General features: G+C 68.2%; 53 protein-coding genes, 6 tRNA genes and 1 riboswitch (2 of these 60 only partly in view). Of the genes, 17 read left to right on the top strand and 42 right to left on the bottom strand.

The window, feature by feature from the left end:
- The 4 genes from ruvA to D1832_RS06850 form a co-directional block, all read right to left on the bottom strand.
- Positions 1-427: the 5' portion of a Holliday junction branch migration protein RuvA gene (gene ruvA, locus D1832_RS06840; RefSeq protein WP_338067298.1), read on the bottom strand. 26 nt of this gene lie to the left of the window's left edge; 427 of the gene's 453 nt are visible here — the first part of the coding sequence; it begins with the start codon at positions 425-427; its stop codon lies off the left edge, out of view.
- On the bottom strand, positions 420-581 hold the full coding sequence (locus D1832_RS16115; RefSeq protein ID WP_338067299.1) for an OB-fold domain-containing protein: 162 nt from the start codon (positions 579-581) through the stop codon (positions 420-422). Before D1832_RS16115 ends, ruvA begins: the two co-directional genes overlap by 8 nt.
- Positions 578-1,225 (bottom strand): crossover junction endodeoxyribonuclease RuvC, encoded by a 648-nt coding sequence (ruvC, locus tag D1832_RS06845; protein ID WP_118913203.1) that lies wholly within the window; start codon positions 1,223-1,225, stop codon positions 578-580. Before ruvC ends, D1832_RS16115 begins: the two co-directional genes overlap by 4 nt.
- Before the next feature lie 173 nt (positions 1,226-1,398).
- Positions 1,399-2,172, bottom strand: a complete 774-nt coding sequence (locus D1832_RS06850) for a YebC/PmpR family DNA-binding transcriptional regulator (RefSeq protein ID WP_047311566.1) — start codon at positions 2,170-2,172, stop codon at positions 1,399-1,401.
- Positions 2,173-2,378: 206 nt separating this feature from the next.
- Between D1832_RS06850 and D1832_RS06855 the strand changes: the two genes are divergently transcribed.
- The gene (locus D1832_RS06855; RefSeq protein WP_118913204.1) at positions 2,379-4,316 is read left to right on the top strand and encodes a potassium transporter Kup; all 1,938 of its coding nucleotides are present in this window, start codon (positions 2,379-2,381) and stop codon (positions 4,314-4,316) included.
- Positions 4,317-4,483: 167 nt separating this feature from the next.
- On the opposite strand, the gene D1832_RS06860 is transcribed toward D1832_RS06855, so the two are convergent.
- From D1832_RS06860 to D1832_RS06890, 7 genes are all read right to left on the bottom strand, one after another.
- Complete coding sequence (locus D1832_RS06860) at positions 4,484-5,062, bottom strand: hypothetical protein (RefSeq protein ID WP_118913205.1); 579 nt, start codon at positions 5,060-5,062, stop codon at positions 4,484-4,486.
- 2 nt (positions 5,063-5,064) lie between these two features.
- On the bottom strand, positions 5,065-6,216 hold the full coding sequence (locus D1832_RS06865) for a glycosyltransferase family 4 protein (RefSeq protein WP_118913206.1): 1,152 nt from the start codon (positions 6,214-6,216) through the stop codon (positions 5,065-5,067).
- 4 nt (positions 6,217-6,220) lie between these two features.
- Positions 6,221-7,177, bottom strand: a complete 957-nt coding sequence (locus D1832_RS06870) for a phosphatidylinositol mannoside acyltransferase (protein ID WP_118913207.1) — start codon at positions 7,175-7,177, stop codon at positions 6,221-6,223.
- Positions 7,177-7,800 (bottom strand): phosphatidylinositol phosphate synthase, encoded by a 624-nt coding sequence (gene pgsA / locus D1832_RS06875; protein ID WP_047311561.1) that lies wholly within the window; start codon positions 7,798-7,800, stop codon positions 7,177-7,179. The genes D1832_RS06870 and pgsA overlap by 1 nt, the downstream gene beginning before the upstream one ends.
- A gap of 110 nt (positions 7,801-7,910) precedes the next feature.
- Complete coding sequence (locus D1832_RS06880) at positions 7,911-8,480, bottom strand: HIT family protein (RefSeq protein WP_118913208.1); 570 nt, start codon at positions 8,478-8,480, stop codon at positions 7,911-7,913.
- A gap of 32 nt (positions 8,481-8,512) precedes the next feature.
- Positions 8,513-8,899, bottom strand: a complete 387-nt coding sequence (locus tag D1832_RS06885) for a hypothetical protein (protein ID WP_118913209.1) — start codon at positions 8,897-8,899, stop codon at positions 8,513-8,515.
- Positions 8,896-9,375, bottom strand: a complete 480-nt coding sequence (locus D1832_RS06890; protein ID WP_052946976.1) for a GNAT family N-acetyltransferase — start codon at positions 9,373-9,375, stop codon at positions 8,896-8,898. The genes D1832_RS06885 and D1832_RS06890 overlap by 4 nt, the downstream gene beginning before the upstream one ends.
- Before the next feature lie 113 nt (positions 9,376-9,488).
- Positions 9,489-9,604, top strand: a riboswitch (SAM riboswitch).
- 65 nt (positions 9,605-9,669) lie between these two features.
- Here D1832_RS06890 and D1832_RS06895 point away from each other — a divergent pair.
- Positions 9,670-10,995, top strand: a complete 1,326-nt coding sequence (locus D1832_RS06895; RefSeq protein WP_118913210.1) for a bifunctional o-acetylhomoserine/o-acetylserine sulfhydrylase — start codon at positions 9,670-9,672, stop codon at positions 10,993-10,995.
- A gap of 70 nt (positions 10,996-11,065) precedes the next feature.
- Here D1832_RS06895 and thrS read toward each other — a convergent pair whose 3' ends face one another.
- From thrS to argG, 4 genes are all read right to left on the bottom strand, one after another.
- Positions 11,066-13,081, bottom strand: a complete 2,016-nt coding sequence (gene thrS, locus D1832_RS06900; RefSeq protein ID WP_118913211.1) for a threonine--tRNA ligase — start codon at positions 13,079-13,081, stop codon at positions 11,066-11,068.
- A gap of 100 nt (positions 13,082-13,181) precedes the next feature.
- Positions 13,182-13,517: a serine/threonine-protein kinase gene (locus tag D1832_RS06905; protein ID WP_118913212.1), complete on the bottom strand. Its 336-nt coding sequence runs from the start codon at positions 13,515-13,517 to the stop codon at positions 13,182-13,184.
- Positions 13,514-14,212 carry a serine/threonine-protein kinase gene (locus tag D1832_RS06910; RefSeq protein WP_118913213.1) on the bottom strand — a complete coding sequence of 233 codons (699 nt, stop codon included), beginning with the start codon at positions 14,210-14,212 and terminating at the stop codon, positions 13,514-13,516. Before D1832_RS06910 ends, D1832_RS06905 begins: the two co-directional genes overlap by 4 nt.
- Positions 14,213-14,345: 133 nt before the next feature.
- The gene (gene argG / locus D1832_RS06915; protein WP_047311556.1) at positions 14,346-15,764 is read right to left on the bottom strand and encodes an argininosuccinate synthase; all 1,419 of its coding nucleotides are present in this window, start codon (positions 15,762-15,764) and stop codon (positions 14,346-14,348) included.
- Positions 15,765-15,886: 122 nt separating this feature from the next.
- On the opposite strand from argG, the gene mobA reads away from it, so the two are divergent.
- Positions 15,887-16,519 carry a molybdenum cofactor guanylyltransferase gene (mobA, locus tag D1832_RS06920; protein ID WP_182434702.1) on the top strand — a complete coding sequence of 211 codons (633 nt, stop codon included), beginning with the start codon at positions 15,887-15,889 and terminating at the stop codon, positions 16,517-16,519.
- Between the two features lie 118 nt (positions 16,520-16,637).
- A complete protein-coding gene (locus tag D1832_RS06925; protein WP_206609366.1) occupies positions 16,638-16,901 on the top strand; it encodes a DUF6457 domain-containing protein in 264 nt (87 codons plus the stop codon).
- A gap of 18 nt (positions 16,902-16,919) precedes the next feature.
- Here the strand turns inward: D1832_RS06925 and moaA are convergent, their stop codons facing one another.
- The 13 genes from moaA to D1832_RS06990 all read right to left on the bottom strand — a co-directional run bounded on the left by moaA (position 16,920) and on the right by D1832_RS06990 (position 23,481).
- The gene (gene moaA, locus D1832_RS06930; RefSeq protein WP_118913215.1) at positions 16,920-17,918 is read right to left on the bottom strand and encodes a GTP 3',8-cyclase MoaA; all 999 of its coding nucleotides are present in this window, start codon (positions 17,916-17,918) and stop codon (positions 16,920-16,922) included.
- A complete protein-coding gene (locus tag D1832_RS06935; RefSeq protein ID WP_118913216.1) occupies positions 17,915-18,349 on the bottom strand; it encodes a molybdenum cofactor biosynthesis protein MoaE in 435 nt (144 codons plus the stop codon). The genes moaA and D1832_RS06935 overlap by 4 nt, the downstream gene beginning before the upstream one ends.
- Positions 18,350-18,489: 140 nt before the next feature.
- Positions 18,490-18,566 (bottom strand) — tRNA-Val (locus D1832_RS06940).
- A gap of 61 nt (positions 18,567-18,627) precedes the next feature.
- Positions 18,628-19,074, bottom strand: coding sequence for a TIGR02611 family protein (locus D1832_RS06945; protein ID WP_118913217.1), 447 nt, complete (start codon positions 19,072-19,074; stop codon positions 18,628-18,630).
- Between the two features lie 57 nt (positions 19,075-19,131).
- Positions 19,132-19,974 (bottom strand): aminotransferase class IV, encoded by an 843-nt coding sequence (locus tag D1832_RS06950; RefSeq protein ID WP_118913218.1) that lies wholly within the window; start codon positions 19,972-19,974, stop codon positions 19,132-19,134.
- Positions 19,971-21,101 carry a chorismate-binding protein gene (locus tag D1832_RS06955; RefSeq protein WP_118913219.1) on the bottom strand — a complete coding sequence of 377 codons (1,131 nt, stop codon included), beginning with the start codon at positions 21,099-21,101 and terminating at the stop codon, positions 19,971-19,973. Before D1832_RS06955 ends, D1832_RS06950 begins: the two co-directional genes overlap by 4 nt.
- 61 nt (positions 21,102-21,162) lie before the next feature.
- Positions 21,163-21,237 (bottom strand) — tRNA-Val (locus tag D1832_RS06960).
- 11 nt (positions 21,238-21,248) lie between these two features.
- Positions 21,249-21,324, bottom strand: a tRNA-Gly gene (locus tag D1832_RS06965).
- Positions 21,325-21,425: 101 nt separating this feature from the next.
- Entirely contained in the window at positions 21,426-21,812 is a 387-nt protein-coding gene (locus tag D1832_RS06970) for a DUF5709 domain-containing protein (RefSeq protein WP_118913220.1), read from the bottom strand.
- Positions 21,813-21,913: 101 nt separating this feature from the next.
- Positions 21,914-21,988: transfer RNA gene (locus D1832_RS06975), tRNA-Val, on the bottom strand.
- A 1-nt stretch (position 21,989) separates the two neighbouring features.
- Positions 21,990-22,060: transfer RNA gene (locus D1832_RS06980), tRNA-Cys, on the bottom strand.
- 37 nt (positions 22,061-22,097) lie between these two features.
- A tRNA-Gly gene (locus D1832_RS06985) sits at positions 22,098-22,170 on the bottom strand.
- A gap of 156 nt (positions 22,171-22,326) precedes the next feature.
- Complete coding sequence (locus tag D1832_RS06990; protein WP_118913221.1) at positions 22,327-23,481, bottom strand: YihY/virulence factor BrkB family protein; 1,155 nt, start codon at positions 23,479-23,481, stop codon at positions 22,327-22,329.
- 109 nt (positions 23,482-23,590) lie between these two features.
- Here D1832_RS06990 and glgX point away from each other — a divergent pair, with 109 nt between their 5' ends.
- Positions 23,591-25,708, top strand: a complete 2,118-nt coding sequence (gene glgX, locus D1832_RS06995; RefSeq protein WP_118913222.1) for a glycogen debranching protein GlgX — start codon at positions 23,591-23,593, stop codon at positions 25,706-25,708.
- 96 nt (positions 25,709-25,804) lie between these two features.
- On the opposite strand, the gene D1832_RS07000 is transcribed toward glgX, so the two are convergent.
- Together D1832_RS07000 and D1832_RS07005 are read right to left on the bottom strand one after the other, a co-directional pair.
- Positions 25,805-26,932, bottom strand: coding sequence for a PPK2 family polyphosphate kinase (locus D1832_RS07000; RefSeq protein WP_118913223.1), 1,128 nt, complete (start codon positions 26,930-26,932; stop codon positions 25,805-25,807).
- A 140-nt stretch (positions 26,933-27,072) separates the two neighbouring features.
- Positions 27,073-28,245, bottom strand: a complete 1,173-nt coding sequence (locus D1832_RS07005) for an alpha/beta hydrolase (protein ID WP_118913224.1) — start codon at positions 28,243-28,245, stop codon at positions 27,073-27,075.
- A gap of 37 nt (positions 28,246-28,282) precedes the next feature.
- Here D1832_RS07005 and D1832_RS07010 point away from each other — a divergent pair, with 37 nt between their 5' ends.
- Positions 28,283-29,335 carry an ATP-dependent DNA ligase gene (locus D1832_RS07010; RefSeq protein WP_118913273.1) on the top strand — a complete coding sequence of 351 codons (1,053 nt, stop codon included), beginning with the start codon at positions 28,283-28,285 and terminating at the stop codon, positions 29,333-29,335.
- Positions 29,336-29,347: 12 nt separating this feature from the next.
- Here the strand turns inward: D1832_RS07010 and D1832_RS07015 are convergent, their stop codons facing one another.
- Both D1832_RS07015 and ligD read right to left on the bottom strand, forming a co-directional pair.
- Complete coding sequence (locus D1832_RS07015) at positions 29,348-29,668, bottom strand: hypothetical protein (RefSeq protein ID WP_118913225.1); 321 nt, start codon at positions 29,666-29,668, stop codon at positions 29,348-29,350.
- A gap of 184 nt (positions 29,669-29,852) precedes the next feature.
- Positions 29,853-30,905, bottom strand: a complete 1,053-nt coding sequence (ligD, locus tag D1832_RS07020; RefSeq protein ID WP_118913274.1) for a non-homologous end-joining DNA ligase — start codon at positions 30,903-30,905, stop codon at positions 29,853-29,855.
- A gap of 125 nt (positions 30,906-31,030) precedes the next feature.
- On the opposite strand from ligD, the gene msrB reads away from it, so the two are divergent.
- On the top strand, positions 31,031-31,453 hold the full coding sequence (msrB, locus tag D1832_RS07025) for a peptide-methionine (R)-S-oxide reductase MsrB (RefSeq protein WP_047311545.1): 423 nt from the start codon (positions 31,031-31,033) through the stop codon (positions 31,451-31,453).
- 69 nt (positions 31,454-31,522) lie between these two features.
- On the opposite strand, the gene D1832_RS07030 is transcribed toward msrB, so the two are convergent.
- From D1832_RS07030 to D1832_RS07040, 3 genes are all read right to left on the bottom strand, one after another.
- Complete coding sequence (locus D1832_RS07030) at positions 31,523-33,148, bottom strand: AMP-binding protein (protein ID WP_241510905.1); 1,626 nt, start codon at positions 33,146-33,148, stop codon at positions 31,523-31,525.
- A gap of 11 nt (positions 33,149-33,159) precedes the next feature.
- Entirely contained in the window at positions 33,160-34,734 is a 1,575-nt protein-coding gene (locus tag D1832_RS07035) for an acyl-CoA carboxylase subunit beta (protein ID WP_206609367.1), read from the bottom strand.
- Positions 34,735-34,847: 113 nt separating this feature from the next.
- Positions 34,848-35,414, bottom strand: coding sequence for a TetR/AcrR family transcriptional regulator (locus tag D1832_RS07040; RefSeq protein WP_118913226.1), 567 nt, complete (start codon positions 35,412-35,414; stop codon positions 34,848-34,850).
- Between the two features lie 74 nt (positions 35,415-35,488).
- Here D1832_RS07040 and D1832_RS07045 point away from each other — a divergent pair, with 74 nt between their 5' ends.
- The 3 genes from D1832_RS07045 to betT all read left to right on the top strand — a co-directional run bounded on the left by D1832_RS07045 (position 35,489) and on the right by betT (position 40,914).
- Positions 35,489-36,982 carry an aldehyde dehydrogenase family protein gene (locus tag D1832_RS07045; RefSeq protein WP_118913277.1) on the top strand — a complete coding sequence of 498 codons (1,494 nt, stop codon included), beginning with the start codon at positions 35,489-35,491 and terminating at the stop codon, positions 36,980-36,982.
- A gap of 156 nt (positions 36,983-37,138) precedes the next feature.
- Entirely contained in the window at positions 37,139-38,881 is a 1,743-nt protein-coding gene (betA, locus tag D1832_RS07050) for a choline dehydrogenase (protein ID WP_118913227.1), read from the top strand.
- Positions 38,878-40,914: a choline BCCT transporter BetT gene (betT, locus tag D1832_RS07055; protein WP_118913228.1), complete on the top strand. Its 2,037-nt coding sequence runs from the start codon at positions 38,878-38,880 to the stop codon at positions 40,912-40,914. Before betA ends, betT begins: the two co-directional genes overlap by 4 nt.
- Positions 40,915-40,997: 83 nt before the next feature.
- Here betT and hemQ read toward each other — a convergent pair whose 3' ends face one another.
- The 4 genes from hemQ to yczR all read right to left on the bottom strand — a co-directional run bounded on the left by hemQ (position 40,998) and on the right by yczR (position 45,365).
- On the bottom strand, positions 40,998-41,747 hold the full coding sequence (hemQ, locus tag D1832_RS07060) for a hydrogen peroxide-dependent heme synthase (RefSeq protein ID WP_241510906.1): 750 nt from the start codon (positions 41,745-41,747) through the stop codon (positions 40,998-41,000).
- Between the two features lie 47 nt (positions 41,748-41,794).
- Positions 41,795-43,240 (bottom strand): protoporphyrinogen oxidase, encoded by a 1,446-nt coding sequence (gene hemG, locus D1832_RS07065; RefSeq protein ID WP_118913229.1) that lies wholly within the window; start codon positions 43,238-43,240, stop codon positions 41,795-41,797.
- 118 nt (positions 43,241-43,358) lie between these two features.
- Positions 43,359-43,892 carry a DinB family protein gene (locus tag D1832_RS07070; RefSeq protein WP_118913230.1) on the bottom strand — a complete coding sequence of 178 codons (534 nt, stop codon included), beginning with the start codon at positions 43,890-43,892 and terminating at the stop codon, positions 43,359-43,361.
- Positions 43,893-43,946: 54 nt separating this feature from the next.
- A complete protein-coding gene (gene yczR / locus D1832_RS07075) occupies positions 43,947-45,365 on the bottom strand; it encodes a MocR-like transcription factor YczR (protein WP_182434703.1) in 1,419 nt (472 codons plus the stop codon).
- Positions 45,366-45,674: 309 nt separating this feature from the next.
- Here yczR and D1832_RS07080 point away from each other — a divergent pair, with 309 nt between their 5' ends.
- Positions 45,675-46,187 carry a YczE/YyaS/YitT family protein gene (locus D1832_RS07080; protein WP_338067300.1) on the top strand — a complete coding sequence of 171 codons (513 nt, stop codon included), beginning with the start codon at positions 45,675-45,677 and terminating at the stop codon, positions 46,185-46,187.
- Between the two features lie 25 nt (positions 46,188-46,212).
- Here the strand turns inward: D1832_RS07080 and mptB are convergent, their stop codons facing one another.
- On the bottom strand, positions 46,213-47,646 hold the full coding sequence (gene mptB, locus D1832_RS07085; RefSeq protein ID WP_118913232.1) for a polyprenol phosphomannose-dependent alpha 1,6 mannosyltransferase MptB: 1,434 nt from the start codon (positions 47,644-47,646) through the stop codon (positions 46,213-46,215).
- 11 nt (positions 47,647-47,657) lie between these two features.
- Entirely contained in the window at positions 47,658-48,788 is a 1,131-nt protein-coding gene (hemE, locus tag D1832_RS07090; protein WP_118913233.1) for a uroporphyrinogen decarboxylase, read from the bottom strand.
- On the opposite strand from hemE, the gene D1832_RS07095 reads away from it, so the two are divergent.
- A complete protein-coding gene (locus D1832_RS07095; protein ID WP_118913234.1) occupies positions 48,787-49,335 on the top strand; it encodes a GNAT family N-acetyltransferase in 549 nt (182 codons plus the stop codon). The two genes, hemE and D1832_RS07095, sit on opposite strands and share 2 nt — an antisense overlap.
- A gap of 4 nt (positions 49,336-49,339) precedes the next feature.
- Here the strand turns inward: D1832_RS07095 and D1832_RS07100 are convergent, their stop codons facing one another.
- Positions 49,340-50,191 (bottom strand): DMT family transporter, encoded by an 852-nt coding sequence (locus D1832_RS07100; RefSeq protein ID WP_182434704.1) that lies wholly within the window; start codon positions 50,189-50,191, stop codon positions 49,340-49,342.
- Positions 50,192-50,258: 67 nt separating this feature from the next.
- On the opposite strand from D1832_RS07100, the gene D1832_RS07105 reads away from it, so the two are divergent.
- The 5 genes from D1832_RS07105 to D1832_RS07125 all read left to right on the top strand — a co-directional run.
- Entirely contained in the window at positions 50,259-50,840 is a 582-nt protein-coding gene (locus D1832_RS07105) for a DUF3000 domain-containing protein (protein WP_047311535.1), read from the top strand.
- Positions 50,840-52,159 carry an HRDC domain-containing protein gene (locus D1832_RS07110; RefSeq protein WP_118913236.1) on the top strand — a complete coding sequence of 440 codons (1,320 nt, stop codon included), beginning with the start codon at positions 50,840-50,842 and terminating at the stop codon, positions 52,157-52,159. The genes D1832_RS07105 and D1832_RS07110 overlap by 1 nt, the downstream gene beginning before the upstream one ends.
- A gap of 74 nt (positions 52,160-52,233) precedes the next feature.
- A complete protein-coding gene (locus tag D1832_RS07115; protein WP_047311533.1) occupies positions 52,234-53,451 on the top strand; it encodes a thiolase family protein in 1,218 nt (405 codons plus the stop codon).
- On the top strand, positions 53,451-55,565 hold the full coding sequence (locus D1832_RS07120) for a 3-hydroxyacyl-CoA dehydrogenase NAD-binding domain-containing protein (protein ID WP_118913237.1): 2,115 nt from the start codon (positions 53,451-53,453) through the stop codon (positions 55,563-55,565). Before D1832_RS07115 ends, D1832_RS07120 begins: the two co-directional genes overlap by 1 nt.
- 205 nt (positions 55,566-55,770) lie before the next feature.
- A protein-coding gene (locus tag D1832_RS07125) for a helix-turn-helix domain-containing protein (RefSeq protein ID WP_118913279.1) crosses the window boundary here: on the top strand, positions 55,771-56,092 show its start. 1,223 nt of this gene lie beyond the right edge of the window; only the first 322 of its 1,545 coding nucleotides appear in the window; it begins with the start codon at positions 55,771-55,773; its stop codon lies off the right edge, out of view.

Here is a 56,092-nt window from a genome sequence, read left to right on the forward strand (position 1 = left end):
GGCGCAACAGGACGGGCGTCGTGGCGCTGTCGGCCTCGGGCAGCTTGGCGACCTTGGCCACGGCGTCATCAGCCTGCTTGGCGCTCCAGCCGAGCCCCACGAGCGCCTCTGCCACCTGCGAGTCACCCGGTGTCGTCGCGGCAGGTACCTCGGGCGTGGCCTTTGTTTCGCCCGTACCGACGGGCACGACCTTGTCGCGCAGTTCGAGGACGATGCGCTCCGCGCCCTTCTTTCCGATGCCGGGCACCTTCGTCAGAGCCGTGACGTTGCCCGTGGCGATCGCCGACGACAGCTGCGCCGGGTCGTGAACGGCCAGCATCGCGAGCGCGAGGCGCGGCCCCACCCCGCTGACGGTCTGCACCTGCTCGAACAGGGCGCGTTCGTCGTCACCGCCGAAGCCGAAGAGGGTGAGCGAGTCCTCACGCACCACCAGCGACGTCGCCAGGCGCATCGGCGCCCCCCGGGCGCGCCGAGGCGGCCGTCGCAGGCGTGGTGTGGACGAGCAGCCCGACTCCCCCGACCTCGAGGACGACGGTGTCGAGCGTCGCTGCTGCGACGGCGCCGGTGAGGCTGGAGATCATGGACGGGCTCCTCGGGTGGTGGCGTCGCGGGAGGCGGACGAGCGCAGCGGCTCACGATACTGCTTGGCCGCCGAACGGGATCGACGCGCCGCAGCAGCTTCTGCGGCACGGTACTGAGCTGCCGCCGGGGCGAGTGGACGCTCGCCGTCGGTGTTGGCCCGACGGGCGGCACCCGCACCACGCCAGTGGTGACAGATGGCAAGAGCCAGAGCGTCGGCGGCGTCAGCAGGCTTGGGGGCGCTCTCGAGACCGAGGATGCGCGTCACCATGGCCGTCACCTGAGCCTTGTCGGCCCGCCCATTGCCCGTGACAGCTGCCTTCACCTCGGACGGCGTGTGCAGACCGAGCGGCAACCCGCGCGACGCAGCAGCGAGCATCGGAACGGCGGAGGCCTGGGCGGTGCCCATGATGGTCGAGACGTCGTTTCGGGCGAACATGCGCTCGACGGCGACGGCGTCCGGCCTGGTGCGTTCGAAGACGGCCTCGAGTTCCACCTGCAACTCGTGAAGACGCTCGTGCAGTGGGGTGTCCGCACCGGTGCGGATCACGCCGACCGTGACGATCTGCAGGCGTCCGCCGGGAGCGCCCTGAACCACTCCGACGCCGCAGCGCGTCAGACCGGGGTCAACGGCGAGCACACGCATGCGCAACGCTCCTTCCGCTGACGGGACCGCTCCGGCACCTGACCAACAAGCTGACAAGACGATGAGTCGATGCGAACACCTGTTCGCACCCGATCACTCTACCGTCGCACACGCCGAAGGCGACCCGACCCGCCGAGGGTCGAGCCGCCTTCCGCTCGTGACGTGCTTGCCGATCAGTCCTCGGCGTCGAGTTCGGCGAGAACCTCGTCCGAGACCTGACCGTTGGCGAAGACGTTCTGCACGTCGTCGCTGTCCTCGAGTGCCTCGATGACACGGAACATCTTCTTCGCGCCGTCCTTGTCGAGGGGAACTTCCATCGACGGCATCCACGAGGCCTCGGCGGAGTCGTAGTCGATACCGGCCGACTGGAGCGCCTCACGCACACCCACGAAGTCGCCCGCTTCGGAGACGATCTCGAAGGACTCACCGAGGTCGTTGACCTCCTCGGCACCGGCCTCGAGGACGATCTCGAGGACGCCGTCCTCCGTCGCGTCGTCCTTGTCTCCCTGGTCCTTGGGCACGATGACGACGCCCTTGCGGTTGAACAGGTAGGCGACCGAACCGGAGTCGGCCATCGAGCCGCCGTTCTTCTGCAGAGCGGTGCGAACCTCGGCGACGGCGCGGTTCTTGTTGTCCGTCAGGCACTCGATGAGCACGGCGACGCCGCCAGGGGCGTAACCCTCGTACATGAGGGCCTGGTACTCGGCTCCACCGGCCTCTGCGCCCGAACCGCGCTTGACGGCGCGGTCGATGTTGTCGTTGGGGACCGACGACTTCTTCGCCTTCTGGATGGCGTCGTACAGCGTCGGGTTACCGGCCGGGTCCCCGCCACCGGAACGGGCCGCAACCTCGATGTTCTTGATGAGCTTGGCGAACAGCTTGCCGCGCTTGGCGTCGATCGCAGCCTTCTTGTGCTTCGTCGTCGCCCATTTGGAGTGGCCGCTCATGTCTCCCTCTCGCTGGTCCGTCGTGCCGTTCCTCTGGGGTTCTGTCGCGGTGCTCCTTCACCGAAGGCCCGCGGGGCGGCTCACGACGACACGCGCGTCCACCCGTCAGATCTGTCGGCAGTCTAACGGGGTGCGCTCCTCGCCTCACATCTGCTCAGGTGAACCACAGTTGCCGCGACACGCCACTGCAGGTTCATACTTTCGACGTGACATCTTCGAACGGGTCCGCGTCGGTCACTGCGGAAACTGACGAGCGGGCCGGCGGGCACCGGAAGAAGGGTGCCGGCGCGCTCGTGCTCGGCGCGCTCGGTGTCGTCTTCGGCGACATCGGCACGAGCCCCCTGTACTCCGTGCAGAGCGTGTTCAACGCCGGCCACAACGCCGTCATCGCCAACGAGGCAGACATCTACGGAACGATCTCCTGGATGTTCTGGTCGCTCACCATCATCGTGACGATCAAGTACGTGCTCTTCGTGCTCCGCGCCGACAACGACGGCGAGGGCGGCATCATGGCGCTCGCGGCGCTCGTGCGCCAGGGAGTGCCCAAGGGCGGCAAGCGCTGGAGCGTCGTCATGCTTCTCGGCGTCATCGGAGCGTCGCTGTTCTTCGGCGACAGCGTGATCACCCCCGCGATCTCCGTCATGTCGGCCGTCGAAGGCCTCGAAGTCGTGCGGCCCGGACTCAACCAATACGTCGTACCGATCGGCGCCGTCATCATCACGATCCTGTTCCTCGTGCAGCGCAAGGGCACCGAGGTCGTCGGCAAGTTCTTCGGCCCCGTCATGATCCTGTGGTTCGTCACCATCGCCGCCCTCGGCATCGGCCAGATCGTGCGCGACCCGCACATCCTCAAGGCGTTCCTGCCGAACTACGCCACGCTGTTCGTCGTCGAGCACCCCTTCATCGCGTTCATCGCCGCCGGCTCGATCGTCCTGTGCGTCACCGGCGCCGAAGCCCTCTACGCCGACATGGGTCACTTCGGGCGCGCCCCCATCACCCGAGCCTGGTTCCTCCTCGTGTTCCCCTCGCTCGTCCTCAACTACATGGGCCAGGGCTCGCTCATCCTCACCAACCCGGACAAGATCGCGAACCCGTTCTTCCTCCTCGCCCCCGAATGGGCGAAGCTACCGCTCGTCATCCTCGCGACCATGGCCACCGTCATCGCCTCCCAGGCCGTCATCTCCGGTGCGTTCTCCGTGGCACGACAGGCCGAACGAACCGGTTACCTGCCCCGAATGACCGTGCGTCACACCGGCCAGGAGGAAGAGGGCCAGATCTACATTCCCGGGGTCAACTGGGTGCTCTTCATCGGCGTCATGCTTCTGCTCTTCGCCTTCCGCAGTTCGGAGAAACTCGCCGTCGCCTACGGCCTCGCCGTCACCGGCACATTCCTCATGACGACGACGCTGTTCCTCGTCTACGCCCACAGCACGCTCAAGTGGCGCACCTGGCGCATCGTCACCCTCGGCGTCGCGCTCTACCTCTTCGAAGGCATCTTCTTCCTCGCCAACGTCGCCAAACTGCTGCACGGCGGTTGGCTGCCCGTCGTCATCGCACTCGGCATCGGCATGTCCATGCTCACCTGGCAGAAGGGGCGCGCCATCGTCGCCACCCGCCGCCAGAGCATCGAAGGTCCCCTCGCCACCTTCGTCGAAACAGCCCGCAGCGGCGACCTGCGCGAAGTGCCCGGCACCGCCGTGTTCCTCCACCCCGACAAGGACACGACGCCCCTCGCCCTGCGCGAGAACGCCAACTTCAACCACGTCATCCACGAGAACGTCTTCATCGTCAGCACCCTCAGCGCCAACGTGCCCCACGTCGCCCCCGAAGACACCGTCATCCTCGACCAACTCGGCAACGACTACGACCGCATCACCCTTCTCACCCTCAAGTACGGCTTCCAGGACGACCAAGACGTCCCCGCCGCACTGCGCATCGCCAAGGAACAAGGCGTCGACATCGACCCCGACACCGCCTACTACTTCGTCTCCGAAACCAGCCTCATCGACACCGGCCGCCCCGGCATGAACAAACTGCGCAAACTGCTCTTCATCGCCATGACCCACAACGCCGCCGTCCCCGCCGACTACTTCCGCCTCCCCAAGGAGCGAACGGTGATGATGGGAGCGCAGATCCTTTTGTAGGGCGCTCGCGCCCTACAAAAGGATCTGCCTGTCTTTTCCCTTGCGCTGTCGCACCGGGGGCGTCCGCTTCCAGCCGGGTTCGGTTCTTGAAGAGCGTTGTGGCTTGGGTGCTTGCCTGGCTTTTCAGGCGGCGATTTCTGGGTTGGGTTTTCGAGGAACGGGGGTGTTCAGCGCCAGGCTGATGTTGTCGTCAGACCCTCGACGTGGTCGTCGAATTCCACCGGGCGCGGCAAGTGGGTGCGGCCCGCCAAGTGCAACGCCCGCACCACCGGCTTCGCGCGCACCCGACGGACATCCGTCACCGCCTCGTTGTGGAACCGGTGCGCCAACTCCACCCGCTCACACGCGTCGCCCAATCGACGCCGCACCTGCGTGCCCGCCGCCCACCCCGGAGCCCAGTCCTCGACCACCGCGCCGAGGGCCGCCGTCAGCTCGCCCTCGATGAGCGCCCGTTCCTCGGGCACACCCACCTCCTGCACCTCTGCGGTGATCTGAGCGCCTTCCGACGCCTCCAGCGACGCACTCGCCGCCGACGCCAGGAGAAACGCACTCGCGGCGTCCAGGTCGGCGCCGTTCGCCAGTTCCAGGGCAACCTCCGCGCGCCGCACCAACTGGGCGTCGAGCGCCGCGAGCGACCCCTCGACCCGTGCGTGCAACCGGTCGAGCCGGGCAGCCGTGTAGCTCAGGTACCACGCGATGGCGAGCGCTCCCGCGAGCAGGAGCGCGACAACGGTCCATTCCTGCACGGCTACGACCTCCTCGCGATGCGCAACGTCCGCTCACTCACCTCGTGCGAGCTCGCCACCGTCTCGTACGCCGTGAGGATGTGGCGTGCGACGGTGCTCCAGTCGTAGATGCGGGCGCGCTCCGCGCCCCGACGCGCCAGGTCTGCGCGGCGCTGGGGGTCGTCGAGCATCGCCGTCACACGGCGGGCGAGGTCGCCCTCGTCGCCCGTGCGGAACAGGACACCGCAGCGCCCACCGTCCAACACGCGCGCGAACGCCTCGAGGTCACTCGCCACAACCGGCACCCCGGCGCTCAATGCCTCGACGAGGATGATGCCGAAACTCTCACCGCCGGTGTTCGGCGCGATGTAGAGGTCGACCGAGCGGAACAGCGACGCCTTCTCCGCATCGGAGATCATGCCGAGGAACTCGATGCGCTCACGCATCTGCTCGGGAACGGCCTTGATCACCTCGTCGCGCTCCCCCGGCCCGGCGACGAGCAGCCGCACACCCGGGTAGCTGCGGGCGATCTGCGGCAGAGCGCGCACGAGGACGTCGAGACCCTTGCGCGGTTCGTTCATCCGCCCGAGGAACGCGATCGTCGGGCGCTCGTCCGTGCCGCGCCAGGCAGGGTTCTGGGGTGCCTGCGCAAATTGGTCGACGTACACACCGTTCGGGACGACGACCGCGTCACCACCGAGGTGACGCGCCACCGTCTCACGCGCTGCCTGCGACACCGCGATGCGGCCCGTGATCTTCTCCAGGCCAGGACGAAGCAGCGGGTGCGCGGCGTGCAGCGCGCGAGAACGCACGTTGGAGGTGTGGAACGTCGCCACGACGGGTCCGTCATACGCCCACAGGGCGAGCATCGACACGCTGGGGCTGACCGGCTCGTGCACGTGCAGGACGTCGAACTGACCGCGCTCCAACCAGCGGTTGACGCGGGCAGCCGTCAGTGGGCCGAAGGCGAGGCGCGCCACGGAGCCGTTGTAGCGAATCGGCACGGCACGCCCGGCGCTGACGAAGTAGTCGGGCATGTGCGTCTCGTCGTCCGCGGGCGCGAGGACGCTCACGTCGTGGCCAGCGCCGATGAGGTACTCGGCGAGGTCGCGCACGTGCAGCTGCACGCCGCCGGGCACGTCGAACGAGTACGGGCTGACGAGACCGACGCGCATCGTGTCAGTTCCCTCGCGGCGCGCGGTTGCCGAGGTCGTCGACGAAGACGCGCTGCATCATGTGCCAGTCCTCGGTGCGCTCGACGATCGCCGTCGACAACGCATCGACGCACTGCTGCGTGGCCGCGAGGACGTCGGCGCGCATGTCCGGCGACGAACCGGCATCGACAGGGTCGTGGAAGCGGATCTCGATGCCTCGCATCGCGCGACCCCTCGGAGGGTCGTAGGTGATCGTGACGGGGTACAGGCGAGCACCCGTGCGTCGGGCCAGAATCGCGGGCCCGGCGGCGACCCGCGCGTCGTGTCCGGCGAGCTTCACGGTGACGCCACGCTGCGTGAGGTCACGGTCCGACAGCAGCGGCGCAAAGGCGCCCGGCACCCGCAGCGCCGCCTCGACCTGACCCATGACGTCGATGCCCTGCGTCAACGGGATAATCGTCATGCCGAGGCCCTCACGGAACTCGAGGAACGCGCGGAAGAGCTCGTCGGGTTCGAGACGTTCGGCAACGGTCGTGACGTGCGCGAGCTCGGTGGCGGACCATGCGCCGGCGAGATCCCAGTTACCGAGGTGGCCGAGGTAGAGGACGATCGACTCCCCCGCCGCAAGGTCCGCCCGCACCTGGTCGATGGCACCGGTGGTGCGCACGAGCGAGCGCAGATCGTCATGCGAGAGCGACTGGAGGCGGAACGCGTCGCACCAGTAACGGAAGTAGGAGCGCAGGCCCTCACGGGTGAGGTCGTCCAGGGCTGCGTCATCGAGTTCCGGGCGGACCCGGGCGTAGTTCGAGCGCATCCGCTCGACGTCCTTGCCGCCGCGACGGTGAAGGACGTCCGCGATCTTCTCGAAGAGCGCGTACGCAGCCGGCTCGGGCAGGGCGCGCACGGCACGCCATCCGGCCTTGAAGGCGAGAACGGTGGCGGCGTCCTGCGCTCGCTTACGGGAGAGAGCGGGCCGAGCCATCACTTCGCGAGAGCCTTGCCGAGCGCCTGACCACGCACCATGAGCATGCGCTGCAGCACGGTAATGAAGGAGGCGACTGCGAGCAGGGCGAGGACGATCGTCAGGACGATGTACGGCAGGTCGAACAGGCCCGTGAGGCCGGTGGTGACGAGAACCGCGACGAGACGGTCCGCGCGTTCGGCGATGCCGACGTTCGCCTCCATGCCGAGGCCTTCGGCGCGAGCCTTCGCGTACGAGACGACGGAACCAAGCACGAGGCAGGCGAGCGCGAGGCAGGCCATGAGGAAGTTGTCGCCCTGGCCGGCGAAGTAGAGCACGAGGCCACCGAAGATGGCGGCGTCACCGACGCGGTCGAGCGTGGAGTCGAGGTAGGCGCCCCACACCGACGAGCGACCCGACAGGCGGGCCATGTTGCCGTCGAGCATGTCGGAGAAGACGAAGGCCGTGATGAACAGCGTGCCGACGAGGAACTCGCCGCGCGGGTAGAACCACAGCGCGCCGAACGAGACACCGAGCGTGCCGACGATCGTGACGACGTCAGGGCTGATGCCGAGGCGCAGGAGCAGCTGCGCCAGGGGGCGGAAGATCGCGGAGAAGAAGGCGCGCGCGTACTTGTTCAGCATGGTGACTCAACTGTAGCGGTTCGATACGTCGAGCCGAGGTGCGCGCCGCGCCGGACGAGTCACATCTCACCCCGCGTTCACGAGCCGCACGCCCCGCGAGGTCGAGGCCGTCAGTCGGTTGGCCAGGACGCCGCGATGCGCTGACGGCTGTCCTCGAGAAGCACCGGGAGAGCCTTCGTCTGGCCGACGATCGGCATGAAGTTCATGTCGCCACCCCAGCGGGGCACGATGTGCTGATGCAGGTGCGCAGCCACGCCGGCGCCCGCGACATCGCCCTGGTTCATGCCGAGGTTGAATCCGGCCGGGTTCGACGCCGCCTTGAGCGCGCGAATGCCCTGCTTCGTCAGCTTCGTGAACTCCTCGGTCTCCGCGTCCGTGAGGTCGATGTAGTGCGGCACGTGACGGTAGGGGCACACGAGCAGGTGGCCCGGGTTGTACGGGAAGAGGTTCATCACGACGAAGCAGTGCTCACCGCGGTGCACGATGAGGCCCTCGGCGTCGTCCTTGCCCGCCGCCGCGCAGAACGGACAGCCGTCGCCGGCGTCCCTCGAGGGGCGGTCGGCCTCGATGTAGGCCATGCGGTGAGGCGTCCACAGTCGGCCGAACCCGTCGGGCTCCCCCGCGAAGTCGTGCTCGGACTCGGCGTGCTCGGGAGTGAAGTCCTCGTTCTGCGTGACCATGCGCCCCATCCTAGGGAAACCCGCGCGCCGGGTCAGACCGGAGCGATCTCGGCGAGTTTCTCCACGAGCCGCTCGTCGCTCGCAGCGCCCGCGTGGGCCAGGCCGCCCACGCGCTCTGCCACTTTCTGTGCGACGGCTGCGGCATCGCCTTCACCCACGACGGCGACGGCGCTCGCGAGTCCGCCGAGGCCGCTTGCGGCGTCCTCGAGGTCGAGCCAGTCGTCGTCGGTGAGTTCCGCTGTCACACCCGCCCACACGACGCCCGCGGCCATGACGCCACGTTCGGCCAGCGATCCGACGCTCTCGCGCGGCAGCGAGCCGTCCTCACCGAGGTAGAGCACGACGGCGTTCGCCGCCGGCTTCGACGGGCAGGCGATGCAGCGCTCGAGCTGGTCGAGGGCCCAGATGATGTCGCTCATCGCTGCTCCTTCGTGGCCGCGAACGGTGCGTCGCGGTGCATGTGTCGCTCCTCCGGGGCACCGAATCCGAGACGCTCGTACAACGGGCGCGCCTTCGGACGCGTGTTGAGCAGCATCCGCTCGACGCCGCGCGCGTCCGCCCAGGCGTCGACGGTGCGGAGCATGCGTTCGCCGAGTCCCGCGCCACGCTCGTCGGGCACGACGAAGACGAACGCGACGTACAACCACGGCTTGGCGCCGCGCGCGAGCGTCGGCATCCGGTGGACGAGGGCGCACTGCACGATGCCGACGACGGTGCCGTCGGAACGGGTGGCGATCCACGTGGGTACCTCGTCGAAGGCCGAGAGGAAGTCGTCCGCGTACTCGGTCACGAAACCGGCCCGATTCGGGTGCCCCTCCTCGAGGTCCGAGCGCAACCGAAGCGCTGCACAGGCGAAGGCGTCGTCACGCCTGGCCCGGGCGATGGTGATCGTCATGGCGCCAGTCAACCACGGCTTGACCCTTCGGCAAACGCCCCGCGCCGCACGGCAAACCACGATGTGAGACACGAGTCCCGCCCCTCGATACCGCCCGGGATATCCTCGGACCAGGTCACGAGCGCCAGCGTCAAACCCCGGTTTGCTGGCCGGCAACCCTCCCACCGCGGCGGGGTGCTCCGGGTGACGACCTGGCCCGGCGTCGGATACGCCCGGGCAAGCGCGGAAGCAGAGCTTCCGGCGCACCCCGCGTGCGAGGTTCGCGCACGGGTAGCGACCTTTCGAGGAGTTGTCATGAGCGCTCAGGACTGGGCTTTCGAGACCAAGCAGATCCACGCCGGCCAAGTGCCGGACGGGGATACCGGATCGCGCGCGCTGCCGATCTACCAGACGACCTCGTTCGTCTTCGACTCCGCCGAGACCGCGGCCAACCGCTTCGGCCTGTCCGACCTCGGCCCCATCTACACCCGCATCGGCAACCCGACGTCGCAGGCCGTCGAGGAGCGCATCGCGGCGCTCGAGGGAGGCGTCGGTGCGCTGCTGCTGGCCTCCGGCCAGGCCGCGACGACGTTCGCCATCCTCAACGTCGCGCAGGCCGGCGACCACGTCGTCGCGTCGGCCGCGCTCTACGGCGGCACGTACAACCTGCTCAAGTACACGCTCAAGCGCCTCGGTGTGGAGACCACCTTCGTCGAAGACATCGGTGACCTCGACGCGTGGAAGAGCGCCATCCGCCCGAACACCAAGCTCCTGTTCGGCGAGACGCTGAGCAACCCCGACCAGAAGGTCCTCGACGTCGCGGGTGTTGCCGGTGTTGCCCACGACGCCGGCCTGCCGCTGTTCGTCGACAACACCGTCGCGACGCCGTACCTGCTGCGCCCGATCAAGCACGGCGCGGACGTCGTCATCCACTCGGCGACGAAGTACCTCGGCGGCCACGGCACGTCGATCGCCGGCGTGCTCGTGGACGCCGGAACGTTCGACTACGCCAAGGAGCCGGAGAAGTTCCCGCAGTTCAACGAGCCGAGCGAGAGCTACCACGGTCTCGTCTTCGCCCGCGATCTCGGCGTCGGTTCGGCGCTCGGCGCGAACCTCGCGTTCATCCTCAAGGCACGCGTCGAACTGCTGCGCGATCTCGGCTCCGCCGTGTCGCCGTTCAACGCGTTCCTCATCGCGCAGGGCCTCGAGACCCTGTCGCTGCGCGTCGAGCGTCACGTCGAGAACGCGAAGAAGGTCGTCGCGTACCTGAGCGAGCACGCGCAGGTCGAGAAGGTCTTCTACGCCTCGAAGGACGACAGCCCGTACAAGGAGCTGGCCGACCGCTACCTGCCCACCGGTTCCGGCGCGGTGTTCTCCTTCGAGATCGCCGGCGGCATCGACGCGGGCAAGGCGTTCGTCGACGCTCTCGAACTGCACTCGCACGTGGCCAACATCGGTGACGTGCGCTCGCTCGCCATCCACCCGGCGACGACGACGCACAGCCAGGGCAGTGACGACGACCGCCGCGGCGCCGGCGTCACGCCCGGCCTCGTGCGGCTGTCGGTCGGCATCGAGAACGCGAACGACATCATCGCCGACCTCGACAAGGGCTTCGCGGCCGCGAAGGCTGCCTCCGCCTGATCGCAGGCACCACCGGACAACGACGAAGCCGCCGCCCCAAAGTGGGGCGGCGGCTTCGTCGCTGTTCGGATCAAGCCTCGGAAGGTGCCTCGGCCGCCGTCGGCGACGTGTTGTTGCGCGAGGCGATGTACGCGGCGATCTCGGCCACGGCCTCGTCGACCGGCACACCGTTCTTCTGCGAGCCGTCGCGGTAGCGGAAGCTGACGGCTCCGTTGTCGCGGTCCTCCTCGCCGGCGATGAGGATGAACGGCGCCTTCGACTTCGAGGCGTTGCGGATCTTCTTCGGGAAGCGGTCGTCGCTCGTGTCCATCTCGACGCGCACGCCGGCCCGACGCAGCTTCTCGCCCACCTCGCCGAGGTAGTCGTAGTACTCCTCCGCGACCGGAACCCCGAGCACCTGGACCGGTGCGAGCCACGCCGGGAACTGTCCCGCGTAGTGCTCGACGAGCACACCGAGGAAGCGCTCGATCGAACCGAACTTCGCCGAGTGGATCATGACCGGCTGCTGACGCGTGCCGTCCTGAGCCTGGAACTCGAGGCCGAAGCGCTCGGGCATGTTGAAGTCGTACTGGATCGTCGACATCTGCCACGTACGGCCGATGGCGTCACGTGCCTGCACGGAGATCTTCGGGCCGTAGAAGGCTGCGCCGCCCGGGTCGGGCACGAGCTCGAGGCCCGAGGCGTTCGCGACGTCGGCGAGCACCTGCGTCGCGACCTCCCACTGCTCGTCGGTGCCGATGAACTTGTCCTTCTTGTCGCCGTCCTCGTCACGCGTCGACAGCTCGAGGTAGAAGTCGTTCAGCCCGAAGTCACGCAGCAGCCCGAGGATGAAGTCGAGCAGGTGCTTGATCTCGCCCGGCGCCTGCTCCGGCGTCACGTAGGAGTGGGAGTCGTCCTGGGTGATCATGCGCACGCGTGTGAGGCCCGAGAGAACGCCGGACTTCTCGTCGCGGTAGACCGTGCCGAACTCGAAGAAACGCAGCGGCAGCTCACGGTAGGAGCGTCCGCGCGAACGGAAGATCTCGTTGTGCATGGGGCAGTTCATCGCCTTGAGGCGGTACTTCTGCCCGTCGAGGTCGAGCGGCGGGAACATGCCGTCGGCGTAGTACGGCAGGTGACCCGAGGTGTAGAAGAGGTCTTCCTTCGACACGTGCGGCGTGCCGACGTAGCTGAAGCCCTCTTCGATGTGGCGACGGCGGACATAGTCCTCCATCTCCCGCTTGATGATGCCGCCCTTGGGGTGGAACACGGGCAGGCCGGGGCCGATGTTCTCGGGGAAGCTGAACAGGTCCATCTCCGCGCCCAGCTTGCGGTGGTCACGCTTCTCGGCCTCGGCGAGACGCTCGAGGTAGGCCTTGAGCTGGTCCTTCGTGGGCCACGCGGTGCCGTAGACGCGCTGCAGCTGGGGGTTCTTCTCGCTGCCGCGCCAGTAGGCGGCAGCCGAGCGCATGAGCTTGAACGCGTTGCCGAGCACCTTCGTCGACGGCACGTGCGGGCCGCGGCACAGGTCGCCCCAGGCGACGCTGCCGTCACGACGGACGTTGTCGTAGATCGTCAGTTGACCGCCGCCGACCTCGGCCTCTGCGCCCTCGGCGGCATCGGCCGCGTTGCCCTTGAGGCCGATGAGCTCGCACTTGTACGGCTCGTCCTTGAGCTCCTCGAGGCCCTCGGCGTCGGTGATGACGCGACGACGGAACGTCTGGCCCTCGTTGACGATCTTGAGCATTGCCTTCTCGAGCTTCTTGAGGTCGTCGGGGGTGAACGCCTCGGCCACGTCGAAGTCGTAGTAGAAACCGTCGGTGATCGGCGGACCGATGCCGAGCTTGGCGTCGGGGTTGGCCTGCTGCACGGCCTGGGCGAGCAGGTGTGCGGCGGAGTGACGCAGGACGGCGAGGCCCTCGGGCTCCTGCGCCGTGACGGGCTCGACGACAGCGCCGGCCGGCACCTCGCGGTGCAGGTCCCACAGGTCGCCGTCGACGCGCATGACGAGGACGGCCTTGTCGTCGCCGAACAGGTCCGTGCCCGTCGTCCCGGCCTCCACCTCGCGCTGGGCACCGGCGACGGTCAGGGTGATCTGTTCGGACACGGGAGGTCTCCTTGGAAGTCGGGATGGGGGCGCACCTGCGTCGACCCGATGCAAGGTTACCGGCTCCCCGAAGTGCCGGGCGAGCCGGTTTGCCGGGCGATCAGAGGTTGTTGACGATGACGGCGGCGAGGCCGCTCGCCACGAGGACCAGGACGACGAGGACCGCGACGAGGAACGCCGACATCCCGCCGCCGCTCGGCGCAGGTGCGGGACGCGGCGCCGCTCTGGCGCTGGCGACACGTGCCGGGGACGCCTGATGCGCGCGCGGCGGGGCACTGGGTCGGGCCGGCGCCGGTGCGGGGCGTCCGGAGCCGCCGGCCGCAGCACGACGGCGTTCCTTCTTGATGGCCGCGATCCACTCGCCCGCCGACGGCGGACGCTCGGCAGGGTCCTTGCGAAGCGCCCACCGGATGGCGGCGTCCACGCGCGGCGTCACCCCGTCGACGCGGCCGACGAGCGACGGCGCTTCGCGTGGCGGTGGGCCTGGCGCAGTTCCTCGAGTTCCCGCCCCGCGAAGGGCGGTTCGCCCGTGAGCGCGTAGTAGAGGACGCATCCGAGGGCGTAGACGTCCACCGCGGGCCCGTCCTCGGATGATGCGGTGAAGCGCTCGGGCGCCATGTAGGCCCACGACCCGAGAATCTGGGAACCGGCGGCTACCTTGTGGCGGTCGACGACGGCGATACCGAAGTCGGCGAGGTAGACGAATCCCTTGCGGTCGACGAGGAGGTTGGCGGGCTTCACGTCGCGGTGGACGACGCCGGCGGCGTGCGCGTCGTCGAGGGCCGAGGCGGCCTGCTCGACGATCTCGATGGCCGTACCGAGAGACGCCGGCCCGAACTGACGCACGACGCCCGAGAGGGAGTGCCCGTCGACGTAACGCATGTCGAGGTAGGCCTGGTCGTCGATCTCGCCGTAGTTGTGGATCGGCACGATGTGCGGCGAGTTCATACGCCCCACGAGGTCGGCCTCGCGGCGGAAGAGCTTGAGGTAGTCGGCCTCGTCGGCCTCCTGGTCGGCAATCACCTTGAGCGCGACGACACGGTCGTAGCGCGTGTCGCGGGCCCGCCAGACACGCCCCATGCCGCCCTGCCCGATGACGTCGAGCAGTTCGTACGGTCCTAGGTGTTGCACGCGGACACCTCCCCTTTCTCGCGGCGACGCCAACCTTACGGTCTCGTCCTGCTTCGCCTCGCGTGTACGCGCCGAACGCCGGGTCCCCCTCTACTTGCGGGTGACCCGGCGTTCGCTTCGACTCGTTCGCGGGTCAGTCGGTTCCGAACTCCATCGCCGCTTCGTCGAGGGCGATCGCCTCGGCGTCCGCGTTGGGGTTGGACGCGATCTGCTTCGCGCCGCCCGGCTCGAGCTGGCCGACGAGGTCGGTCTGCGCGCGGCCCAGGCCGCCCGAGGCGGCGTAGAACTCGAGCTTCTCGCGGGTGTCGGCGATGTCGAGGTTGCGCATCGTGAGCTGACCGATGCGGTCGACGGGACCGAACGCCGCGTTCTCGGTGCGCTCCATCGACAGCTTCTCCGGGTGGTAGCTGAAGTTCTCGCCGACGGTGTTGACGATGGAGTAGTCCTCACCGCGACGCAGGCGCAGCGTCACCTCACCGGTGACGGCGGTGGCGACCCAGCGCAGCAGACCCTCGCGGATCATGAGCGACTGCGGGTCGAACCAACGGCCTTCGTAGAGCAGGCGGCCGAGGCGACGACCGTCGTTGTGGTACGCAGCGATGGTGTCCTCGTTGTGCACGGCGTTGAGCAGTCGCTCGAAGGCCGTGAAGATGAGCGCCATGCCGGGAGCTTCGTAGATGCCGCGCGACTTGGCCTCGATGATGCGGTTCTCGATCTGGTCGCTCATACCGAGGCCATGACGACCACCGACGGCGTTGGCTTCCTGGAACAGCGCGACGACGTCGCCGCCGAAGTCGTCGCCGTTGATGGCGACGGGCAGGCCGCGTTCGAAGCGAACGGTGACGTCCTCGGTCTCGATCTCGACGGACGGATCCCAGTGGGCCACACCCATGATCGGCGAGACGATCTCCATCGACTCGTCGAGGTGCTCGAGGGTCTTGGCCTCATGCGTGGCGCCGAGGATGTTGGCGTCCGTGGAGTAGGCCTTCTCGGCCGAGTCGCGGTAGGGCAGACCGTGCTCGGTGAGCCACTCGGACATCTCCTGACGGCCACCGAGCTCGGTGACGAAGTCGGCGTCCAGCCACGGCTTGTAGATGCGCAGCCCCGGGTTCGCGAGCAGACCGTAGCGGTAGAAACGCTCGATGTCGTTGCCCTTGAAGGTGGAGCCGTCACCCCAGATGGAGACGCCGTCCTCCTGCATGGCGCGCACGAGGAGCGTGCCCGTCACGGCGCGGCCCAGCGGCGTCGTGTTGAAGTAGGTGCGACCGCCCGAGCGGATGTGGAAGGCACCGCACGCGATGGCGGCAAGACCCTCCTCGACGAGGGCCTTCTTGCAGTCGACGAGACGCGAGAGCTCGGCACCGTACTGCCCGGCGCGGCCGGGGATGCCCTCGATGTCGTCCTCGTCGTACTGGCCGAGGTCGGCCGTGTAGGTGCAGGGAACGGCGCCCTTGTCGCGCATCCACGCCACAGCGACGGACGTGTCGAGGCCACCGGAGAACGCGATGCCGACGCGCTCGCCGGTCGGCAGTGAAGTCAGAACCTTGGACATGCCGCCGACTCTATCGGCCCAACGACTAGTTATGCAAAGCGATCGCATACCTACTCATTCGCGCGTTCATGGGCGCGTTCCAGACTATCGGGGGCGCTGGCGCTTGCGGGCATGATGGGGGCATGGATACCGCTGCGGGACAGGCCGGAACGAGCTTCGACGCGGTCGTCCTCGTCGGCGGCCGCGGTTCGCGTCTCGGCGGCGTCGACAAGGCCGCTCTCGACCTCGGAGGGCACCCACTCGTCGACGCCTCGCTGAACGCTGCTCGGGGCGCGCGGACGCTCGTCGTCGTCGGTCGAACCTCGGCGCCACTCCCCTCACGCGCGGTCCTCACCCAGGAGGAACCGGCCGGATCGGGCCCCGCCGCCGGGTTCGCCCGAGGCCTGACATCGATTACCGACCCGGCCTCCTGGACACTGCTCCTGGGCTGCGACGTGCCGGGGGCTGGCGACGCGGTGCGTCGCCTGCTCAACGCCAGCGCCGCTGGTGGCGACGCTGATGGCGTCGCTGATGTTGACGGGTTCGTCCTCACCGACGCCGACGGGCGCGCGCAGTGGATGCTCGGGCTCTACCGGACAGCCTCGGTTCGGGTCGCCGTCGACGCTTCCGCCGCGACGAACCTCTCGATGCGCGCGCTGTTCGCCGGGCTCGATCTCGTCCTCGTACGTCCGGCAGGCCCGGAGTGGCACGACATCGACACGTGGGCCGACCACGCCGCGTGGACCGAACGCCTCGACCCGCAGCGGCCGGCCTGACTCCCGTCCCGATGTCGCGGCGGTCGCTTGGGCCGACTTTCCTGCGCTTGGGCCGACTCGGCCTCGGCCCAACCGCATCGAAGTCTGCCCACCGGGATGACGACAGTACGCTGACATCATGGTGACCATGAGCACCCACCCCGAGCAGTGGACCCGCTGGGTCGAGAAGGCCTGCACCGCGCTGGACCTCGACCCGGCAGATGTCGACATCGATCTCGTCCACGAGCTGTCGAAGAACGTCTCGCACGAGGTGACGCGGCCACTGGCGCCGGTCTCGAGCTACCTCCTCGGCATCGCCGTCGGGCGACGCCTCGAGCGGGGCGAGCCCGTGGACGCCGCGGCTCAGCGCGAAATCGCGGACCGCGTTCCGCTCACCGACTGACGTCGTGCGCTGATCGACTCAGCCGCCGATGGCATTCATCGGGCGTGGCGGCTGCAGGAAGCCTGGCTCGTTGATGCCGTGTCCGGGCAGCTTGCCTGCGAGGCACTCGTGGATCTTCGCGGTGATGTCGTCGTCGCTCGCGCCGGAGCGCAGGATGTCGCGCAGGTTCGTCTCCGTGCGCGAGAACAGGCACGAGCGCAGCTGGCCGTCGGAGGTGAGGCGCAGGCGGTCGCACGCCCCGCAGAACGGCATGGTGACGCTCGCGACGACGCCGACGCGGGCGGGTCCGCCGTCGACCTCGAACAGTTCGGCCGGTGCGGCACCGCGGCCAGGCACCTCCGTGAGCGTGTGGTGCGCGCGCAGGGCATCGAGGATCTCGGCGCCCGTGATCATTTCGGTGCGCGACCAGATGTGCCCGCCGTCGAGCGGCATCTGCTCGATGAAGCGCAGTTCGTAGCCTTCACGGATCGCCCACTCGAGCAGGTCGTTCGCTTCGTCGTCGTTCTCACCGCGCAGCAGCACGGTGTTGACCTTGATCGGCTCGAAACCGGTAGCGCGGGCGGCGTCGAGACCGGCCATGACGTCGTCGAAGCGGCCCCGACGGGTCATCGTCTTGAAGCGCTCCGGGTCGAGGGTGTCGAGGCTGACGTTGAGTCGCGCAAGTCCCGCTTCCCGAAGCGGTTCCGCGAGACGGGCAAGGCCGATGCCGTTCGTCGTCATCGAGATCTCGGGGTGCCCCTCCGGCCCCTCGAGTGCCGCGAGACCTTCGACGATGGCGACGATGTCGGGGCGCAGAAGCGGCTCTCCCCCGGTGAGCCGGATCTCGGCGATGCCGGCCTCCACCGCAACGCGCGCGATGGTGAGCATCTCCTCGAGGGTGAGCAGCGTCGGTTTCGGTGCGAGCGGCACACCGTCCGCCGGCATGCAGTAGGTGCAGCGCAGGTTGCACTTGTCCGTGAGCGAGATGCGCAGGTCGCGGTGGACGCGTCCGAAGGAATCGACCAGCCCGTGGGTCATGTCAGGCCCGACCAGACGTCGTCGCCGTCGGTGTTGTGCTGGTGCTTCCAGATCGGCAGGGAGCGCTTCACCTCTTCGACGAGTTCGTTGCACAGCGCGAACGCCAGGGCCCGGTGCGGTGACGACACCGCTGCGACGATCGCGATGTCCCCGACGCCGAGGCGTCCGACCCGGTGCGTGACGGCGATGCGGGCGACACCGTCAGGGTCGAGCCGCGCGGCTACGTCGGACGCGATGTGCGCCATCGTCTCGCTGGCGCTGGGGTGGGCCGAGTAGTCGAGGTGCGTGACCTCACCGTCGATCTGCGGGTCGTGGTTGCGGACCGCTCCGACGAAGCTCGCGGTGGCTCCCTGACGGGCGTCCTCGACGGCGTCGAGGTGGGCCTGCAGATCGAGCGGCGCGTCGACGACGTCGGCGATGAGGACCGGCATCAGCGCCCGCCCCCAGAGGTGCTCGAACGGTGACAGCGCATTGGTTCATGCTATCCCAGTCGGCTTGACGCCCGGTGTCCTCCACCTGGGTGAGCAATGGGTAACGAAAACGCGGAACCCAAGGGATTCCGCGTTTTCTGTGGTGGATGTAAAGGGACTCGAACCCCTGACCTCTCGCGTGTGAAGCGAACGCTCTAACCAACTGAGCTATACATCCGTGTGGTGCGCGGGAAACATTAGTCGAACTCCTGCCCGACACCAAACCGGCCACGGGCCGCTCAGCCCAGGCCGGGCACCTTCACGAGGAAGTCCTTGGCGAAGTCCGGGAACCAGCCCGGCACGCCGGACACGGCGAACATCGCCCAGAAGATCGCCAGCACGAGCGCAAACGTCAGAAGGGCCGCGATGGCCTTGGCCCACAAGCCCTTCTTCTCGAGCCAGTCCCACCAGGCCTCGACGGTGCCGCGCACCCACTTGAGCAGGTTCTGGGCCCACTCGAACTCACTCGCCCAGATACCCAGCCCGATGAAGATGATGACCCAGCCGGGCCCCGGGAACGGCAACAGGATGATGCCGATGAGGACGACGATGAGACCGAAGATGGCCACCGCCATCCGGTAGATCTGCGCGCTTCGAGGGTTGGCGCGGATGCGTCGTCGCCACTCCCAGCGATCGCGATCGCCTCCGTCGACGGGCGTCGCCCCGTGTGCCTGCTCCTCGTGCATGGCAAGGAAGCCTACGAGGCGCAGCGCCTTCGTGCACCTTGACCGGTGAACAGCGTGTCAGGAGAGGAGTTCGTCCTGACGCTCGGCGAACACCTCGGCAAGTCGTGCGCTGACGCGGCCCGGCGTGCCCTCCTCGCCCAACTGCCGTTCGTTGATGGCGTGAATCCCCTGCACGTTTCGCGTCGAGGACGTGAGGAACGCCTCATCGCATTCCGTGAGGACATCGAAGCTCAGCGGCTTTTCGACAATCTCGATTCCGGCCTCGCGGCCCCAGCGGATGGCGAGGTCACGGGTGATGCCTGCGAGGGGGCCGTCCTCGAGCGGCGGCGTGACGACGCGCTCCCCCAGTACGACGAAAATGTTGGAGCCCGTGCCCTCACACAGGTTCCCGAGGGTGTTCGCGAAGATCGCCTCGCTGCCACCGTTCTGCTTCGCGGCGGCCAGTGCGACGACGTTCTCGGCGTACGAGGTCGTCTTGAGTCCGGCGACCGCCGAGTTCTCGTTTCGCGTCCAACGCACGGTCGCAACCTTCGTCGTCGGCGCCGGGCGCGGTACGGCGGAAGCAGTGACGATGTGGGTCGGCGGGGCGTTGCCGCGGTCGGAACCGAGCGGCCCGACACCGCCCGTCACCGTGTAGCGCAGACGCCCGAAATCGATCTGGTCACCTTCGAGCACGGCGGCGATACCGTCGTCGACCTTGGCTCGGTCGAGCTTGGGCAGCCCCAGGCCGGCGAGCGAGCGGTCCATGCGGTCGTGGTGCATCTCCAGCGCGAAGACACGGCCGTTCTCCACCTTGGCGGTCTCGAAGACGCCGTCCCCGACCGTCACGCCGTGATCGATCGGCGAGATGGCGGCCCCGTCGTCGACGCGTCGACCTTCGACCCAGATTCGGACGCTCATGCATTCCTCCCAGTGTGTGGGCCATCAGCGATGCCCAACAGTCGACGTGCCTTAAGTTCGGTCTCGTGCCACTCGGTGCCGGGGTCGGAATCCCAGGTGATTCCCGCACCCGCACCGAACGACACTCCACCAGAGACTATCGGCCCGGAGGCCGATTCGTTTCGGTGTATTTCGCGACCGTTCTCGCGCCAAAACGTCCGGATTCCGACGGCGAGTTCAGCCTGCCCGGTTGTGCCGTCAACCCACCCGATCGCGCCGCAGTAGGGGCCGCGCGGGGCGGTCTCCAGTTCGGCGATGACGTCCAGCGCACTGCTCTTCGGAGCGCCCGAGACCGACCCTGGCGGGAAGGTGGCGTCGAAGACCTCGGGCCAGCGGACACCGTCGCGCATCTGCCCACGCACGGTCGACACGAGATGAACGAGCCCCGGGTGGTGCTGGGCCTCGAGCAGACCGTCGACGCTGACCGTTCCCGGCCCACAGACGCGCTGCAGATCGTTGCGCACGAGGTCGGTGATCATGATGTTCTCCGTGGCGTCCTTCGCGAGCATGCGCTCGAGCGTCGAGGCGGTGCCCTTGATCGGTGCCGACGTCAGCGCGCTCCCCTCGCGCGCCAGAAAGAGCTCGGGCGAGGCGCTTGCGATGTCGACGTGCCCCTCGACATCGACGCGGCACGCGTAGGGCGCCGGATTGTCGACGAGGAGATCCGCGAAGAGGTGATCGAGATCGTCGCGTTCGGCACCGTCTGCGCCGTCCCGCTCGAGAACACGGCAGAGATTGACCTGGTAAACGCGGCCCCGTGCGATGTCGTCCCGGATCGCAGCGACGCCGCGTTCGTAGGCCCCGCGGTCGAGGCTCGTGCGCCAGGCGCCTTGCGCCACCGTCGATGCCTGGTGATCGGGCTCATCGCTTCCCAGTCTCGCCTCGAGAGCCCCTGCCCACGCGCGATCTTCGTGGTGGACGACGTGACGCAACCGCGCCGCCGTGACCCGGCCCTCGAAGGTGACGACGAGCGCGTGGAACGCCGGCTCGTCGAGCGCGGCGAGGTCGTCGTGGACGGACTCCACACCCCACGCACTCACCGTGCGGAACAGGGCGCGTTCGCCGCGCGCCTGCTCGATACCGCCCATCACGCCGCAAGGCTAGAACATAGGAAAACACCCCCGGCGCTCGGCCGGGGGTGTTTCGAGGTGGTGGGCGATACTGGGTTTGAACCAGTGACCTCTTCCGTGTCAAGGAAGCGCGCTACCGCTGCGCCAATCGCCCGAGAACGGGATTGGAGCGGACAACCGGGCTCGAACCGGCGACCTCAACCTTGGCAAGGTTGCGCTCTACCAACTGAGCTATGTCCGCCTGTTTCCTCGACCTCGCGGTCTCGGCAACGACGAGAACGTTACCCGGTTCATCGATCGTTCACCAAATCGCGGATGTGCACAGCGCTCAGGCGGCTTCGCTCACTCCTCGACGACGTGGATCGCCGACTCCTCGGCGCTCTCGTCACCGCCGGCGTAACCCTCGTCGGACGCGACGAGGTCCTTCTCCTCGTCCTCTCGTTCGCCCTCGTCCGGGGCGACGAGGCGACCGGCCTCACGCGTGTCGGCCTGCTCCGAGACACCATCGGGGTTGCCGTACGCGGAGTCGGGGTCGACGTCCGGCGTTTCCTCGGCCAGGCGCTCGTCGAGGGTCTCGGTGCCGCCGTGGTCGGCCCAGCGGGGCTCCTTCTCGGGGGCCGCGATGCCGGCGTCGAGGGCCTCTTCGTACTCGCGGCCACTCATGTCGTCCGCGGCCGAAGCCTGATCGGCGAATTCGCTCAGCGTGCCTTCGTCTTCGTGGTTCGTCATGGGACCATCATGACAGGCGGATCCGGCGGCACGACGTGGGAGCCGGGGCCGAAACGCGAACGATCCCCGCAGCGGAAGGGCTGCGGGGATCGTCATCGAACTGGTGGGCGATACTGGGTTTGAACCAGTGACCTCTTCCGTGTCAAGGAAGCGCGCTACCGCTGCGCCAATCGCCCGAGGTGGAGACGGGATTTGAACCCGTGTAGACGGCTTTGCAGGCCGTTGCCTCGCCTCTCGGCCACTCCACCACGCGAGGAAATCTCGCACGTGTCCAAGAAGACACAGAGCGGACAACCGGGCTCGAACCGGCGACCTCAACCTTGGCAAGGTTGCGCTCTACCAACTGAGCTATGTCCGCCTGAAGCTTCGCGCAGTGCGCGTCGCAACGAGGTGAAACTGTAACCCATCCCTGTCGCGGGCGCCAACTTGTCGCAGGCACAGGGGGCCTCGGCCCAGGGCAGGCACCGCCGTGGGCACGAGATCGACTCGTCCACCGCCCGCACTCACCGGCAGCTCAGGCCGAGCGACGCTCCGCGTCGTCCTGCGTTTCAGTGCCTGCGGCCTCGTCATGGGCACCGTCGGCCGCCGTGAGCCGCGCGGGGGTTCGCTCCCCCTCGGGACGCACGTGGCTCGCGCCGAGGGAGTCGAGGTCCTCCTGGTCATACGGGCGATCGCTCGTCTCGAGGACGCGGGAGCGCACCTTGGCCACCTGCTCCTCGATGAGGCCCTTAGTACGCGCACGCACGCCCTTCGGCGCCGAGGCAACCGGCCACAGCCGCGCGACGGCCGAGTTGAGGGCCGCGCCGATGAGCACCGAGATCGCGAGGAAGTACAACCAGATGAGCACGATGATCGTCGCGGCGAGGGGCCCGTAGATCGAGATGCCGCCCACCGAAGCCGACAGCCAGTTACGCAGGAAGACCGAGATGACGACCCACGCGACGAGCGTGAAGGCGGCCCCGGGCAGGTCGCGCACCCACGGCGTCCGGATCGGCGTGGCGATGTAATAGAGCGTGGCGAAGGCCACGATCGTCAGGCCGCCGACCACCGGCCAGTACAGCGACAGAAGGAACAGGAAGCCCGGCGGCAGGAGGCGTCCGAGCAGGTCCGGGCCGAGCACGATGAGCGGCAACACGACACCCATGACGAGCAGCGCGCAGAAATAGAGGGCGACCGAGAGCATGCGCGTCCGCACGATGCCTCGCTCCCCGCCCTGGCCGTACATGATCGAGACGGTGTCGATGATGACGTTCACCATGCGCGAACCGGACCACAGCGAGATGAGGAACCCGATCGAGACGACATCGGGGCGGCCGCCGTCGAGGGCGTCCTGCAGGGTCGGCATGAGGACGTTCTGCAATGCCTCGCCCGACAGCACGCTCGCCATGGACGCCTCGATGGAGCCGGTGATCTCGTCGACCGTGCGCCCACCGAGCGCCTGACCGACGTAACCCATGACGCCGAGCAGCCCGTAGACGAGGGGCGGGAACGACAACAGGGCGAAGAAGCCGGCCTCCGAGGCGAGACCCGTCACGCGGTAGCGCATGCACTGTCGCACCGTGACGAGCACGAGGCGGATGAGTGCGTAGAGGCCCGGCACACGGCGGGCCCAGGTGCGAGCGAACGTGCGGAATCGGGAGGGCTCCTCCACGACCGGTTGCTCACTCACGCCGCAAAATTAGCGACCGAACGGCCCGAATTCGTGCTGCCACGCCCGAGCGTCCACCCGAAAGTAGTCGAATCGAGGGTTGTCCCCTGCTCGTGGTTAGGTAAAGCCCATGGATATCTGGCCGGGCAAGCCCTACCCCCTCGGTGCCACGTTCGACGGCACCGGCGTCAACTTCGCGATCTTCTCCGAGGTCGCGGAGAAAATGTACCTCTGCCTCATCGACGAAGATCTCAATGAGCAGCGCATCGAACTGTCGGAGGTCGACGGCCACGTCTGGCACGCCTACCTGCCCGGCGTTCAGCCCGGTCAGCGTTACGGCTACCGCGTCGAGGGCCCCTACTCCCCCGAGGACGGCCAGCGTTGCAACGTCAACAAGCTGCTGCTCGATCCCTACGCCAAGGCCATCGACGGCCAGATCGACGGCGACGAGTCGCTGTTCAGCTACTACTTCCTCTCACCGGAGAAGCGCAACGACGAGGACTCGCTCGGCCACACGATGTTGAGCGTCGTCATCAACCCGTACTTCGACTGGGGTCACGACCACCCGCCGCAGCACGAGTACCACGAGAGCGTCATCTACGAAGCCCACGTCAAGGGCCTGACGATGACGCACCCGGACGTGCCCGAGGAGATTCGTGGCACGTACGCCGCCATCGGTCACCCCGCGATCGTGGGCCATCTCGTCGACCTCGGCATCACGGCCATCGAGCTCATGCCCGTGCACCAGTTCGTGCAGGACACGACGCTGCAGGAGAAGGGCCTGACGAACTACTGGGGCTACAACACGATCGGCTTCCTCGCGCCGCACAACTCCTACTCGGCGTCGGGGTCACGCGGCCAGCAGGTCACCGAGTTCAAGGCGATGGTCAAGGCCCTGCACGAGGCCGGCATCGAGGTCATCCTCGACGTCGTGTACAACCACACCGCCGAGGGCAACGAGAACGGCCCGACGCTCGGCTTCCGCGGTCTCGACAACGAGGCGTACTACCGCCTCGTCGACGACAACAAGGCGCACTACTTCGACACCACCGGCACGGGTAACTCGCTGCTCATGCGCAGCCCGCACGTACTGCAGCTCATCATGGACTCGCTGCGCTACTGGGTGAACGAGATGCACGTCGACGGCTTCCGCTTCGACCTCGCCGCCACCCTTGCGCGTCAGTTCCACGAGGTCGACCGTCTGAGCGCGTTCTTCGACATCATCCAGCAGGACCCGGTGATCAGCCAGGTCAAGCTCATCGCCGAGCCGTGGGACGTCGGTGACGGCGGCTACCAGGTCGGCAACTTCCCGCCCCTGTGGACGGAGTGGAACGGCAAGTACCGCGACACCGTGCGCGACTACTGGCGCGGTGAACCGGGTTCACTCGGCGAGTTCGCGTCGCGCCTGACGGGTTCAAGCGACCTGTACGCCCACTCGGGTCGCCGCCCGATCGCGTCGATCAACTTCGTCACGGCGCACGACGGCTTCACCATGCGCGACCTCGTGTCGTACAACGAGAAGCACAACGACGCCAACGGTGAGGACAACAACGACGGCGAGAGCCACAACCGGTCCTGGAACTGCGGCGTCGAAGGCGAGACAGACGACGAAGGCGTGCTCGCGCTGCGCGAGCGTCAGATCCGCAACCACCTCACGACGCTGTTGCTCTCGCAGGGTGTGCCGATGGTGCTGCACGGCGACGAGCTCGGTCGGACCCAGAACGGCAACAACAACACGTACTGCCAGGACAACGAGATCTCCTGGATCGACTGGGATCTCGACGAGCGCGCTCACTCGTTGCTCGAGTTCACCAAGCAGCTCATCGCACTGCGTCGTACGCACCCGGCGTTCCAGCGCCGCCGGTTCTTCGCCGGCGAGGCGCAGCACGGCGGGCGCAGCGAATGGGGCGACATCGTGTGGTTCCGCGCGAGCGGCGAGGAAATGCAGGACGAGGATTGGACCTCCGGTGCCGGCACCCTCATGGTCTACCTCAACGGCGACGCCATCCACACGAACGACGCCAAGGGTCAGCCGGTCGTCGACGACCACTTCCTCATGTTCTTCAACCCCGGACACGAGGAAGCGGAGTTCACCATTCCCGACGTCGTGCGCGAGGCGGACTGGAGCTTCGCCATCACGAGTTCGCAGGACGACGAACAGGAGAACAGCGAGTGGAACGAGGGCGAGCAGGTGAAGCTGCCGGCGCGCACCGTCGCCGTGCTGCAGGCACCGCGCGAAGCCGAGTGAGCGTTCGCTCCTTGAGCTGAACGCGACGAAGGCCGTCACCGTCCACTTCGGACGGCGACGGCCTTTGTCGTTTCGGCGCTGACCGGTGTCCCACCCTCACAGCTGCGCGAGCGCGGCCTTCTGCTCCTCGACGTCGAACGTCGCTTCGGGCCACGTGAGGTCGAGCGAGCGCAGGTGCTCGAGGAGCAACTGCTGCACGGCCAGGCGCGCGTACCACTTGTTGTTCGCCGGAACGACGAACCAGGGCGCGATGTCCGTCGACGTGCGCTCGAGCACTGCCTGGTAGGCATCCTGGTACTCGGGCCAGTAGGCGCGTTCCTTGAGGTCGCCCGGGTTGAACTTGTAGAACTTCTCCGGGTTGTCGAGTCGCTCGGCCAGCCGCGCCTTCTGCTCGTCGGCATCGATGTGGAGCATCACCTTGATGATCGTCGTGTTCTTGGCGACGGTCGACTCCTCAAAGGCGTTGATCTGTCCGTAGCGGCGCATCCAGACCGGGCGCGAGACCAGGTCGTGGACACGCACGATGAGCACGTCCTCGTACTGGCTGCGGTCGAAGACGCCGATGTAGCCAGGCTTCGGCAGAGCGTTGCGGATGCGCCAGAGGAACGGGTGAGCCTGCTCCTCCTTCGTCGGTGCCTTGAACGACGTGAGCTCAACGCCCTGCGGGTCGATGCTGCCGATGACGTGGCGCATGATGCCGCCCTTGCCCGAGGTGTCCATGCCCTGAACGACGAGGAGGACGCTCCGACCGTCGGGGTGACGCTCACTGGCGTAGAGACGCTCTTGCAGGTCGGCGAGTTCCTCGCCGGTCTTGCGCATGAGCTTCTCGGCCTTCTTCTGGTCGCCGTCGAACGCGGGGGTGCTGCTCGCGTCGAGGTCGGCCAGGGAGAAGCCGGGCGTCACCTTGAGCGCCGAGGTGAAGTCGCTCAGCTGCGCCTTGTGCTTCTTCTTCGACTTGTCCTTGCCGACCTTCTTCGCGGCCTTGACTGCCTCGTCCTTCTTGGCCTTCTTCGCGGCTTCGGTGGCGGGCTTCGACGAGGCCTTCTTGGCGCTGCCCTTCTTCTTGGCAGGAGCCTTTTCGGCCTTCGCCTTGGCCTTCGCGGCCTTCTCCGATGCCTGCTCGGCGACCTTCTTCTTGTCGCTCGAGGTCAGTTCGTCGTCACGCTTCTTCGACTTCGTGTCGGCGTCGGCGTTGGCGGACGCCTTGTCCTTGTTCTTGCCCATGCTTGTCATCATCACAGAACGCGACGTGTCGCGCTACGGTTTGGCGCTCAACCGGCGTCATCTTCGTGCGGTGATTCGCCGACTCTCGATCGCGCGCAGAAGGCCTCGGCGTCCGTTGAGGTGGGCAGAGCCCCGGCTCGTCAGGCGAGGTAGTCGCGAACGACCGTCTCCCAGCGCTCCGGGTCGGTGTTCCACTCGCGCACGTGTCGCGCGACCTCCCAACGTTCCCAGCGCACGAGATCCGGGCGCGCCGCAGCGACAGCCGCGCTCGGCCCGTACGGCACGAACTCGTCGTTGACGGAGTGGATGACGAGCATCGGCTTGACGAGTTCGTCGGCGCGCTCGACCCAGTTCGTCAGCTTGATGTCGACGGCTTCGCTCACCCCGATGGTGTGCCGGCTCGTGCGGCTTCCGAGGAGGAACCCGGACAGGGTTGCGAGGCTCGGGTGCACCCGGTTGGCGCGCGCGTGGTGGAGCATGACATCGGCCCAGTCGAGCACCGGACCGTCGAGCACGACCTTGTGCACGAACGGCGCAAACTCGGAGCGCGCGAGGAACTGCATGGTGATGGCACCACCCATGGACCACCCGAGCAGATCGACGCTCGTGGCGCCGTGCGCGAGGGCGTACTGAACGGCGGTCTCGACGTCCTTCCACTCGGTGAGTCCGAGGCCGTAGCGCCCGTCGAGGCTCGGCGGCCCCTCGAAGTCGTTGCGGTAGCTCGTGACAACGCAGGTGATACCGAGGTCGTGAAGCACCGGTACGGCACGCAGGGTTTCGCCGCGACGCGCGCCACGCCCGTGGACGAGAACGGCCCAGCGTTGACCGTCCCCGGCGTGTGTCACCCATGCGGGCGCGGGCCCGTACTCCGTTTCGAGGACGACGTCCTCGGTCTCGATGCCGTAGGCGTCCTGGGGTGACCCGTCGACGTACCAGCCACTCCACCGGGCGCGCCCGGGTGCGAGGTCGCCGCGGGTGACCGAGTCGACGCGACGGATGATGTCGCCGTGCTCGGTCTCGCCGAGCACCTCGCCGATTCGGGCGTGACCGCGTTCGTTGTCCCAGAAGAGCCCATAGCGGCCCGGGGCGCGGGACTCGACGGTCGAGGCGAAGACCGCGGAGGTGACACGTCCGTCGCGTCCGTGTCTGACGGTGAGCACCGTTGCGTCATCCGGACGTTCGCGCTCCGGCGTGACGAGTTTGCGCGCGAAGAACGCGGCAACGGCCACGGACGCGAGCGAGGTCGTGGCAGCGAGGGAGCCACCGACGATCGCGCCGATGGCCAGGGAACGGCGAGCAGATGGACGTTGCACGTTCCCATCCTTTCACCGGCGCGCGAGAATGGTCGGCATGGATCTGCCTCTCGACCTCCCCGTCGCGCCGATGCTGGCCAAGGCGGCGACGCGCGTGCCCACCGACGCCGGCTACACGTACGAGCCCAAGTGGGACGGATTCCGTTGCATCGTGGCGCGGGACGGCGACGAGGTCGAGTTGCAGTCACGCGGCACGAAGTCGCTCACGCGCTACTTCCCCGAGGTGGTGGAGCACCTGCTCGGGGTTCTGCCGGAGCGGATCGTTCTCGACGCGGAGATCGTCGTGACGAGCGGCGAGCCGGGCGCGCAGCGCCTCAACTGGGACGCGCTCGGTCAGCGGATTCACCCTGCGGCCTCGCGCATCGAGAAGCTGTCCACCGAGACGCCCGCGCAGGTGATCGCTTTCGACCTGCTCGCACTGGGCGACGAGGATCTCACTGCCCTGCCCTACACCGAGCGCCGCGCACGGCTCGAGGCGGTGTTCGCCGACTTGCCGGACTCGGATTCGCTGTTCCTCACCCGCACGACCGACGACCCTGCCGAGGCGCAGCGTTGGTTCGAGGAGTTCGAGGGCGCCGGACTCGACGGCGTCGTGGCGAAGGCCGACGACGGTGCGTACGAGCAGAACAAGCGCACGATGATCAAGGTGAAGCACAAGCGCACTGCGGAGGCGGTGCTCGTGGGCTACCGCGTGCACAAGAGCGGGTCCGGCGTGGGGTCGCTGTTGCTCGGCCTCTACGCGGACGACGGCAAGCTCTACAACGTCGGAGGCATCAGCGCCTTCACCGCCAAGCGGCGCGAAGAACTCGTCGAGGAGTTGGAGCCGCTCGTCGTGCGCGACGAGGAGGGTGACGCGGTGACGGGTGAGACGGACCGTTCACGCTTCAGCGCGTCGAAGGACGTGTCGTTCGTCACGATACGTCCGGAACGCGTCGTCGAGGTGGCGTTCGATCAGTTGGAGGGCCACCGCTTCCGTCACGCCGTGTCGTTCCTGCGCTGGCGCCCGGACCGTGAGCCGGAGTCGTGCACGATGGAGCAGGTCGACCGCGCACCCGCGTATGACCTGGGACGGGTGCTGCGCTCGTCCTGACAGGCGACGCCGTCAGGCGCTGATGGCGACATCCTCGTCGACGAGGGGCGCCGGCGCCTTCTTGCCGAAGCGCTGCTGCGCGGCCTGCTTGCTGATGCCGAGGCTGGAGCCGATCTGCGACCAGGAGTCGCCCTTGGCGCGACGCTCGGCGACGACCCACTTGATGGTGTCGCTCATGAGGTTGTTGAGCATCGCGAGGCCCTCGAGCTCGTCCTTGGTGAACAGGTGCGTCTGCACCCGGAAGCCCTCCATGATGCGGGCGGCGGCCTCTTCGACGGACTTCTCGGAGATGCCGCGAAGCTCCTGCGGCAACGGCTTGCTGATCTTCGGCATCCGATGATGGTAGGAGCCCCGTCACGTAGATGTCAATTTGGCTTGACATGACGATCGGCTGATTCGCGCAGCTGGGCGGTGCCCGACGGGCCGCGCAACCGCGTTGGGCAGAGTTCCCTGCGGCTGGGCCGAGGCGGTCACTACTCAACCGCAGAAAACCCTGCCCAACAGTCGTGGCGCCGCATCAGGCGTCGGTGGTGGGCGCCTTCTTCGCGCGGCTCGGCTGGACGCGCGGGGGCTCGCCGGGCATCTTCGGGTAGTCGGGCGGGAAGGGCATCTCGGGCAGGCCGCGCTCGACGTCGGCGTCCCACAGCGCAATGGCGGCGGCCACGTCCCCGACGTGATCGTTCATCGACGCGCCGTCGGCCGGCTCCCAGGCGTCACCACGGTCGGCAACGATGCCCGGGACGGTTCGGACGGTGAAGTCGCTCGGCTTCACGTCTCGCAGCTCAGACCAGGCCACCGGCATCGACACCGGTGCTCCCGTGAGCGGCCGCGGCGAGTAGGCCGCGGCGATCGTCCGATCGCGGTTGGCCTGGTTGAAGTCGACGAAGACCTTCTCGCCGCGCAGCTCCTTCCACCATTCCGTCGTCACGAGATCGGGTAGGCGCCGCTCCAACTCGCGCGCGATGCCGATGACGCCATGGCGCACGTCGAGGAACTCGTGCGTCGGCGCGATGCGCGCGTACACGTGCACGCCCCGGTTACCGGACGTCTTGACGAAGGGGGTGAACCCTAGCGACTCCATGAGCTCCTTGAGTGCGAACGCCGCCTCGACGGCATCCGTGAAATCACGGCCCGGCTGGGGGTCGAGGTCGATGCGCAACTCGTCCGGGTTGTCGTTGTTGTCCGCCTTCACCGGCCACGGGTGGAACGTCACCGTGTTCATCTGCGCGCACCATGCGAGCATCGCCGGTTCGTCGAGCACGAGTTGCTCGTGGGCCCGCACGCTGGGGTAGGTGCACATCACCGAGCGCGCGTACGCAGGCGCACCCTTCGGCGGGTTCTTCGAGAAGAAGGGCTTCTCCCCCAGGCCCTTCGGGTAGCGCTCCAACGCGATGGGCCGGTCACCGCTCCATCGCAGGAACGGCTCCGCGACGGCGAGCAGGTACTCGACGACGTCGAGCTTGCTCACCCCGTCGTCGGGATAGACGAGGCGATCGGGACTCGAGACCTTGACCTTGCGGACCTCGTCGTCCGGTCCGGGAATCTCGAGGACGACGGCTGCAGCGCTCATGTTCGCCACCCTAAGCCGATGGTGAGCGGGCGCCGCGTCACCGATGCCGCGTTTCCCAGGCAACATCGGGAAGGTCTGGGCAGCGCCCGACGTTGGACTTTGCACCCCACCCGCGAAGGAGCGACATGAGCGACCTGCCCCGCACCATGAACGACACCACCGACGAGCAGTGGCGCGAGAAGCTGACGCCCGAGGAGTACGCCGTCCTGCGCCAGGGAGGCACCGAGCGTCCGTTCGTGGGCGAGTACACCGACACCGAGACGGCGGGCACGTATCGCTGCCGTGCCTGTGGCGCAACGCTGTTCACCAGCAAGGAGAAGTTCCACAGCCACTGCGGATGGCCGTCCTTCTACGCGCCCGAGGATGCCGAGAACGTCACGCTCCTCGAGGACCGCAGCATGGGGATGGTGCGTACCGAAGTGCGGTGCGCGAACTGCGACAGCCACCTCGGCCACGTCTTCCGCGGCGAGGGCTACCCGACGCCGACCGACGAGCGCTTCTGCATCAACTCGATCAGCATGACGCTGGAGCCCGCCGACGAGAACTGAACAACCACGACACATCGGGCCCCTCCACGTGCACAGTGGAGGGGCCCGATCTGTGTGGGCGAGCATGGTTCAGCCTTGTGCGCCCAACTCGTTCTTGCGGATCTTGCCCGTCGCAGTCATGGGCATCGCCTCGATGACGCGGATCTCGGGAACCTTGTAGGCAGCCAGGCGCTCAGCAGCGAACTCGCGCAGCCGGTCGGCATCGACCGCCTCGGTGACCGTGACGAACGCGACCGGGCGCTCCCCCGTCTCGTCGTCGGGCTTTGCAACGACGGCGCACGCTACGACGGCAGGATGAGCCGCCACCGCCATCTCGACCTCGGCCGGGAACACGCTCATCCCCTTGACCTTGATCATCTCCTTGTCGCGTCCGAGATAGTGCACGAAGCCCTCGTCGTCGATACGTCCGTTGTCGCCGGTGTGGAGCCATCCGTCGACGAGCTGACGCCGGGTGGCTTCCTCGTTGCGCCAGTAGCCACTCGTGACCGACGGGCTGCGGACGATGATCTCGCCCGTCTCGCCCACGGGCACCGGTGTCTGCGTGCCGAATTCGACGACGGCGATGTCGGTTCCCGGCACGGGCAGGCCGCAGAAAACGGGCTCGGCACGCAGGTCCATGTCGTCTGCGTGCAGCCCGTAGGGGCTCGTGTCCATCGTGTGCGTCTCGGTCATGCCGTAGGCGGCCTCACGAAGCACACCGCCGTCCGGGACGGCAGCCGTCCATGAGGCACGCACCTCAGGAGTCATCTTGCGAACGAACGAGACGGCCTGCGGATCGGTGAGCGACGACAGATCGCGCGCGCCGATGTCGTCGCGCGCCATGAGTTCGAGATAGTTCTCGACCGTGCCGACCATGACCTGGACGTGGTGCTCTTCAACGGCATCGAGCACGGCGTCGGCGTTCCACCGCGACAAGAGAACGCTCGTACCGCCGAAGACGACAGGGAGCAGGATGCCGAGATCCTCCCCGGCGATCCAGAAGATCGGCAGGTAGCACAACGCCGTGAAGTCACCGTGGGCATCGAGGCCGTTCGCCCGTGCGGTGCTCGCCGCTGTGTAGACCATGTCCCCCTGCGAGTGACAGCAACCCTTCGGCAGACCCGTCGTGCCACCGGTGTAGTTGAGCGCCGCGAGGGCATTCCACTCCCCTGCGTCATCATCCACGCGCGGCCCATCGGTCATCCGGGACGAGCCGTCGTCGACCACCACGACCTCGCACTCGTGCTCCACCTGCGCCGCACCGTCACGCGCCGGCTTCTCGGTGACCGACGACGTCACGATGATCCGTGCCCCGCTGTCGCGCAGCTCGTGGGCCACCTCGTGGACGCTGAACATCGGGTTCACCGGCACGTGCACCGCGCCGAGACGCAACACCGCGAGGAACGTGACGACGAATTCGTGTCGGTTGCCCAGGTGCACTGCAACTCGGTCACCCTTCGTTACGCCGTGCTCCCGAAGCCACCCGGCGACACGACGATGGGCGTCGTCGAGTTCGCGGTACGTCATCGTCGTCGGGCCGTCGACGAGGGCGACCCGATCCGGTCGCTCCCCCGCCCAGTGCTCAACGTGTGCGGGCAAGGTCACCCGACCGATCGGGTAGTCGACCTCGTCGCTCCACCCCGACCCGCGGTGGCGTGACTGCCGCGCCCTGACGTCGTCAAGGTAGGCCTCCAGTGTCATCGTGTTCTCCCCCATGTTGTGCTCCTTCACCAGGTGTCGATGTACGGCCGTGTCGAGCGCTCGCCCGGGAATCCGCCGATGAGCTGAGAAATGCGCTCACGGGTCTCGGCGGGGTGGATGATCTCGTCGATCTCGTCGAGGCGTGCCGCGTTGAGCGCCTTGCCCTGCTCGTACTGCTGCGCGACGAGTTCCTCGAACCGCTCCTCACGAGCCGCAGGGTCTTCTATGGCGCCCAGTTCCTTGGCGAAGCCGAGCCGCACCGCTCCTTCGAGTCCCATGGCGCCTATCTCCGCCGTCGGCCAGGCGAGCGTGGCCGACGTTCGCCGGAAGCCCCCGCACGCCATCGCCATCGCGCCGAGGCCGTAGCCCTTGCGGGTGATGACGACGATCGTCGGCACCGTGAGGCGCGCACCTGCGACGAACATCCGGCTCACGTGCCGTACCGTTCCCTCGCGCTCGGCGTCGGGGCCAACCATGAATCCCGGTGTGTCGCAGAGGGAGACAAGCGGGATGCCGTAGCCCTCGCACAACTGCATGAAGCGCGCGAACTTGTCGCCGGCCGCCGCGTCGATGGCCCCGCCGAGCACACCGCAGTCGTTGGCCATGACGGCACAGGTGCGTCCGCCGATCTGGACGAGCGCGGTGACAGCATTCGGCGCGAACTCGGGCCGCAATTCGAGGACGAAGCCGTCGTCGGCGAGCGTCTCGATGGCCGTGCGGATGTCGTAGACAAGCTTGCGGCGCTGGGGCACGAGCGTCGTCAGCACGTGTTGGTCGGGCGCCTCGCCCGTGCCAGGGAGTCCGGAGAGCAACCAGAGGTAGTCGCGCGCCGCTTCGACGGCCTGCGCGTCATCGTCGACGACAAGGTCGACGACACCGTTCGGCGCCTGGACGCTCATCGGCCCGACCTCGTCTGCCGCCACGCGGCCCAGTCCGCCACCCTCGATCATCGCGGGGCCCGCCATACCGATCGAGCTGTCGGCCGTCGCGATGATGATGTCGCACGTGCCCGCCATGGCCGCGTTGCCGGCAAAGCAGCGGCCGGTGACGACGGCGACCGTCGGGACGAGGCCGTTGAGCGCACCGAGCACCGCGAAGGTGCCGAGGTCGAGGCCCGTGGCGCTGACGAGCATCGCGTCGACGTCACCGGGACGCCCGCCGCCGCCCTCGGCGAAGAGCACGACCGGCAGTCGGCGCTCGCGCGCGACCTCGAGTGCGCGGTCGGTCTTCTTGTGGTTGAAGTACCCCTGCGTTCCGGCGAGAACGGTGTAGTCGTACCCGAGCACGACGCAGGTCAGCTCACCGCCGTCGACCGGTACCCGCGCCACACCCGTCACCATGCCGTCGGCGGGCGTCGACGCCTTGAGGTCGTCGAGGTCGCGGCGTGAGCGTTGAGCGGCGATCGTCGCCGAGCCGTACTCGTGGAACGTTCCGGCGCCCACGAAATCTCGAATGTTCTCGCGCACCGAGCGGTGGCCGGTGGCGGCGCGCTTGGCCATGGCCCCGGGGCGGGCCCCATCGGCGATCCGGGCGCGGTGCTCGTCGAGTTCAGCGGCGAGCGGGTTCTTCTCGGGCACACCGTCCCCTTCCACGTGTGTCACGTCACACACGCTAAAGGCTGAGCCATCCCCTCCACGTCGATCGCGAACAGCCGATTTTGTCGACGTTCGGCGTCACATACGACGCGCAACGTCTACAGAATCAGACATCGTCGTCAGGCGAAGGCGGCGCACAGGGACGCCGCTCCGGCGCGCCCCTCGTCGATCGCCTTCTCGTACGGCTCGCGCAGCATGAGCGCCATGGTTCCCGCGTACGTCACCATGAGGGCAGACGCCAACGCTTCGGCTCGTTCACCGGCAATCGGTGTGGCCGTCTCGAGCAGCCGGTCACGCAACAGCGCCGTCTCGAGGTCGAGGATCTCCCGCAGTTCCGGCGCCGGGTCGGGGAACGCCGCAGCCGTACCCGTGAAAGCGCACCAGCGCTCCGTCATCCGCTCGGACTGGTAGGTGCGCAACGCGTTCCACAGCGCGAGCACGCGCCCTGCGTCGTCCGGGGCTGCGGCGATCTCGTCGTCCCAGACCTGCTTCCACACCTCGTACCGACGATGCAGAGCCGCCGCGATGAGGCCTTCCTTGTTCCCGAAGTGCGAGTAGAGGCTGGGCGGCGACGCCCCCGCGGCCTTGAGGATCGTGTCGACGGGCGTGGCGAAGGCACCCTCGACGAACAACAGCGCGTCGGCAGCGTCGAGCAGGCGCTCGCGAACGGGTTTGCGGGGTTCCACGGCGCCAGAATATAACGTGCGTTATCGTTGGTCTAGAACGAGCGTTCATCACGACGATCAGTGAAGGAGTGACCGTGCCCAGCATTTACATCGACGGCGCGTGGGTCGAGGCCGCATCCGGCGAGACCCGTGAGATCACCTGCCCCGCCGACGGATCCCACGTCATCACGGTGAGCGAAGGCGCCGAGGCGGACGCGCAGAAGGCCATCGCGGCCGCCCGCCGCACGTTCGACGACGGCGCCTGGTCCGCGACGCCCGCCAAGGAGCGCGGCGCCATTCTCGACAAGCTCGCCGACCTGCTCGAGCGCGACAAGGACAAGGTCGCCCGCGTCGAGTCGCAGGACACCGGCAAGCGCTTCGTCGAGTCCCAGTACGACATGGACGACATCATCGGCGTCTTCCGTCACTTCGCCGCTCTGGCCGACAAGGAGGCCGGCCGCGTCGTCGACACCGGCATGCCCAACGTCGCGAGCCGCGTCGTCACCGAACCGGTCGGCGTCTGCTCACTCATCACGCCGTGGAACTACCCCCTGCTGCAGACGGCCTGGAAGATCGCCCCGGCCATCGCTGCCGGCAACACCTTCGTCCTCAAGCCCGCCGAGCTGACGCCGCAGAGCTCGATGTGGCTCATGGACGCCCTCGCCGAGGCGGGCCTCCCCGCGGGCGTCGCGAACCTCGTCACCGGCCCCGGCGCCACGGTCGGATCCGAGATGACGACGAACGAGGACGTCGACCTCGTCAGCTTCACCGGCGGCCTCGTCACCGGCCGCGCGATCATGGCAGCGGCCGCACCGACCGTCAAGAAGATCGCCCTCGAACTCGGCGGCAAGAACCCCAACGTCCTGTTCGCCGACGCCGACATCCCGGCCGCCATCGACAACGCCCTGACGGCAGTCTTCCTCGACTCCGGCCAGGTCTGCTCGGCCGGCACGCGCCTCGTCGTCGAGGAGTCCATCCACGACGAGGTGGTCACCGAACTCATGCGCCGCGCCGAACTCATCCGTCTCGGCGGCCCGTTCGACGACAACGCCGAGACCGGCCCGCTCATCAGCGAAGCCCACCTCGAGAAGGTCGACACCTACGTCAAGGAAGCCATCGAGGACGGCGCGAAGCTGCTCACCGGCGGCAAGCGCGGCGAGGGCGAGCTCGCGAAGGGCTCCTACTACCTGCCGACGATCCTCGACGGTTGCGACAGCTCGATGCGCTGCGTCCACGACGAGTCCTTCGGCCCCGTGCTCACCGTCGAGACGTTCTCCGGCGACGACGCCAAGTCCGCCGAGGACGCCGCCGTCGCCATCGCGAACGACACGATCTACGGCCTGGCCGGCGCAGTCTGGACGCAGAACGCCGGGCGCGCCGAGCGCATGGCGCGCCGCCTGCGTCACGGAACCGTGTGGATCAACGACTACCACCCCTACGTGCCGCAGGCCGAGTGGGGCGGCATGAAGCAGAGCGGTATCGGCCGCGAGCTCGGCGAGCACGGACTCGGCGAGTACCTCGAGACCAAGCACATCTGGCACAACATCGACCCCGCACCGGCCGACTGGTTCAGCGGCCGCGAGGGCTGACCTGCCGCGCCCGCCCCGGGCCGAGCAGCACACATATCGCACCCGGTGAGGTTCGCCCCGTCGAACCAACCATCCGCTTTCAGGTCTTCGAACGAACTCTGTGGGGCAGGGTTTGTTCGAGGACGACCATGTGAGAACACAAGGAGATTCATCTCGATGAAGAAGCGTTACGACTACGTCATCGTCGGTGGCGGCTCGGCCGGCTCCGCGCTGGCCAACCGCCTCTCGGCCGACTCGAACACGAGCGTTCTCGTGCTCGAGGCCGGGCGCGCCGACTTCAAGATCGACCCGCTCATCCACATGCCCGCCGCGCTCATGTTCCCCAGCGGCAACCCGCTCTACGACTGGCGTTACGAGAGCGAGCCGGAGCCCTTCATGGGTGGTCGGCGTGTCGCGCACACCCGCGGCAAGGTGCTCGGTGGCTCCAGCTCGATCAACGGCATGATCTTCCAGCGCGGCAACCGAGGCGACTACGACAAGTGGGCCACGTTCGCCGGCATGGAGGACTGGGACTACGCCCACTGCCTGCCCTACTTCAAGCGCATGGAGACGACGCTCGCGGGCGCCGACGCCTGGCGTGGCGGTTCCGGTCCCCTCACGCTCGAGCGCGGCCCGGCTACCTCTCCCCTGTTCCAGGCCTTCTTCGAGGCCACCCAGCAGGCCGGCTACGCCCCGACGGATGACGTCAACGGCTACCGCCAGGAGGGCTTCGCACCCTTCGACCACACGACGAAGAACGGCTCGCGCATGAGCGCGTCCCGCTCCTACCTGTGGCCGGTCAAGAACCGCAAGAATCTCGACATCGCGACGCTCGCCTTCGTCACGAACTTGCGCTGGGACGGCAACCGCGTCACGGGCGTCGACTTCGTGCGCGGCGGTCGCCGCAAGCACTCCGTCGAAGCCGGCGAGGTCATCCTGTGTGGTGGCGCGTTCAACACGCCGCAGCTGCTGCAGCTCTCGGGTGTCGGCAACCCCGAGGTCCTCGCGGCCGCGGGCGTCGAGACCCGCGTCGACCTGCCGGGCGTCGGCGAGAACCTCCAGGACCACCTCGAGGTCTACCTCCAGCACGAGTCGGTGCAGCCGGTTTCCATCCAGCCCTGGCTCAAGAAGTGGAAGGCACCCTACATCGGCGCGCAGTGGCTCTTCGCCAACACCGGTGTCGGCGCCTCGAACCACTTCGAGGCGGGCGGCTTCATCCGTACGAACGAAGAGGTTCAGTACCCGAACCTCATGTTCCACTTCCTGCCGGTCGCAGTGCGTTACGACGGCACGGGCGGCGGTCACGAGCACGGCTACCAGGTGCACATCGGCCCGATGAACTCCGACGTGCGCGGCCACGTACGCATCACGAGCAACGACCCGAAGAAGCACCCGAGCATCCTGTTCAACTACCTGTCGACCGAGCGCGACCGCCGCGAGTGGGTCGAGGTCGTGCGCGCCGCGCGCCACATCCTCAGCCAGCCCGCGTTCTCGCCGTTCGACGGTGGCGAGATCTCCCCCGGAAGCGCCGTCCAGACGGACGAGGAGATCATCGACTGGATCGCGAAGGACGCCGAGACGGCCCTGCACCCCTCGTGCTCGGCCAAGATGGGCACCGACGAGATGTCCGTCGTCGACCCGAACTCGATGCGCGTGCACGGCACCGAGGGCCTGCGGGTCGCCGACGCGTCGGTCTTCCCGAGCATCACGAACGGCAACATCTACGCGCCGGTCATGATGGTGGCCGAGCGTGCCGCCGACCTCATCGCAGGCAACACGATGCTCGCTCCGGAGAACCCGCCCACCTACCGCGCCAAGGCCGGTATGCCGCTCTACCCCGAGGGCGACCCGCGCAATGACGCCTGGGACGCCAAGAGCGAGATCCCGAGCGCTGCCGCCATCGTGGGAGAGCCGCGATGAGCTCGGTGACGCCCGCCCCCGACGCCGAGGTCGAAACACCCGGCGAAGCCCGGATCAAGCCTGTCGTCCTGTGGACCACGGCCGTGTTCATCGCGGTCGTGGCCGGGTGGGCCCTCATCGACCCGAAGGGGGCCGAGAGCCAGCTCGGCACGGTCGTCGAGTGGATGGGTGGCTGGTTCGGCTGGTTCTACATCGCCCTGGCGACGATCGTCCTGTTCTTCGTCGTGTACCTGGCGCTGCGCTTCGGTCGCATCCGTCTCGGGCACGACCACGACCGTCCCGAGTACTCGACGTTCGCCTGGGCGAGCATGCTGTTCGCCGCCGGCATCGGCACGGACCTCATGTTCTTCGCCGTCGCCGAACCTGCGTCGCAGTACCTCGCACCGCCGCAGGGCAAGGGCGAAACGCTCGACGCCGCGCGTGAGGGCACCGTGTGGACCCTGTTCCACTACGGCATCACCGGCTGGGGCATGTACACGCTCATGGGTATCGCCCTCGGCTACTTCGCCCACCGCAAGGGCCTGCCGCTCGCGGTGCGTTCGGCGCTCTACCCGCTGTTCGGCAAGCGCATCAACGGCGGCATCGGCAACGCGGTCGACATCGCCACGGTGCTCGGCACGATCTTCGGTGTGGCGACCAGCCTCGGCATCGGCGTCGTCATGCTCAACGTCGGTCTCGACCTGCTGTTCGGCATCGACCAGGGCGTGCCCGCGCAGATCGGTCTCGTCGTCGTCGCCGTCGTCACCGCGACGATCTCCGCGACGTCGGGCATCGACAAGGGCATCCGCATCCTCAGCCAGCTCAACGTCATCCTCGCGCTGTTCCTCGCGGGTTGGGTGCTCGTCTTCGGCGACACCCGCTTCCTCCTGCGCGCGGCGACGATGAACGTCGGTGACTTCGTCAACCTCTTCCCGGGCATGACGCTCGACACGATGGCGTACGACTACCCGGGCGAGTGGATGAACCTGTGGACCCTGTTCTTCTGGGCCTGGTGGATCGCCTGGGCAAGCTTCGTCGGCATGTTCCTGGCCCGCATCTCGAAGGGCCGCACGATCGGCCAGTTCGTCGTGGGCACGCTGACGATCCCGTTCCTCTACATCGTCATGTGGGTGACGATGTTCGGTAACACCGCGATCAAGCGGATCATGGACGGTGACAAGGCCTTCGGCGACGCCGCGATCAACACGCCGGAATCCGGTTTCTACCAGCTGCTCCAGCAGTTCCCGGCGGCAACGTTCATCATCGGTCTGGCCACGTTCGTCGGCCTGCTGTTCTACGTGACGTCCGCCGACTCCGGCGCCCTCGTCATGGCGAACCTCAGCTCCGACCTGCCGGACGCCGAGACCGACGCCAAGCCGTGGGTGCGTGTCCTGTGGGCCGCCGCGACCGGCGTGCTGACCATCGCGATGCTCATCGTCGGCGGTATCACCGCGCTGCAGTACGCGACGATCGTCATGGGTCTGCCGTTCGCCTTCGTCATGATCCTCGTGATGATCGGTATCCACCGTGCGCTGACCGGCGAACAGCGGCACGCCAGCGCGATGCTGGACTCGCTGCGCTCGGGCACGATCGGTGCGCCGCCGACCGCGAACGGCTCGTGGAAGAACCGCCTCGCGCGTCAGTTCGGCAGTGTGTCTGCGAAGGCCACGGAGGAACGCATGGACGAGGTCGTCGTCCCGGCTCTCGAGGAGGTCGTCGCCGAACTGCGTGAGCGAGGCGTCAACGCCGAGCTCGAGCACCTGGCGCAGCCGACCAAGCAGCTGCGCCGTTCGGTGACCCTCACCGTGCACGCGGCCGACCCGCGCGCCGAGGACTTCCACTACACGAGCCAGATCCGCAGCATCAAGGTCGCGTCCTACGGCGCGCGCATGATCGAGGCGGACGACATCTCGTGCCAGCTCGAGGTCGTTGTCCCCGGCGGTGGCGCGTACGACGTGCTCACCTACTCCAAGGAAGAGATCGCGCACGACGTGCTCGACCACTACACGTGGTGGCTGAACACGAACGCCACGGTCGCCCAGGAAACCGAGTGACCATCGGCTGACGCACGAAGGCGGCGGGTACCGGATCTGATCCGGTACCCGCCGCCTTTGTCGTGCTGAACAGGCTCGGCGGGTCAGCGCATGCGCGCGACGAACTCGCTCATCGTGATCTGCGGGCCGGAGAAGAACGGCGTCTCCTCGCGCACGTGACGACGAGCCTCCGTGTACCGCATCTCGCGCATGAGGTCGAGGATGCGGTACATCTCGTCGGCTTCGAAGGCCAGGATCCACTCGTAGTCGCCCAAGCCGAACGACGCGATGGTGTTCGCGCGCACGTCCGGGTACTCGCGGGCGGCCATGCCGTGGTCGTGGAGCATCTTCTTGCGCTCGTCGTCGGGCAGGAGGTACCAGTCGTAGCTGCGCACGAAGGGGTAGACGCAGATGTACTTGCGTGGCGTCTCGTCGGCCATGAACGCCGGGATGTGGCCGCGGTTGAACTCGGCGACGCGGTGCATGGCGACGTTCGACCAGTAGGGCTCGAGGTGGCGGCCGAGGTCGGTGGCGAGGAAGCCCGAGTAAGCCTTCTGGAGCTCGTCGATCGACTCGCCGTGCCACCAGATCATCAGGTCGGCCTCGGCGCGGAAGCCGGAGAGGTTGTACGTGCCGCGCACGGTCACGCCCTTGCCCGCGAGCGAGTCGAGGTACTGGTCTGCCTCACGCGCGATGGCCTCACGGTCGCCGTCGACCTTGTCGACGATGGTGAAGACCGACCACATCGCGTAGATGCGGGAAGCGTTGATGCGGTCGACCGTGACGTGCTTCGGCTCGGGGCGCGAACTCGTCTTCTCGGGGTTCTGCGGGTTCTCCGGCTGCGGGGTGGTCACCGTGATTCTCCTTCGGGTGCGTGCTTGTTCGGAACAGGTTCGGGGGCTCAGGCGAGCGCGTCTTGAGCGGCGAGGTCGTCGAGGACGCGGTCGGCGGCGGCGCGCGCCGTGGCGACACAGGCGGGGATGCCGACGCCGTCGAGGGCCGCCCCGGCGACGTCGAGGGCGGGCAGCCGCGTGAGGTCGTCACGGATGCGTCGGACACGCTCGACGTGGCCGAGGGCGTACTGCGGCAGACCGTTCGCCCAGCGCTGGACGTGGGCGTCGAGCGGGGCGGGAAGGTCGAGACCGGTCGCCTCGCCTAGGTCGTCCAAGCCGAGGGCAAGGAGTTCGTCGTCGGCATGATCGAGGACGGCCTCGTCGCGATGGCGCCCCATCGACACGCGGACGTAGGCCACGTCCGGCGCGGCCTCGGCGAGCCACGGCCACTTGACGCTGGAGAAGGTCGAGGCCTTGATCGTGCGTCCGTCCACCGGAGGGACGAGGAAGCCCGTTCCCTCGGGAAGGCTCGCGTGGACGGAGGCCGGGAAGGCGTAGGTGACGATCGCCATCGTGGCGTACTCGATGCCGCCGAGCGCGTCCGAGGCTTCGGGCGCGATGGCCGCGAGCAGGCGGGCGGCTGCGGGCGCCGCCGTCGTGACGATGACGCCGTCGGCCTCGTGCGGTTCGGGCAGACCGTCCCGTTCGACTTCGAGGTGCCACGTGCCGCGATGGCCGAGCGAGCGGCGCAGCTCGGTGACGCGCGCACCGGTGACGACGTCCACGCCGCGATCGGCGAGACCGGCGCGAAGCGCTTCGGGCAGCGATCCCATGCCGTCAGTGGGCGCCCCGAACACCTGCCGTGTGTCGTTCGACGAGACCGCCGACGAAGCGGCCCGGGCGGCCTCGGTGAGGCGCCCGCCGTCGCGCAGGGCCTTGAAGAGCGGAGGCACACAGGCACGGGCCGAGAGCTCGCGGGCGTTGCCTGCATAGACCCCGCCGAGCAGTGGCTCGACCATGCGGTCGACGACGGCGGCGCCGAGGGCCTGCTCGACAGCGTCACCGACGCTGATGTCGGCCAGGTCATCTGCGCTGTCACCGGCTTCGGAACGGGGCACCGAGATCTCGACCGGACGCTCGTCGGCGGCACGAGCCACCTCGTCGTCGGAGAGCAGCCCGCGGGCCGACTCGGGGTCTGACGGAATGCCCATGAGTGTGCCGGCAGGTAGCGCCTCGAGCGAGCCGCGGGACCACAGGAGGGCCGGGAAACGTTGGGGGTGAACGGCCTCGACGCCGAGCTCGGCGAGCAGGTCGACCACCTCGGGGCGGCGCCAGAGGGCCGACTCGGCACCGACATCGACGCGGTGCCCGGCGATCTCCTCCTGGCGCAATTTGCCGCCCACGCGCTCGTCGGCTTCGAAGACGGTGATCTTCCACGAGGGCGCCGTCGTCGCGAGATGCCACGCGGCGACGAGACCGCTCACTCCACCACCGACGATCGCGACCGACTTCATGCTCCCAGTTTCCCACTCTCAGCGCGGGTTGGGGTCGCCGGGGCGGCGCGTTGGGGGCAAGTCGTGACGTTGGTCCCGACTCGGGCGGCAGCGACCCACCAGGGAGCGACGGGTGCGGCTACTCCCCCGTACTTCCGTCGACGGCCTGACGCAGGAGGTCGGCGTGACCGTTGTGCCGCGCGTACTCCTCGATCATGTGCACGAGGATCCACCGGAGGCTCACTGTTCCTTCGTCCTCCCGAGGGTTGACGGCGAGGGCGTCCAGACCGGCGTCGTGGGCGAGGGCTTCGTCGACGATACGGTCACTGACCGCGACGGCGTCGTCGAACCACGCCCACAGTTGTTCCTGGGAGTGATCGGCCGCGTGCTCCCACGCCCAGTCCACACCGGCTCCGTGGGAGTGCGCGAGCCAATCGGGGCGCTCGATGCCGCCCGCGAAGGTGAGGTTGAACCAACCTGCCTCCACCATCGTGAGGTGCAGCATCAGCCCGGCGAGCGTCATGTCCGTCGGGGGCAGGGCCCGACGCAACTGCTCGTCGTCGAGGCCGGAGCACTTCCACCGCAGCGTGTCGCGGTGGTGCTCGAGCATCCCGCGCAGCGTGGCGACCTCGTCGCCCTGCACCGGCGCCCAGCGCCTTTCGTCAGCCGACATCGCTGAACCACCTGTCATCTCGGGCGCTCCGCTCTCCTCGTCAACGACGTCACCCTACGTGCGGGAGGCGAGCGAGGCGTTGACCTCACCGAGAACGTCTGCGGCGCGCCGCAGATCGTCCTCAGCCAGCGTGAACGGAGTCCGGAGTCGCCCTTCGAGGCCACGTCCGTCGAGGGAGAACGCACTGCCCGGCGTGAGGGTGAGACCACGCAATGCCGCCCGTCGCACGATCTCGCTCGACTGCGCGCCCGGCAGCCTCCACCACAGCGACAGGCCGCCGTCGGGAAGGTCACAACTCCACCCCGGGCAGGCCCGGGCTATGGCGTCGCGCAGGAGAATTCGTCGACCGGCCAGCTCTGCGCGACGCTCGTCGTCGAGGCCGGATTGATCACGCAGCAGGCCGGCGAGAACGATCTGTTCGAGCACCGGCGCTCCGAGATCGAGCGTCACGCGCGCCGACGCGATGGCACCGATGTAGCGGCGCGGCGCGCGCACCCATCCGAGGCGCAGTCCGCCCCAGTACGTCTTGCTCGCCGACCCGACCGTGATGCACTCGGGAGCAAACGCCGCCATGGGGCGAACGCGCGGCGCCGCGTCGAGCCACAGGTCGGCCAGGGTTTCGTCGACGATGCCGACGATGCCGTGCTTCGCCCACAGACGCGCGAGGTCATGGCGGTCTTCCTCCCCCATGAACCGGCCCGTCGGGTTGTGAAAGTCCGGGATGACGAGCATGGCCTTCGGCGCCCGGCGCGCGAAGGTTTCGGCCGTGGCCCGCACATCGAGACGACGCTCGTCGTCCGATTCGACGGCGGGCACGAACCGCGCGCCACGGCTTCGCAGCGACGCAAGCGAGTTCGGGTAGCCCGACGGCTCGACGGCCACGGCGTCTCCCGGTGAAACCAATGCCAATGCCGTAGCGGCCACACCGGCGAGAGCGCCCGTCGTCACGAGGATCTGATCGGGCGTCGTCGGCACGCCCCGCGCGGTGTAGCGCTCAGCGAGGGCATCACGGAGGTCGGGCACGCCGTCGCGGAAGTACCCGCCTTCGTGGGTGTAGGCCGCCAGGTGCCGCGAGGCCTCCGCGAACCGTTCGGCGAGGCCGCCCACTGCGGCTGGAGCCGTGTTGGTGAGGTTGATTCCTCCCTGCGGATCGAACCCGCCGAGCACGCCGCTCACGGGTTCGCCACCGCCCGAGACGGGGCCACCGGGGATGCGCACGCGCGTTCCGGAGCCGCGGCGGGCTGCGGCGAAGCCACGCTCGCGCAGCAGTGCGTACGCGTGAGTGACCGTCGTGCGCGACAGGCCGAGCGCCACGGCAGCATCACGCTCGCTCGGCAGGCGGGTGTCATGCGTCAGCCTGCCGTCGGCCACGAGACGTTCGATGCGGTCGCTCAACCAGGCGTACGCCGAACCTCGCTCGGGCGGTGGGCCGACGAGGCGCGCGAGGGCATTCGCCCCGATCCTGCGTTCCATGGGGCCACTGTGTTCGAATTGGCTATACAAGACAAGGCCACTTCTGCTGCACTCTGGTTTCATGAGCACCATGTCGACGGCCCAACCTCAGCCCGACGCGCCCGCGCGTCCTTCGCGTGGATCGCGCCAGCTGGCCAATCTGACGCCGATGGGTCAACTGCGTGCCGGCAAGCTCGGTCGTCGGCTGCCGCAACTCTTCATCGGCCTGACGCTCTTCGGCGCCGCGATGGGCCTGTTCGTGCGAGCGAACGTCGGCCTCGAGCCCTGGGGCGTCTTCCACCAGGGCGCAGCCTGCACACCGGCTGGTCGATGGGCACCGTCACGATCGTCGTGTCGTTCATCGTGCTGCTGCTGTGGATCCCCATGCGTCAGTGGCCCGGGCTCGGCACCGTGGCGAACGCGGTGTGGCTCGGTTTCGTGCTCGATGCGACGATGGCGCTCGTCTCCGAGCCGAACTCCATCGTGGCGCGCTCGGCGCTCTTCGCCGTCGGCCTGCTCGTCAACGCCATCGGCGGCGCGATGTACATCGGAAGCCAACTCGGCCCCGGCCCCCGCGACGGTCTCATGACGGGCCTGCACCGCATCACGGGCCTCAGCGTCCGCCTCGTGCGCACGAGCATCGAGGTCGTCGTCCTCACTTCGGGCTGGCTGCTCGGCGGTGGCGTGGGCGTCGGAACGGTGCTCTATGCGCTGCTGATCGGCCCGCTCGTGCAGTTCTTCCTCCCGTGGTTCACGGTCGAGTTGGACGGGCACCGAGCCGAGGGTGCCAAAGCGCCTGAGGGCCCGGGGAAAGAGAACGCCACATACCCCGAGGGTGACTGAGCTTTGCCGAGGCAGCTGAACGGCGTCAGGCGTCGGCGACGGGTCGCGAGTCGCCGGCCCTGACGCCCCGCACGATCGTCAGTCCGAGGACGACGAGACCGGCCGCGAGGAGAGATCCGCCGGCCATCTCCGAATCGAGGGGCGCGAGGAACGCGAGCGCCGCACCGAGGAAAAGTGCCCTGCGGGTGCGACGGCGCTCGAGCAGCAACAGCGCTGCGGCCGGCACCACGGCGAGTGCGTACCAGGACTGCACGACCGGGGCGAGGAGCACCACCGCAGCGAACACCCCGATGCACGTTGCGAGTCCGGCCTTGAGGTCACCCGTGGGCCTGGTGAGCGCCAGGACGATGACCAAGGCGACGGCGAGCGCCATGCCGAGCGAACGCACGACGGGCACGGCGTACATCTCGAGGCCGCTGCCGGTCTGTGCGAGCAGCCATTCGAGCACGACGCCTACGGCGGTGGGCGCGGACGCCGGGGTGACGACGACGCCCGGCACGCTGAGCACCTTGACCCATCCGAGCCCGAGCCCGTAGGGAATGCCGCTTGCCGCGACGGTGGCGGCGGCGATGAGACCACCGGCCGCGAGCCTGACGAATCGTCCGGGTACCCGCACTGCCCCGGGCAAGGAGACGAGAACGACGGGAACGACCGCGACCACGGCCGTGAACTTCACCGCAGCGGCAAGACCGACGAGCACGACGCCGATCACCCACCGACGTTCGGCGGCGAACACGAACGCCGCGGCCACGAGGCCCATGACGAGGGCATCGTTGTGCAACCCGCCGACGGCGTGGACGAGGACGAACGGTGACGCGATCGCGAGGGCCGTCGCCCTCGCCGGGTCGATGCCGAGGTGGCGGGCGAGGCGCGGAACCGCCCACCCAGTGAGGGCGAGCCCGATCAGGGCGGGCACCCGCTGGAGCAACAGCAGGAGCGTGGGATCGCCGAACACCTCGCGCGTCAGAGCACCCCAGATGATGGGGATCGGCCCGTACGGCGTGGGGGTGTAGCGCCAGATCGGGTCGACCATCGAGGTGAGTAGCTCGGGCATCTCGCCCGGGGAGATCGTGTACGGGTCACGCCCGGACGCCGCGACGGCGCCCTGGGCCATGTAGCTCCACCCGTCGTGGGAGAAGAGCGGCGGCGCGATGAGCAGGGGCGCCATCCAGCGCAGAGTCACGCCCCGTACGTGACGGACGCGTTCGTCGGCCGATCCTTCCGCCGGGGTCCGCACGAGGCTCACCCATGCGTGCGTGAGCAAGGCGACGCCGATCAGCGTGACGACGAGGGCGAGGAAGCGTCCTGGCGCGTTCGTGCCCAACCACTGCAGCGGGGCGACGAGGAAGCGCACCGGGCTCGGAGGCAGCTCGTTGAGGACGAGCCCCGCGAGGAGCAGGAGCACCGAGCCGCACACACCCCGGCTGACGAGGGTGCCGGGCAACGTCGGAGCACGCATGTGCCGGAGCGTCAGCGAGCGGAGATCTCGTGAACGCGGGCGACGACGCGCGTGATGACGTCGGGGTCGGTGCTCGGCAGGACGCCGTGGCCGAGGTTGAAGATGTGGCCCTTCGCGCGACGGCCTGCGGCGACGATCTCGTCGACCTTGGCCTCGAGGGGCTCCCAGGGAGCGAAGAGGAGCGCGGGGTCGAGATTGCCCTGGAGAGCGTACTGACCGCCGGTGCGTTCGCGGGCGGCGTCGAGGTCGACGCGGAAGTCGACACCGACGACGTCGGCGCCCGCCTCGCCCATGGCGGAGAGCAGTTCACCGGTACCGACGCCGAAGTGGATCTTCGGCACGTCGAGCCCCTCGACAGCGGCGAGCGCCTGACGTGAGTGCGGCTGGACGAAGCGCAGGTAGTCGGCAAGCGGGAGGTTGCCGACCCACGAGTCGAACAGCTGGACGGCACTGGCGCCGGCTTCGGCCTGCACGCGCAGGAACGCACCGGAGATTTGGGCGAGACGAGCGCACAGGTCGTTCCAGAGCTCCGGGTCGCCGTACATGAGCGCCTTGGTGTTCTCGTGGTTCTTCGAGGGCCCGCCCTCGACGAGGTACGAGGCGAGCGTGAAGGGTGCACCCGCGAAACCGATGAGCGGCGTGCCGCCGAGTTCGGCGGTGAGCAGCTTGACCGATTCGGTGATGTCCGGGACGGCGTCGGGCGTCAGCTCGGGCAGGCGGTCGAGGTCGGCGCGCGTGCGGATCGGCTGCGCGACGACCGGGCCCACGCCCGCGACGATGTCGAGGTCGACGCCGACAGCTGCGAGCGGCACGACGATGTCACTGAAGAAGATGGCGGCGTCGACGTGGTGACGACGCACGGGCTGCATCGTGATCTCGGTGACGAGGTCGGGGCGGCGGCACGACTCGAGCATCCCGACGCCTTCACGCACCTTGCGGTACTCGGGCAGCGAACGGCCCGCCTGCCGCATGAACCACACGGGCGTGTAGGGCACTTCTTCGCCGCGGGCAGCCTTGACGAGGACGGAGTTACGCGGGTCGACATTCGTTTCGCTCACGCTCGAAATCCTCTCATGCGCACCTGGCTTCGGCAGCGGCGAACCACCCGGAGGACCCCGGTCGATCTGACAGTGTGAAGCCATGGCCTCCCCCGCCGAAACCCTGCACACCGAACGCCTCGTCCTTCGCCGCTTCGCACCCGATGACGACGCCGACCTCGAGTTCGCTCTCGAGCTCCATGCGAACCCCGATCTGGCCCGGTTCATCCCGTCGGCCGTTCTCACCACCCGCGAGGACGCGGCCGCGTGGTTGCGCCGGATCGACGGCAACACCGCCCCGGGACGCGGCTGGTGGTGCGTCGAGGCCGAGGGCGCGCCCGTCGCGGCCATCCTGCTCAAACCGATCCCTTTCTCCGCCGGGTACACGAACGCGGCGACGGAGGATGTCGAGATCGGGTGGCGCGCCACGAGCACAGCCACCGGTCACGGCTACGTCACGGAAGCGGCCCGCGCCGTTCTCGACGCGGCGCTGGCCGGTGGCCTCGACCGGGTTGTCGCCGTCACCGACCCGGCCAACGTCGCCTCACGACGGGTGACCGCGCGTATCGGCATGACGCACCTCGGGCGCACCGAGCGCTACTACGACGCGTCGCTCGAACTGTTCGTCGCGCGCAGCGACCGGTCGGCCTGAGCCGTCAGATCGACACGAGGCACACGCCCACGACGGTGAGTGCCACACCCGCCAGCTGAACCCCGCGCAGTCGCTCGCCGAGGAAGCCGCGGGCGAGCAGGAGCGTCGCGACCGGGTAGAGCGAGCCGAGCACGGCGACGATCGAGACCTGCCCCTGGGCTGAAGCGGCGGCGAACAGCAGGTTCGCGACGAGGTCGCCGATGCCGAGCAGCGGCAACGCAAGAAGGAGACGAGGCGTCAGAGGTTCGCGGGCCGCGTTCCGTGAACGCAGGACGAGGAACGTGGGGATGAGCAGCGACAGGCTGCCGCACCGCATGGCGAGCATGGAGCCGGACAGGTCGTGCCGCGCCCCTCCGTCCATGAAGTACAGGGACAGCCCGAACGCGACGGCGGCGATCGCGGCGAGCGTGACCGGCCTGTGGCCCACCTCATGCGACAGTTCGGGTCCACTTGCGAGCACCGCACCCACGAGGGCGACGACAAGGCCCACCCCGACGATCGTCGTCCACGCGTCGCCACGGAGGAGACCGAGCGTGACGGGCACGATGGCACCGAGGGCCGTGATGGGCGAGACGACGCCCATCGTCCCGGTCGACAGCGCCGCGTACAGGCACAGCAAACCCACGGCGCCACTGAACCCCGCCGCGATGCCCCAGAGCGCCCACGCCGTGACGGGCGAATCCCCGTGCGAGCCCCACAAACTCACGGACAGGAAGAACACGAACGCCGCAGCGAGGCCACCGAGCTGAGACAGGGTGACGACCTTGACCGGGTGCATCCGCTTCGTCAGAACGCCTCCGGCGAAGTCTGCGCTACCCCAGACGGCGGAGGAGAGAAGGGCTAGGAACGTCACCACATGCGCAGGGTAGGACGCGCGGCGTGCCTCCCGTGAATTCGCCCCTTTCCGGCCTAATCTTCTGGCCATGGGGATGCAGACATTGAAGCGCGACGACGCCGAGCACTTCGCCGACGTGGTCGATGCCGTCAAGGCCGCGCGGGTGCGTCCCGAACTCTCCCTCACCGAGGTGCCCCCGCCGCGCCGTATTGCTCCCCACGCCGTCGCTTTCTCCGCCGAGGTCGTCGACCCGCGTGACGACGACGCCGTTCTCGGCACCGGACGTTTCGTCCTTCTGCACGACCCCGCGGGCCCCGAGGCCTGGCACGGCACCTGGCGCGTCGTGACGTTCGCTCGCGCCGAACTCGAATCCGAGATGGCCACAGACCCGGCGCTCGGCGCTGTCGGCTGGTCCTGGCTCGTCGAGTCCCTCAAGGACGCCGGCGCCACGTACACCGCGGAAGCCGGCACCGTCACCCGCGTCGTCAACGAGAGCTTCGCCGGCCTCGCCGAGCGTCCCTCGAGTGTCGAGCTCGAAGTGCGTGCGTCGTGGACCCCGGATGGCAACGACATCGCCGCCCACCTGCAGGGTTGGGCCACGCTCATGTGCACGGTCGCCGGCCTGCCGCCGCTGCCCGAAGGGGTGTCCGCCCTGCCGGGGCGCTTCTGATGACGTCCGACTCCCCCGCCGGCGACAACGCGTCGCTTGAGGACGCGCAGCCGACCGACGACAAGCCGAGCTATCCCCTGCTCGCCGAACCGGCTGACGGCGTTCCCGAGATCGTGACGACGGCCGCGCGTCTCAAGGAGTGCTGCGCCGCCATCCGCGCCGGCTTCGGGCCCGTCGCCATCGACGCCGAACGCGCGTCGGGCTTCCGCTACGGAAACGACGCCTACCTCGTCCAGCTGCGGCGCAAGGGTTCGGGCACCTGGCTCATCGACCCGGTGCCGTGCAGCGATCTCAGCAGCCTGAATGCCGCCATCGGCAAGGCCGAGTGGGTTCTTCACGCCGCAACGCAGGATCTTGCCTGCCTCAAGGCCCTCGGTCTTTACCCGAAGGCGCTGTTCGACACCGAACTCGGCAGCCGCCTCGCCGGCCTCGCCCGCGTCGGGCTCGCCGCCGTCACGGAGCACTACGTCGGCGTCACGCTCGCCAAGGAGCACTCGGCCGTTGACTGGTCGACGCGTCCGCTGCCCCACGACTGGCTCGTCTACGCCGCGCTCGACGTCGAGCGTCTCGTCGAGGTGCGTGACGCCCTGGCCGCCGACCTCGAAGCCCAGGGCAAGGGCGAATGGGCCCGTCAGGAGTTCGAGGCGCTGCTCGACTTCGAGGGCCCGACGCCGAAGAAGGACCCGTGGCGACGCACGTCCGGTCTGCACGCGCTGCGCGATCCGCGCCAGGTCGCCCGGGTGCGTTCGCTGTGGCAGACGCGCGAGGACATCGCCCAGCGCCGCGACACGACGCCGGGTCGCGTGCTGCCCGACGCGCTCATCATCGATCTGGCCCGCCGCAACCCCAACGACGTCGCCGGTCTCGTCGGCCCGCCCGCCATCCGCCCACGCGTCGGTGACGGTTCGGCCCGACGCCGCCGTCCGCGCCCCGCGCACCGGGGACTCGCGCGCTACGGCGAGCGTTGGCTCAACGCGCTCAAGAACGCCGACTCCCTGCCGCAGCGCGAGCTGCCGCCCCTGACGATGCGTACGAACGCTCCCCCGCCGATCCGGGCGTGGGCCGATCGCAACCCAGCCGCCGCTGGTCGTCTCGACGACGTCCGCTACGGCCTCCAGCAGTTCAGCGAGAAGCGCAACGTGCCCGTCGAGAACCTGCTGACGCCCGATCTCCTGCGCCGCACCATCTGGTCGCCCCCCGCCGATCAGAGCGAAGCCGGATGGCGTGAAGCCCTCGCCGCCGGGGGCGCACGCCCCTGGCAGTGCGACATCGTCGCGCCGCTTCTCGCCGAGGCCGCGCTCGATCACCCGACGAATTGATCGACCCGCGTACTCACGGGTAACCGAACGGGTTAGCCTGGCCTAGTCAGCTTTGTCTAACTTCGGGAGGCAACGTGCCCCGCACGCTCCATGAGGTCGTCTTCGTCGACGGTGTTCGTACGCCGTTCGGCAAGGCCGGTGAGAAGGGCATGTACGCCCAGACCCGCGCCGACGACCTGGTCATCAAATGCATCCGTGAACTCATGCGTCGTCAGCCGAACCTCCCGCCAGAGAGCGTCGACGAGGTGGCCATCGCCGCCACGACGCAGATCGGTGACCAGGGCCTGACGATCGGCCGTATGGCCGCTCTCCTGTCGGGTCTGCCCAAGTCCGTTCCCGGTTACGCCATCGACCGCATGTGCGCCGGCGCCATGACGGCCGTGACGACGACCGCGTCCGGCATCGCGTTCGGCGCCTACGACATCGCCATCGCCGGCGGCGTCGAGCACATGGGCCACCACCCCATGGGTGAGGGCACCGACCCGAACCCGCGCATCGTCGCCGAGAAGCTCGTCGACCCGAGTGCCCTCGTCATGGGCAAGACGGCCGAGAACCTGCACGACCGTTTCCCGGCCATCACCAAGGAACGGTGCGACGCGTTCGCCGTCGGCTCGCAGAACAAGCTCGCCAAGGCCTACGCCGAGGGCAAGATCCAGCAGGACCTCGTGCCCGTCGCCACGCGTCACGCCGAGAAGGGCTGGGGCCTGGCCACCACCGACGAGCCGCCGCGTCCGGGCACCACGGTCGAGGACCTCGCCGGTCTCAAGACGCCCTTCCGCGCCCACGGCAACGTGACCGCCGGTAACGCCGCCGGTCTCAACGACGGCGCCACGGCCTGCATCCTCGCCTCCGAGGAGAAGGCCAAGGAACTCGGCCTGCCCGTCGGCATGCGCCTCGTCGGCTACTCCTTCGTCGGCGTTGACCCCGAGGTCATGGGCATCGGCCCGGTCCCGGCCACGGAGAAGGCTCTCAAGCAGGCCGGTCTCACGATCGACGACATCGACCTGTTCGAGCTCAACGAGGCCTTCGCCGTCCAGGTGCTCGCCTTCCTCGACCACTTCGGCATCGACGCCGACGACGAGCGCGTCAACGCCTACGGCGGCGCCATCGCGACGGGTCACCCGCTCGCCAGCTCCGGCGTGCGCCTCATGACGCAGCTGTCGCGCCAGTTCGCCGAGAAGCCCGAGGCCCGCTACGGCCTCACGGCCATGTGCATCGGCATCGGCATGGGTGGCGCTGTCATTTGGGAGAACCCGAACCACCCCGACTACGGCAAGGAGAAGGTGGCCTGATGAACGACGCATCGAAGAACCAGGCTCACGACGAGGTCGTCACGCACGCCCTCGCGCAGGACATCCAGCTCCCGCGTCACGACGGCACGACGTCCGGCACCTTCGTCCTCATCACGCTCGACAACGGCTTCGACCACACGAAGCCGAACAGCTTCGGCCCGCTCGGCCTCGCCGAGCTCGAGGCTCAGCTGGACACGGCCGCCGAGCGTGCGGCCAAGGGCGAGATCGTCGGTCTCGGTGTCACCGGGAAGCCGTTCATCATGGCTGTCGGCGCCGACCTGACGGGCATCCCCGCCATCACGAGCCGCGAGCAGGCCGTCGAGATCGCCGAGCAGGGCCACCGCGTCTTCTCGAAGATCGCCGACCTCGACATCCCGACGTTCGCGTTCGTCAACGGCGCGTCCATGGGTGGCGGCGTCGAGATCGGGCTCTACTGCGACTACCGCACGATGTCCGCGGACGTTCCGGCCTACTCGTTGCCGGAGTGCTTCCTCGGTCTCGTGCCCGGCTGGGGCGGCACGTACCTGCTGCCGAACCTCATCGGTGTCGAGAACGCGCTGCAGCTCATCATCAGCAACCCGCTGTCGAACAACAAGATGGCCACGGGTGCTCAGGCGTTCAAGCTGGGCGTCGCCGACGAGCTCCTCGCGCCGGTCACGTTCCTCGAGGACTCGCTGCGCTTCGCGTCCGACGTCATCTCGGGCGAGAAGAAGGTCGAGCGCCCTGAGCTCGACAAGGACGAGTCGACGTGGAAGGCCGCCTGTGAGAAGGCCCGTGCCTTCACCATGCAGAAGACGGGTGGCGCTGCCCCCGCTCCGCTGCGTGCGATCGACCTCGTGGAGGCTGCCCGCACGAACACGCGCGAGCAGGGCTTCGAGGGCGAGAACGAGGCCCTCGGCGACCTCATCATGAGCGACGAGCTGCGCGCCGGGCTGTACGCGTTCGACCTCGTCCAGAAGCGCGCCAAGCGTCCCGCCGGTGCGCCGGACAAGGCGCTCGCACGCAAGGTGACGAAGGTGGGCGTCGTCGGTGCCGGCCTCATGGCCAGCCAGCTGGCGCTGCTGTTCATCCGCCGCCTCGACGTGCCGGTCATCATGACAGACCTCGACCAGGCGCGCGTCGACAAGGGCGTGGAGTACGTGCACGCCGAGATCGACAAGCTCCTCGAGAAGAAGCGTGTCTCCCCCGACAAGGCCAACCGCCTCAAGGGTCTCGTCACGGGTTCGACGAGCAAGGACGGCTTCGCCGATGCCGACTTCGTCATCGAGGCCGTCTTCGAGGAGATGGGCGTCAAGAAGAAGGTGTGGTCCGAGGTCGAGGCCATCGTCACGCCCGAGTGCGTCCTCGCGACGAACACCTCGTCGCTGTCGGTGACGGAGATGGCGGAGGACCTCGCGCACCCCGAGCGCGTCGTGGGCTTCCACTTCTTCAACCCGGTCGCCGTCATGCCGCTGCTGGAGATCATCCGCGGTGACAAGACGGACGACGCGACGCTCGCCACCGCGTTCGCCACGGGCAAGCAGCTCAAGAAGACCTGCATCCTCGTGAAGAACTCGCCGTCGTTCGTCGTCAACCGCCTCCTCGGCCGCTTCATGGGCGAGGCGGGCAAGATCGCGGACGAGGGCACGCCGGTCGAGACCGTCGAGAAGGCGTTCGCCGGCATCACGCCGATGCCGCCGTTCATGCTCATGTCGCTCGTCGGCCCGGCGATCGCGCTGCACAACAGCGAGACGCTGCACGGTGCGTTCCCGGATCGCTTCTACGTCTCGCCGAACCTGGCGAAGGTCGTCGAGGCTAAGATCCCGGGCTTCTACGGCAAGGACGGCAAGCTCAACGAGGAGGTCTTCGCTCAGTTCGAGAAGACCGGCGCCACGGAGCTCACCGCCGAGCAGGTGCGTGACCGCGCCCTGGAGGCCCTCGCCGACGAGACGCGTCGCATGCTCGACGAGGAGGTCGTCGCGGCTCCGATGGACATCGACCTCGCGATGATCACCGGTGCGGGCTTCCCGTTCTGGAACGGTGGCGTGACGCCGCTGCTCGACCGCCTCGGCATCTCCGAGAAGGTCACCGGTCAGCGCTTCCTGCCGAAGGGTGCTGCCAGCGTCGCCGGCTGATCCAGCTTCGCGCAAAAGAACGCGCGGGGAGAGCACAGATGCTCTCCCCGCGCGTTCTGTGTGTCCTCGAGCGCGTGCGACTCGCCGTTCCAAGACGGACGGTTGATCGCGAGGAGTGAACGGGTATCGTCGAGAAACACGCCGCGTGGTGAACGCACTCGGTGGACGGTTCTTTATCTCATACATGAGATATAGCATGGAGAGCATGGTTCAACAGCAGCTTGTACGCATCGGTGGCACCATCCGTGAAGTCCGGCTCGAACGCGGTCTGACGCAGAGCGCCCTCGCGGCGCAGGTCGGCACCTCGCAGAGCGCGGTCGCCCGCATCGAGCAGGGCGGCCAGAACCTCAGCATGGAAATGCTGACCAAGATCAGCAGAGCACTCGATTCGGAGATCATCACCGTGGCCAGTAGCAACCTCCCCCTGAACATGCGCATCGAGGGCGGCAAGCAGCTCTCCGGTTCGATCGACGTCCGCACGAGCAAGAACGCTGCGGTCGCCTGCCTGTGTGCCGCCATGCTCAACA

Source organism: Dermacoccus abyssi, from assembly GCF_003515945.1.
Lineage (GTDB): Bacteria > Actinomycetota > Actinomycetes > Actinomycetales > Dermatophilaceae > Dermacoccus > Dermacoccus abyssi.

What these genes read in the sequence shown, in the direction of transcription:
- D1832_RS16115 (WP_338067299.1), bottom strand. Translation starts at nt 581, where the DNA reads ATGATCTCCAGCCTCACCGGCGCCGTCGCAGCAGCGACGCTCGACACC.
- ruvC (WP_118913203.1), bottom strand. Translation starts at nt 1,225, where the DNA reads ATGCGTGTGCTCGCCGTTGACCCCGGTCTGACGCGCTGCGGCGTCGGA.
- D1832_RS06850 (WP_047311566.1), bottom strand. Translation starts at nt 2,172, where the DNA reads ATGAGCGGCCACTCCAAATGGGCGACGACGAAGCACAAGAAGGCTGCG.
- D1832_RS06865 (WP_118913206.1), bottom strand. Translation starts at nt 6,216, where the DNA reads ATGCGCGTCGGTCTCGTCAGCCCGTACTCGTTCGACGTGCCCGGCGGC.
- D1832_RS06870 (WP_118913207.1), bottom strand. Translation starts at nt 7,177, where the DNA reads ATGGCTCGGCCCGCTCTCTCCCGTAAGCGAGCGCAGGACGCCGCCACC.
- pgsA (WP_047311561.1), bottom strand. Translation starts at nt 7,800, where the DNA reads ATGCTGAACAAGTACGCGCGCGCCTTCTTCTCCGCGATCTTCCGCCCC.
- D1832_RS06880 (WP_118913208.1), bottom strand. Translation starts at nt 8,480, where the DNA reads ATGGTCACGCAGAACGAGGACTTCACTCCCGAGCACGCCGAGTCCGAG.
- D1832_RS06885 (WP_118913209.1), bottom strand. Translation starts at nt 8,899, where the DNA reads ATGAGCGACATCATCTGGGCCCTCGACCAGCTCGAGCGCTGCATCGCC.
- D1832_RS06890 (WP_052946976.1), bottom strand. Translation starts at nt 9,375, where the DNA reads ATGACGATCACCATCGCCCGGGCCAGGCGTGACGACGCCTTCGCCTGT.
- D1832_RS06895 (WP_118913210.1), top strand. Translation starts at nt 9,670, where the DNA reads ATGAGCGCTCAGGACTGGGCTTTCGAGACCAAGCAGATCCACGCCGGC.
- argG (WP_047311556.1), bottom strand. Translation starts at nt 15,764, where the DNA reads ATGTCCAAGGTTCTGACTTCACTGCCGACCGGCGAGCGCGTCGGCATC.
- mobA (WP_182434702.1), top strand. Translation starts at nt 15,887, where the DNA reads ATGGATACCGCTGCGGGACAGGCCGGAACGAGCTTCGACGCGGTCGTC.
- D1832_RS06925 (WP_206609366.1), top strand. Translation starts at nt 16,638, where the DNA reads ATGGTGACCATGAGCACCCACCCCGAGCAGTGGACCCGCTGGGTCGAG.
- moaA (WP_118913215.1), bottom strand. Translation starts at nt 17,918, where the DNA reads ATGACCCACGGGCTGGTCGATTCCTTCGGACGCGTCCACCGCGACCTG.
- D1832_RS06935 (WP_118913216.1), bottom strand. Translation starts at nt 18,349, where the DNA reads ATGCCGGTCCTCATCGCCGACGTCGTCGACGCGCCGCTCGATCTGCAG.
- D1832_RS06945 (WP_118913217.1), bottom strand. Translation starts at nt 19,074, where the DNA reads ATGCACGAGGAGCAGGCACACGGGGCGACGCCCGTCGACGGAGGCGAT.
- D1832_RS06950 (WP_118913218.1), bottom strand. Translation starts at nt 19,974, where the DNA reads ATGAGCGTCCGAATCTGGGTCGAAGGTCGACGCGTCGACGACGGGGCC.
- D1832_RS06955 (WP_118913219.1), bottom strand. Translation starts at nt 21,101, where the DNA reads ATGGGCGGTATCGAGCAGGCGCGCGGCGAACGCGCCCTGTTCCGCACG.
- D1832_RS06970 (WP_118913220.1), bottom strand. Translation starts at nt 21,812, where the DNA reads ATGACGAACCACGAAGACGAAGGCACGCTGAGCGAATTCGCCGATCAG.
- glgX (WP_118913222.1), top strand. Translation starts at nt 23,591, where the DNA reads ATGGATATCTGGCCGGGCAAGCCCTACCCCCTCGGTGCCACGTTCGAC.
- D1832_RS07000 (WP_118913223.1), bottom strand. Translation starts at nt 26,932, where the DNA reads ATGGGCAAGAACAAGGACAAGGCGTCCGCCAACGCCGACGCCGACACG.
- D1832_RS07010 (WP_118913273.1), top strand. Translation starts at nt 28,283, where the DNA reads ATGGATCTGCCTCTCGACCTCCCCGTCGCGCCGATGCTGGCCAAGGCG.
- D1832_RS07015 (WP_118913225.1), bottom strand. Translation starts at nt 29,668, where the DNA reads ATGCCGAAGATCAGCAAGCCGTTGCCGCAGGAGCTTCGCGGCATCTCC.
- ligD (WP_118913274.1), bottom strand. Translation starts at nt 30,905, where the DNA reads ATGAGCGCTGCAGCCGTCGTCCTCGAGATTCCCGGACCGGACGACGAG.
- msrB (WP_047311545.1), top strand. Translation starts at nt 31,031, where the DNA reads ATGAGCGACCTGCCCCGCACCATGAACGACACCACCGACGAGCAGTGG.
- D1832_RS07030 (WP_241510905.1), bottom strand. Translation starts at nt 33,148, where the DNA reads ATGGGGGAGAACACGATGACACTGGAGGCCTACCTTGACGACGTCAGG.
- betA (WP_118913227.1), top strand. Translation starts at nt 37,139, where the DNA reads ATGAAGAAGCGTTACGACTACGTCATCGTCGGTGGCGGCTCGGCCGGC.
- betT (WP_118913228.1), top strand. Translation starts at nt 38,878, where the DNA reads ATGAGCTCGGTGACGCCCGCCCCCGACGCCGAGGTCGAAACACCCGGC.
- hemG (WP_118913229.1), bottom strand. Translation starts at nt 43,240, where the DNA reads ATGAAGTCGGTCGCGATCGTCGGTGGTGGAGTGAGCGGTCTCGTCGCC.
- D1832_RS07070 (WP_118913230.1), bottom strand. Translation starts at nt 43,892, where the DNA reads ATGTCGGCTGACGAAAGGCGCTGGGCGCCGGTGCAGGGCGACGAGGTC.
- yczR (WP_182434703.1), bottom strand. Translation starts at nt 45,365, where the DNA reads ATGGAACGCAGGATCGGGGCGAATGCCCTCGCGCGCCTCGTCGGCCCA.
- D1832_RS07080 (WP_338067300.1), top strand. Translation starts at nt 45,675, where the DNA reads ATGGGCACCGTCACGATCGTCGTGTCGTTCATCGTGCTGCTGCTGTGG.
- mptB (WP_118913232.1), bottom strand. Translation starts at nt 47,646, where the DNA reads ATGCGTGCTCCGACGTTGCCCGGCACCCTCGTCAGCCGGGGTGTGTGC.
- D1832_RS07095 (WP_118913234.1), top strand. Translation starts at nt 48,787, where the DNA reads ATGGCCTCCCCCGCCGAAACCCTGCACACCGAACGCCTCGTCCTTCGC.
- hemE (WP_118913233.1), bottom strand. Translation starts at nt 48,788, where the DNA reads ATGGCTTCACACTGTCAGATCGACCGGGGTCCTCCGGGTGGTTCGCCG.
- D1832_RS07105 (WP_047311535.1), top strand. Translation starts at nt 50,259, where the DNA reads ATGGGGATGCAGACATTGAAGCGCGACGACGCCGAGCACTTCGCCGAC.
- D1832_RS07110 (WP_118913236.1), top strand. Translation starts at nt 50,840, where the DNA reads ATGACGTCCGACTCCCCCGCCGGCGACAACGCGTCGCTTGAGGACGCG.
- D1832_RS07120 (WP_118913237.1), top strand. Translation starts at nt 53,451, where the DNA reads ATGAACGACGCATCGAAGAACCAGGCTCACGACGAGGTCGTCACGCAC.